The following is a 56,752-nucleotide window of genomic DNA, read 5'->3' on the forward strand; positions in this document are numbered from 1 at the left end:
TCATGTGAACACCCCAAGAAATTGGATTGGTGTCCAACTTCTTGGGGGCAGTCCATTTGACGGTGTTCACAGATCAGAATGTGGGGGCGGGCTTGCTCGCGATAGCGGCCTCAAGGCCGCCGCATCAAACCCCAGACGCCGATTACCGCCGGTATCCCCAACCCCAGCCAGCTAAGGGAGTCCCAAACCCCATCCCCCAACAGCGCCGCAAACAACCCCGCGGCACTGAGCAAGCCGATCCCCAGCGGCATCCCAAACACCTTCCAGAAGTTCGACTGCCGCGGCCTCATGGTTTGGCCGCCTTGCGCCGCACCAGCCACAGATACACACCGCTGCCCAACACGATGATGGTCAGCACATCCATCACCGCCCAGAGGATTTTCATCGGCATGCCGCCGTAGTCGCCAAAGTGCAGGGGCTGGGACATGCCCATGGCGTCCATGTACCACGGCCGCCCGGCCACGGCGGTGACGCTCAGGTCGCTGGCGTCGATCAGCACCGGCGTCAGCAGGTGCGAGGTCAGGTGCGTGCTGCCTTTCATGAATACGGCGTAATGGTGCTCGCTGGAAAACCGCGTGCCGGGGAACGCGATAAAGTCTGGCGTCATGCCGGGTGCGACCTGTTCGGCGATCTTCAGCAGGTCGGTAGCCGGCGCACGCAGGGTCAGCGGCGGCGCGTTCTTATAGGGTTCGATCATCGCGGTGAGGCTGTCATTGCGCCAGGCGGCGATGATCAGGTCGGCACAGGCGCTGATCACCCCGGTGACGCCCACCACCAGCGCCCAGGTCAGGGTGACGACGCCGATCAGGTTATGCAGGTCGAGCCAGCGCAGGCGTGTGGACTTGTCCTGGCGCACGGTGGCGAACTTCAAACGGCGCATGAACGGCAGGTAGAGCACCGTGCCGGAGATGATCGCGACCACAAACAGTATGCCCATGAACGCCAGCAGCAACTTGCCCGGCAACCCGGCGAACATATCCACATGCAGGCGCAGCAGGAACATCGTCAGCCCGCCATTGGCCGAGGGCATCTCCACACTGTCCCCGGTTCGGGCGTCGAGCATGAAAGTGTGGGACGCGTTCGGCTCGGTGCCGGCGGTGGCCGCCATGATCGCGATCACGCCGTTCTTGTCGTCTTCATCCCAGGCCAGGTACTGCATGGCTTCGCCGGGGCGATGGGCCTGGGCCTTGGCCACCAGTTGCTCAAGGTTGAGCTGCGGGGTATCGGCTGGCATCTGCTGGAGCTCGGGCTCGTTGCCCAGCAGGTGATCGATCTCGTGGTGAAAGATCAACGGCAGGCCGGTCAGCGCCAGCATCAGCAGGAACACGGTGCAGATCAGGCTGGTCCAGGTGTGGATGAAGGACCAGCGGCGGATGGTTGTGCTTTTCATCACGGCTCCAAAAGGCAAAAGGGCCGCAATTGGGGCGGCCCTTCATCTGCGGTTTTTAACCGTCTTAGAATTTGTAGTTCACGCTGGCGACGACGTTACGCTGGTCGCCGTAGTAGCAGTAGAAACCATCACAGGTGGCTAGGTAGTCCTTGTTGAAGATGTTCTTGGCATCGACCGCCACGGTGACTCCTTTCAGGGTGCTGCTTACGCGGCCAAGATCGTAGTGGGCCGAGGCGTCGTACACCGTGTAGGAGCCTACATGGCCCCAGTCGGTGTTGGCAGCATTGCCGTAGGTGTCGCCGACATAGCGCACGCCCGCACCAACGCCAAAGCCATCCAGTGGGCCGCTATGCCAGGTGTAGTCGGCCCAGGCGGTGGCCTGGTTGCGAGGTACCTGATTCATGCGGTTGCCTTTTTCTTCGGCAGTGCCCTTGGTGATTTCGCTGTCGTTATAGGTGTACGAACCCACGAGCTTGAGGCTTTCGGTAACGTCAGCACTGGCTTCCAACTCCAGGCCACGCACTCGTACCTCGCCCACTTGGCGAGTAATGCCGCCTTCTGTCACCGAGGTGTTGGTCTGAGTCAGATCGAACACAGCGGCGGTCAGCAACGCCTTGGTGCCAGGTGGTTGGTACTTGATACCGGCTTCGTATTGCTTGCCCTCGGTAGGCTTGAATGCACCTGTGCTGAGCACTTGCGTACCGGAGCCTGCCTGGAATGATTCGGCGTAGGACAGGTAGGGAGTGATGCCATTGTCGAACACATAGCTGAGCGCCGCGTTACCGCTGAAGTTCTTGTCGCGCTGGGTGTTGGTGGCGTCGTTCTGATTGTGGAAGGTAGTCCCGGTGTGTACCCAGTCCTCACGCCCGCCAAGCGTCAGGCGCCAGTTGTCGAGGGCCATCTGGTCCTGGATGTAGAGGCCGGTCTGCTGAGTTTTCTGAGTGTAGTCATACATGGTGAAGTATTGGACTTTGGAGAAGTCCTGGCCGTACACCGGTCGATTGAAGTTGATGGTAGGAACACCGGCAGAACCCCACAACCAACGAGCATCGGCATCAGAGCGCTGGTGGTCCAGGCCCAGCAGCAAGGTATGGCTTACAGCCCCCGTCTGGAAGTCGGCCTGGAAGTTGTTGTCGACGGCAAACTGCCCGATGTTTTCATCGACTTTGCCGGCTGAGCGGCTCACATTGCCATCGGCGTCTACAGCCAACTCTGGCCCGTTTGGCCAAAAACTCCCACCTGCAGTAATGCCTTGGAATGACAGGTCATTTTTGGTGTAGCGCAGGTTTTGACGGAACTGCCAGGTATCGTTCAGACGAGTTTCAAACGCATAACCGAGCGCGTAGTAAGTACGGTCGTAGAATTCCCAGTCAGGATCACCCAGATTTTTGTGGTGGGAAATTTTGCCAGCCGGCGAAGACAACTTGGTGCCTTGCAGCGGCAAGAACTGGCCAGTGATCCCGGTGTCGTCGCGGGTGAACTGCGAGAGCAGGGTCAGCTTGGTATCGTCGTTGATGTTCCAAGTCAGGCTGGGCGCGACGTTGTAGCGTTTGTCGGGGATGTGATCGACCGCAGTATCGCTGTCACGCACTACGCCACCAATGCGGTAAAGAAATTGACCTTCGTCATCGATTTTTCCGGTGCTGTCGAAGCTGATCTGCTTGTGATTATTGGTGCCGGTCTGTACCTCGACCTCGTTACTGCTTTCAGCTTGTGGACGACGGCTGACCATATCCAGCAAGCCGCCGGGAGGCGTCTGGCCGTAGACAGACGAAGCCGGACCGCGCAGTACGGCGATACGCTCCAGGCTCCAAGTATCGATTTTTGGCGTGGCATAGTTGCCCTTTGGCAAAGGCAGGCCATCGAGGAATTGGGTCGGTACAAAACCGCGCACCAGCAACCAATCGCTGCGCGAGTCAGAACCATAGCCGCTGCTCTGCACCCCTGCGGTATAGCGCAGGGCATCATTGAGGTTGAGAACAGAGCGGTCTTCCATTTGTTTACGGGTGATTACCGTCACGGAACGCGGTAATTCCGCAATTGGTGTATCAGTCTTGCTCCCCGCCGCCGTACGCGTAGCCACATACCCCTCAACCGGCCCCCAGGCGCTTTCATAATTGCCCTGGCCAATGATGCTGGTCTCTGGCAGTGCAACCACACCCTCCGGGACCGGTACCAGGCTGAACGTGCCGGCGCTGCTCTGCTCCAACTGCAGACCACTGCCGCGCAAGGCTTCACGCAGGGCGCCCTGGGCGTCGAACTGGCCCTTGATCGGGGCCGAGGTCTTGCCCGCTGCCAGCGCGGGGTTGAGGGTCAGGGCCAGGCCGGCCTGGCTGGCGATCTGGTTCAGGGTACTGGCCAGGGGGGCGGCCGGCAGGTTATAGGCACGTACGCTAGACGCCTGTTCGGCAGCGATCAGCGCAGTGCTGGCCAGCGGGGCGCTGAGGGCAATGGCCACGGCTAACAGGCTGGGGCGCAACAAGGTGTCTAGCGTGCGGGACATAGGGCGGCTCCTGAATGGAAATATTTCTCAATTGCCTGTGTGCCGAGCGAGAATCAAAAAGTGATAGGGCTGGGGGGAAATATTTTTTTGTCCGGGGAAATGGGGGGCTTTCAGGGCCCTATCGCAGGCACTACCGTCACCCACCACGGCGTACGCTGCTGGATCTGCACCGGCAAGGTCGGCAGCAGCGCATTCAAGGCCAGGTCGGTGTCCTGCAGCGGAAAGCTGCCGGTGATGCGCAGGTCGGCCACGTTTTTATCCACACCCAGGTAGCCGCTGCGGTAGCGGCCGAGTTCCTCGACCACATCCCCCAGCCGCGCGTTGTCGACCACCAGCATGCCGCGGGTCCAGGCATCGGAGCCGGGTGTGACCGTCAGCAGCGGGCCGAGGCCGTCATGGCGCATCAGGACCTGCTGGCCTTCCTTGAACACCTGTTCTTGATGCAGCGCCTCAGGCTGCGCTGCCACGGCCGACTGCAAAACGCTGAGCCGCGTACCGTCGTCCTCGCGTTTGACGATAAACCGCGTGCCCAGGGCGCGCAGGCTGCCGTCGCGGGTCTCGACGACAAAGGGGCGGGCATCGTTGTGACCGGTCTCGACGAGGATCTCGCCGTCCTGCAGCACAATCACCCGGCGCTTTTCGTCAAAGCGCACGTCAATGGCGCTGTGGGTGTTGAGGTTGATCAGGGTGCCATCCGCCAGTTTCAGCGTGCGTTGTTCGCCGGTGGCGGTGCGTTGTTCGCCGGTGGCGGTGCGTTGGTCGGCCAGCCAATAGTTGATGGGCACGTAGCGCTGGCCGGCGAACAGCGCCAGGCCGCAGACCAGCACCACACTGGCCAGGCCGCTGCCGAGCTTGCGCACCCGCCGCCGGATACTTTCACGCGATTGCAGCAGCGCCGCCCGCGCCGGGCCGCTGGCCATGCTGAAGCGCTGATCGAGCATGCCCAGTTGGCGCCAGGCGCGGGCATGTTCTTCGTTGCTGGCCAACCATTTATTGAGTTCTTCATGCTCCACGGCGCTGCCATCCCCGCCATCCAGGGACAGTTGCCAGGCAATCGCGGCATCCAGCACTCGTGCAGAAACCGGTTTGGAACTGATCTGATTCACAGTGGCTCGCCATACAGTGCGATGTAGCACTGGCGAATCCCCTGGGCCAGGTACTGCCGCACCCGTGGCACGGAAACCCCCAGGCGCTGGGCGATTTCGGCGTGGCCCAGGCCATCCAGGCGGTTGTAGAGGAAGGCGGCGCGAGCCTTGCTGGAGAGCTTGCCCAGCAGACGGTCGATGGCCTTGAGGTCTTCGAGGATCAGGTGCTGTTCTTCCGGGGACGGGTGTTCGCTTTCCGGGATCAGCATCAGTTCGGTGAGGTAGGCCTGTTCCAGCGCGGCGCGGCGGAAATAGTCAAACAGCAGGCCCTTGGCGACGGCCACCAGGAACGCCCGCGGTTCACGGGGCACGCGCAGTTCTTCACGGCCCAGCAGGCGCATGAAGGTGTCCTGGCTCAGGTCTTCGGCCCGACTGGGGCAGGCCACGTTGCGCCGCAGCCATGCCAGCAGCCAGCCGCGATGGTCACGGTACAACGTGCCAACAAGCTCACGGTGGGGACTTTGGGCTGACGACAAGGCATCACCAATCGAGAAGTTTAAACTAACGAGAATTATTCGCGATTGTGGCAGAGGCGCGGAATGGGCGCAATTGGCGTTGGTCGGATGATGGCACCACAACCCATTGCAGGAGCCGGTTGCGGTGTTTAGAAGGACGGGGCTTGCTTGCGACGTTTCCACTGGCTTAGGCGCTGCTGCAACGCTGCGGGGCTGTCCAGCCCTTGCTGGCGGGCGCGGCTGAACAGAATCAACATCAACTCAGCGGTGGCCAGGGCATCGGCGCTGGCGTGATGGCGCTCACCGACCTGCAGGTTGAAGTGGGCGATCCAGTCATCCAGGCCGGCTTCGCGGATATGCGCTTGCGGGCACAGCAGCGGCGCCAGGTCTGCCACGTCGAGGAATGGATGGGCCAGGCGATAACCCAGGCTGTCCTTGAGCGCGCGGCCGAGCATGTGTTGGTCGAACGGTGCATGGAACGCCAACAGTGGGCTGTCGCCGACAAAGGCCATGAAGTCCAGCAACGCCTCGGCGGGGTCGCAACCGGCGGCGATCGCACTGGGGCCGAGGCCGTGGATCAGTACGCTGGGGCTGAGTTTGGTTTGCACCCGTTGCAGGGTGCGCTCGAACTGCTGGGAAAAATCGACGGCACCGTCTTCGATTACCACTGCACCAATCGACAGTACCTGGTCGCGATTGAGGTTCAGGCCGCTGGTTTCCAGGTCCAGGACCACCCAGCGCTGGTCGCGCAGGGTCGTTTCGCCGAGCACTGCGGGCGCTGGCAATTGCTGCAACCGCGCTTGTTGCTGGTCATCAAGCCCCGGCCGGGAAGGGCGCAGCCAACTGAACAGGCTCACAGCTGATACCTCAGGGCCAGGCTGCTTTGCAGGCGCTGGGCCTGGCGCAGGGATTCACGCAGGATGCGCCGGTCCAGGTGGTTGAGGCTGTCGGGATCGACCCGGTTGGAGTACGGCTGGTTCTCGCGGGTCTGCAACTGGTGCTGCTGCATGCGGGTTTGCTGGATAAAGTGGTAGGCCTCTTCGTAGGCTGCGCCATCCAGGCGTTCGATCACCTCTTTGTCCACCAGTTGCTGCAAGCGTTCCAGGGTGTTGTTGACGGCGATCCCATTGGCCAGGGCCAACAGGCGGGCGCCATCGACGAAGGGCGTCAAACCTTGCACCTTGAGGTCGAGGGTGGCCTTGTCCGCGCCTTTGCGCGTCAGCACGAAGTCACGCAAACGCCCCACCGGCGGGCGCTGGCGCAAGGCGTTCTCGGCCATCATCCGTTGGAACAGGCGATTGTCCGCGACCTGCTCAAGCAGGCCCTGGCGCAATTGCTCACAGCCCTGTTCATCACCCCAGACCACCCGCAGGTCGAAGTAGATGCTGGATTTGAGCAGGTTTTCCGGCGTCGCCTCGCGGATAAACGCCGCAAAGCGCCTAGCCCATTCGGCACGGGACAGGCACAGCTCGGGGTTGCCGGCCATGATATTGCCCTTGCACAGGGTAAAGCCGCACAGCGCCAGGCTCTGGTTGATCTGCTGCGCCAGGGGCAACAGCAGGCCGCGAATCTCGGCCGCGTGGGCGGCGTCACGGGCGTCGAACAGGATGCCGTTGTCCTGGTCGGTATGCAGCGTCTGCTCGCGGCGGCCTTCGCTGCCGAAACACAGCCAACTGAATGGCACGCCGGGGTCGCCTTTCTCGGCGAGGGTCAACTCGATCACCCGGCATACCGTGTGATCGTTGAGCATCGTAATAATCTGAGTGATCTGGGTGGACGACGCGCCGTGGGCCAGCATGCGTTCGACCAATTGGCCGATCTCCCCGCGAATCGCCACCAGGTTCTCCACCCGTGGCGCATTGCGGATGGTGCGCGCCAGGTGCACCAGATCGACCCGTTGCAGGGAGAACAGATCGCGCTCGGACACCACGCCGCACAGGCGCCGCTCCTTGACCAGGCACACGTGGGCGATGTGCCGTTCGGTCATGGCAATCGCTGCGTCGAAGGCGCTGTGATCCGGGCTTAGAAAGAACGGCGCCTGGGTCATATGGCGCTCGATGGCCTGAGTGAAGTCGCTGATGCCGTCGGCGACGACATGGCGCAGGTCACGCAGGGTGAAAATCCCCAGGGGCGCCTTGTGTTCATCCACCACCACGATGCTGCCGACCTGTTGCTCATGCATCAATGTGACCGCTTCACGCAGTGGCGTCAGCGGGCTGCACGTCACCGGGTGGCGCATGGCCAACTCGCCCAGGCGGGTATTCAATGAATACTGGGTGCCAAGATTTTCCACGGCTTTTTGCTGGACCTGCTGGTTGACTTGGTCCAACAGGCTGCTGACCCCGCGCAAGGAAAAATCGCGGAACGGCCCGGACAAGGCAAACAGCTTGATAAACGCCGGCTTGTTCAGTTGCAGGCAAAAGGTGTCTTCGCCGGCCTTGTGCTCGGTGCGGGTGGCCCGTTCCCCCAGCAGTGCGGCCAGGGGGAAGCATTCTCCGGTGGTGATTTCGAAGGTGGTTTCGGCCGAGTCCGGGCGCTCGCCAACCACACGCCCCTGCTTGACGATATAGAAGTGCTCCACGGGGCCTGCCGACGGCTTGAGGATGCTCTCGCCGGGGCCGTAGAAGCGCAATTGGCACTGCTCCACCAGAAACGCCAGGTGGGCGTTTTCCATCTGGTTGAAGGGCGGGAACCGTTGCAGGAATTGCAGGGTGCCGTGAATGTTCTGCAACACCGCAGTTTTCCCCGCCTGGGTGAAAGCATCAGCTTTACTCATAACCATGACCGCAGTTTTTTTGTCGTTATCGTGCCTCATGGTCGACCCCCACGCGATGGGTGCCCATTGGACGTAAGTCTAGGTAGCTATAAGGCCTTCGATGACTAAGGAAAAACCTTACATGAATATCGTCCAGACCCGTAGAACGCCCACTAGGAAAACTATCCGACGAAGTGCACATTGTTCGCCCTTCCGGTGATGTCTGACTTCTGTGCTGGGAGATTGAGTTGAACTGCCGAGAAACCTATGCCCGACCAAGATATTTTGAGTGATGCCGAGCGCGAGGCGCTGAGCGCCGTGATGCTGGAGCCTGATCTACCGCCGCAACGGGTGTTGATCGTTGATGACGATAAAGACGCTCGTGAATTACTGGCCGAAATCCTTGGGCTGGACGGCATTCGTTGCATGACGGCGGACAGTGGCGAGGCGGCGTGGCAGCTCCTCAACTCCAGCACGTCCATCGGGTTATTGATCACTGATCTGCGCATGGCTCCCAGCAACGGCCTGGAGTTGATTCGTCAGGTGCGCGAGTCCACCCGGGCGGCGTTGCCGATCATCATCATCTCCGGGGATGCCGAGGCGCCGGATGTGATTGATGCGATGCACTTGAGCGTGGTGGACTTTCTGCTCAAGCCGATTGATAGCGTGAAGTTGGCGAAGATGGTCAAGCGCGAGTTGGGAATGGCGCAGTAGGCGGGGTTGGGCCGTTGGTCGGGACTGTCAGATTTCACAGTATCGGCGTTTTGAGGGGGGCCTGTTTAATCGTTGGGAGAGTGCTGGTGTGGGATCAGCGCCTCTAAATGAAGTGAACAGGAGTTCATCATGAGCACTGGAAGAACACTCCCCAGCAAAGAGCAAGTCGAAAAATATAAAACCTTAGGTTCATCCAATATCAATATTTTTGTAAATGGATCAACTCATTCTTTTCAAGCGACGGGTTACGCTGGGACTCGGGCTTTTGTTTCGCTGGATACATTCGATGAAAATATCTCCATTGATTACGGTGGCGACCTGGGGGAGGGTGAGCACGAGTTGACAGCTCAAGAGTTGACTTTTCGTTATCTCACCCCTGCGGGAAATATTTTCAGTGGTATAACAGATGGAACGCTGAAGGTGGTTGTCTCGGGCAATACTTTTAATGCTACGTTTCAGAATCTAAAAGTACGCGAATTGGATGGCGCGGCTATTGCTCGGTTCAGTGGTCCTTACACGATTAATGTTTGATTACTCAGAGCCCAATAAAAAAGCCCTAGCGTTTGGCTAGGGCTTTTCTCAGCAGTTAATCAAAGACCATTCCTGGCCTTGAACTCCCGACGCCTGCGATGCAACACCGGCTCGGTATAACCATTGGGCTGCTTAGTCCCTTCAATCACCAACTCCACCGCTGCCTGAAACGCGATGTTGCTGTCAAAATCCGGAGCCAACGGACGGTACAGCGCATCCCCGGCATTCTGTCGATCCACCACTGGCGCCATGCGCTTGAGGCTTTCCATGACCTGGGTTTGGCTGACCACGCCATGGCGCAGCCAGTTGGCGATGTGCTGGCTGGAGATACGCAGGGTGGCGCGGTCTTCCATCAGGCCCACATCGTTGATATCCGGCACTTTCGAGCAACCCACGCCCTGGTCGATCCAGCGCACCACGTAGCCGAGGATGCCCTGGGCGTTGTTGTCCAGTTCGTTGCGGATTTCTTCCTCGGACCAGTCGGTATTCTGCGCCAGGGGAATCGTCAGGATGTCGTCCACCGAAGCACGCTCGCGCTTGGCCAGTTCGGCCTGGCGGGCAAACACGTCGACCTTGTGGTAGTGCAGCGCGTGCAGCGCAGCGGCAGTCGGCGACGGTACCCACGCGGTGTTGGCGCCGGCCAGCGGGTGCGCGATTTTCTGCTCCAGCATGGCAGCCATCAGGTCGGGCATCGCCCACATGCCTTTACCGATTTGCGCACGACCTTGCAGGCCGGTGCTCAGACCGATATCGACGTTCCAGTTCTCGTAGGCGCTGATCCATTTCTCGGCCTTCATGGCGGCCTTGCGCACCATCGCGCCGGCTTCCATGGAGGTGTGGATTTCGTCGCCGGTACGGTCGAGGAAGCCGGTGTTGATAAACACCACGCGCTCGCTGGCGGCCTTGATGCAGGCCTTGAGGTTGACCGTAGTGCGGCGCTCCTCGTCCATGATCCCGACCTTGAGGGTGTTGCGCGGCAGGGTCAGTACCTCTTCGATACGGCCAAACAGTTCGTTGGTAAACGCGGCTTCTTCCGGGCCGTGCATCTTCGGCTTGACGATATACACCGAGCCCGTGCGGCTGTTCTTGCGGCTGTTGTTGCCATTGAGGCTATGGACCGCTGCCAGGCTGGTGATCAGGCCGTCGAGGATGCCTTCGGGCACTTCATTGCCCTGGGCGTCGAGGATCGCGTCGATGGTCATCAGGTGGCCAACGTTACGCACGAACAGCAGCGAACGACCATGCAGCGTCACCGCGTTGCCATCGACACCGGTGTAGCTGCGGTCGGCATTCATGGTGCGGGTGAAAGTCTTGCCGCCCTTGGCCACTTCTTCGGCCAGGTCGCCCTTCATCAGGCCGAGCCAGTTACGGTAGATCACCACTTTGTCGTCGGCATCGACGGCGGCGACGGAGTCTTCGCAGTCCATGATGGTGGTCAGCGCGGCTTCCATCAGGATGTCTTTGACGCCGGCCGCGTCGGTCTGGCCGACCGGGGTGCTGGCGTCGATCTGGATTTCGAAATGCAAGCCGTGGTTTTTCAGGAGGATCGCGATTGGCTGGGCCGCATCGCCCTGGTAGCCGATCAGTTGCGCATCGTCGCGCAGGCCGCTGTTGCTGCCGCCCTTGAGGCTGACAATCAGCTTGCCATCGACAATCTTGTAGCCGGTGGAGTCAACGTGGCTGCCGGCGGTAAGCGGTGCGGCTTCGTCGAGGAAGGCGCGGGCGAAGGCGATGACCTTGTCGCCACGCACCTTGTTGTAGCCCGGGCCTTTCTCGGCGCCGTCGGCTTCGCTGATGGCGTCGGTGCCATACAGCGCGTCGTACAGCGAGCCCCAGCGGGCATTGGAGGCGTTGAGGGCGAACCGCGCATTCATCACCGGCACCACCAACTGAGGGCCGGCCATGCGGGCGATTTCGTCATCGACGTTTTGTGTGGTCGCCTGGAAGTCCGCCGCTTCTGGCAGCAGGTAGCCAATATCTTGCAGGAAGGCCTTGTAGGCCACCGCGTCATGGGCCTGGCCGGCGTGGGTCTGGTGCCAGGCATCGATTCGCGCTTGGAAATCGTCGCGTTTGGCGAGTAGGGCTTTGTTCTTCGGTGCCAGGTCGTGGATGACCTTGTCGGCACCGGCCCAGAACTGGTCGGCGGTCAGGCCGGTACCGGGAATGGCTTCGTTGTTCACGAAGTCGAACAGGACTTTGGCGACCTGCAGGCCACCGACTTGAACGTGTTCAGTCATTGCTTGCCTCACTCTGCGGAGCTAATTCGCTTTTCAGCTTTTCAATTTACCAATGAAGCCTTCGGCCATTTAAACCACAAACCCAAGGCACCAGTACATGCCATCAACGGCGGCTGGGTGGTTCCAATCAACGGCGCAAGGCTTGCTGACGGGGTGTTCGGGGTTACGACGGCGCCTGGGCAGACATCGACCTAACGTTATGTAGTGCGCGCCGAGGCATACTACATGATGAGTTGCGGTTGTGAAAATTAGACTAAATACGTCGTTTAGCGACCCACTTTGGTTGTACGGTCACAGCGGGGTATGGGATGTTCTCAAAAAACCAATAGATTGTTCCAGATAAATATAAAAATGGTACACGATTTGTTTTTCGCTTAGCCAAATCCCCTGTAGGAGCGAGCTTGCTCGCGAAAAACTCAAGTGCGCCGCGTACATCCAGGATGCCCGCGTCATCGCGAGCAAGCTCGCTCCTACAGGCAGATGCCTATAATCGAGTATTCATCACCAGAGGACTGTTGCCATGGACCATCTCGTACTCACCGTCATCGCCGCCGACAAACCCGGTGTGGTCGAACGTGTTGCCCACTGCATTGCCGAACGCGGTGGCAACTGGCTGGAAAGCCGCATGGCCCATATGGCCGGGCAATTTGCCGGGATCCTGCGGGTCAGTGTGCCGATGGAAAACCGCAGCGAATTGGTCAGCGCCCTGGAGGACCTGTCTACCCATGGCATTCGGGTGCTGGTGGGTGAGAGCAGCGGCGGGCAGGCGAGCGCGAGCAAGCCGATCCTGATGACCCTGGTGGGCAATGATCGGCCAGGCATCGTGCGCGAAATCACCGCGCTGTTGAGCAAGCAAGGAGTCAACCTGGAGCGCCTGAGCACCGACGTGCGTCCGGCGCCAATGAGCAGCGACCCGTTGTTTCACGCCGAAGCTGCACTGGCAGTGCCAGCCACCCTGGCATTGGATGAGTTGCAGGCGGCCCTGGAAACCCTGGCCGACGATTTGATGGTGGAATTGCAACTGCGCAGCGAGGAATAACCGTCCACAGGGTTGTTCATGGAAATCTTGCATGGGCCTGTGGATAAGCTGTAGAGACCCGGCCCCAGGCCACGCCGGCCGGGGCTCTCCGTGTATTGAGCAAAAAACGAGCAATTTCAACGGCTTGTGCACAAACGCCGGGGATCAGGCTGTGGATAACCTTGGGGTGAAACCCTGCAAGCCACGCCGGCTGTGGCATGCAGGGGTTTGTACGTTATTTGATCAGCGTTTGCGCAGGCTCAGCCATGCATCAACGCTGTAGACCGCCAGCCCAGCCCAGATAAACACGAACGCCACCAGGCTGGCGGGGGTCATGTGTTCGCCGAACAGCAGCACGGCTTGCAGCAGCACCAGGGTCGGTGCCAGGTACTGCAGGAATCCCAGGGTGGTGTACGGCAAATGCCGCGCCGCCGCGTTGAAGCAGACCAGCGGGATCAAGGTCACCGGGCCCGCCGCCACCAGCCACCAGGCCTCGGAGGTGCTCCAGAACGCCATATTCGCGCTGTGGGCTGTCGGGTTGAGCAGCAGCCACGCCAAGGCAATCGGCACCAGCATCCAGGTTTCCACCACCAACCCTGGCAGCGCCTTGACCGGCGCCTGCTTGCGGATCAAGCCATAGAAGCCAAAGGTCAGCGCCAGCACCAGTGACACCCACGGCAAGCTGCCGACCTGCCACACTTGTTGTGCCACGCCCACGGCGGCCAGCCCGACGGCCACCCATTGCAGGCGGCGCAGGCGTTCACCGAGCAGCAGCATGCCCAGCAGCACGTTGACCAGCGGGTTGATGTAGTAACCCAGGCTGGCTTCGAGCATGCGCCCACTGTTGACCGACCACACATAGGTCAGCCAGTTGCCCGCGATCAACGAGCCGCTCAGCGCCAGGATTGCCAGGCGCTTGGGGTTGTCCCGCAGTTCACGCCACCAGCCGGGGTGTTTCCAGACCAGCAACAGCAAACCGCCGAACAGCGCCGACCACAGCACGCGGTGGACGATGATTTCGGCAGCCGGCACGCTGGCGATGGCTTTGAAGTAGAGCGGGAACAGGCCCCAGATGACGTAGGCACTCAGGCCCAGGATGTACCCGCGACGCGGGTTGGCGGCTTGCATGCAGAATCCTTGCTTAGGCAGCTAACAATGCCGTGATTGTAAGGAAAATTGTCCGTCGATGGGTTGGCTTTTTGTAGGAGCGAGCTTGCTCGCGAAAAACCTGAGGGCAGCGCTGGGTGTCAGGTTTCCCGCGTTATCGTTAACGACCTTCATCGGAACGCCGCCGGAGACAAGCTCGCTCCTACATGCTGAGCGCGCGTGATTTCCTAGAACAGTTTCAGGGGTTCTTCGTTAAGCGCCGACAATTGCTCGCGCAGCGCCAGCACCTGGTCGCCCCAGTACCGCTCGCTGCCAAACCACGGGAAGCTATGAGGGAACGCCGGGTCATCCCAGCGCCGTGCCAGCCACGCGCTGTAGTGCATCAGGCGCAAGGCACGCAGGGGTTCGATCAGCGCCAGCTCGCGAGGATCGAAATCGTGGAATTCCTGGTAGCCGTCCATCAATTCCGACAGTTGCCCCAGGCATTCCTGGCGATCACCGGCGAGCATCATCCACAAATCCTGCACCGCCGGGCCCATGCGGCAGTCGTCGAGGTCGACGATATGGAACATCTCGTCGCGGCACATCATGTTGCCGGGGTGGCAGTCGCCGTGCATGCGGATGTTCTTGTGCGGCGTGGCGCTGTACACGTCTTCCACGCGCTTGAGCAGGTCGCGGGCCACGGACTCGTAGGCGGGCAACAGGCTCTTGGGAATGAAATTGCCTTCGAGCAGGGTGTTCAGGGAGTCATGGCCGAAGTTCTTCACGCCCAGGGCTTCGCGGTGCTCGAAGGGACGGGTGGCACCGACCGCATGCAAGCGTCCGAGCAACTGCCCGAGGCGGTACAACTGATCAAGATTGCCCGGTTCCGGCGCCCGGCCACCACGGCGGGGGAACAGGGTGAAACGAAAACCCGCGTGTTCGAACAGGCTTTCGCCGTTATGGATCATCGGGGCCACGACCGGCACTTCGCACTCGGCCAGTTCGAAGGTGAAGCGGTGTTCTTCGAGGATCGCCTCGTTGGTCCAGCGCTGGGGCCGGTAGAACTTGGCGATCAGCGGTTCGCTGTCTTCGATGCCGACCTGATAGACGCGGTTTTCGTAGCTGTTGAGCGCCAATACGCGGGCGTCGCTGAGGAAGCCGATGCTTTCGACAGCGTCGAGAACCAGGTCGGGGGTCAATGTTTCAAACGGGTGGGCCATGCGAACTCCTGCGCGCAGCAGGTCGCCGCGTCCGGCCGGGTATGGTAGCGCACCGGGCTGGAGATAGGTGGTGTGTGTACTATCGCCTTCGCGAGCAAGCCCGCTCCCACAATGTTTCTGTGTACACCGGTCAAATGTGGGAGGAGGCCCTAAGGCGCACCTAAACCGGCGTGCCCAACAGCACATTGCTCGGCGCAAACTGCACCTGAACCAGCGTACCTTCACCCGCCCCCAGCGCCTTGATCTGCTCGGGCGCCGCCAGTGCACACAGCACCAGCCCATTGGGCAAGACAATGCGCACCTCACTGGGGCCATCATCGGCATCAAGAATGGCCTCGACCACGCCGCCCATGCAGTTAAATCCAGGCTCAGGTGCCAGGCCCGCTGCGATCAGCTCCAGCCACCCCGCCTTGATCAAGGCCACCACTTCAGTGCCAATTTCCAGCTCCAGGCGCCGGGTGCTGTCATGGGTGATCTGTGCATCGAGGGTCAGGCCACCGGCCAGTTCCAGGCGCACCCGATCATTGCGGCCATGGCTATCGATGGCGATCACCTGGCCATGCAATTGGTTGCGCGCGCTGGTGCGCAGCATCAGGCGGCCCAGCAGGTTGAAGTCGCTGGCGTCTTCAGCGCCCTCCAGTACCTGGGCTTGCAGGGTTTGCAGGCGCTGATACAGGCGCAACACCCGCTCACCCTCTGCCGAGAGCCGCGCACCGCCACCGCCCTTGCCGCCGACGCTGCGTTCGACCAGGGGTTTTTGCGCCAGGTTGTTCAACTCATCGATGGCATCCCACGCGGCCTTGTAGCTCAAGCCGGCGCTTTTCGCGGCGCGGGTGATGGAGCCCTGTTCGGCGATATGTTGCAGCAAGGCGATGCGCTGCGGGCGACGGACAATATGTTGGCTCAACAGAGACGGTAAAGGCATGGCGAACGGCTGCACACTGGCTTGGAATGCCCAGGACGTTGCGGGCAGGCGTCGCCAGAGTCAAGTCATGTGCCGGGCTTGGGTGTGCGCGCCAGGCAATACACGTCGACCTGGCGCGCGCCGGCGTCCATCAGCAAGCGCGCCAGGCTGTGGGCGGTGGCGCCGGTGGTCAGCACATCATCCACCAGCGCCAGATGTTGGCCCTGGACCCGCGCGCCGGGTGCCAGGGCAAAGGCCTTGAGCAGGTTGCGCTGGCGCTGCTTGGCGTCCAGTTGCTGCTGGGCGATGGTGTCATGGGGGCGTAGCAGCACCTGTTCATCCAGGGGCAGGTCGAGGCCCCTGCTCAGCCAGCGGGCGAGCATGGCGGCCTGGTTGTAACCGCGTTGGCGCAAGCGTTTGGTGGCCATCGGCACCGCCAGCAAGCGCTCGGGCCGTGACAGTTCGCCATTGTCGAAGCGGTGTTGCAGGCATTCTCCCAACAGGCTCGCCAGCAAATGCCCCAGGGGCCATTTGCCCTGGTGCTTGAAGCGGCTGATTAGGCTGTCCACGGGAAAGTGGTAGGTCCACGGCGCCACCACCTGATTGAACGCGGGCGGTGACCGCTGGCATTGGCCGCAGATCAGCCCGCTGGCTGGCAAGGGCAGGGCACACACCTGGCAGCCCTGTGTCAGCCACGGCAGGTCGATTTCGCAGGCGTTGCACAACGTCGCGGCCGAGTCAGTGGCTTCATCACAGATCAAACAGATTTGATTGCTTTTTAACCAGATGTAAACCTTGTGTTTGTAGTCAGGTTGACAGTGCATGAATCTTCCTTAAATATGCCGAGCATCCGTGTCGTGCCTGTGGGTATTGCCCTCCCACAGCGCTTGCCCAAGCATAAACAAGGAATCGCCCATGAGCGCCAGCCTCACTGCCACCTTGCGTCACGACTGGTCTTTGGCCGAAGTCAAAGCCCTGTTCGTCCAGCCGTTCAATGACCTGCTGTTCCAGGCGCAGACCGTGCACCGCGCGCATTTCGATGCCAATCGGGTGCAGGTTTCCACGTTGCTGTCGATCAAGACCGGTGCCTGCCCGGAAGATTGCAAATATTGTCCGCAGTCGGGCCACTACAACACCGGCCTGGAAAAAGAAAAGCTGATGGAAGTGCAGAAAGTCCTCGAAGAGGCGGCACGTGCCAAGGCTATCGGCTCGACCCGCTTCTGCATGGGCGCCGCCTGGAAGCATCCATCGGCCAAAGACATGCCCTATGTGTTGCAGATGGTCAAAGGCGTGAAGGCCATGGGCCTGGAAACCTGCATGACCCTGGGTCGTCTGGACCAGGACCAGACCGAGGCCCTGGCCCAGGCAGGCCTGGACTACTACAACCACAACCTGGATACGTCGCCGGAGTTCTACGGCTCGATCATCACCACCCGCACCTATGGCGAACGCCTGCAAACCCTGGCGTATGTACGTGATTCGGGGATGAAGATCTGCTCGGGCGGCATCCTCGGCATGGGCGAATCCCTGGACGACCGCGCCAACCTGCTGATCCAGTTGGCCAACCTGCCGGAGCATCCGGAATCGGTGCCGATCAACATGCTGGTGAAGGTGGCGGGTACGCCGCTGGAGAATGCCGAGGATATCGATCCGTTCGACTTTATCCGCATGCTCGCCGTGGCGCGCATCTTGATGCCGCAATCCCATGTGCGCCTGTCCGCCGGCCGTGAAGCGATGAACGAGCAGATGCAGGCCCTGGCGTTCTTTGCCGGTGCCAACTCGATTTTCTACGGCGACAAATTGCTGACCACCGCCAACCCGCAGGCGGACAAGGACATGCAGCTGTTCTCACGCCTGGGCATTCTGCCGGAAGCCCGTGAAGAGCACGCCGATGAGGTCCACCAGGCGGCGATTGAGCAGGCGTTGGTCGAGCAGAAAAGCAGCGAGCAGTTCTACAGCGCTGTCGTCTGATTGAAATGCCATCCAAATGTGGGAGCGGGCTTGCCCGCGATGAGGGAGGGTCAGTCAGGGCATTAGCTGACTGACACACCGTAATCGCGAGCAAGTCGCTCCCCCATTTTTGATCGAGTTCAATCCCTTGAATATGAGGCCAGCATGTCTTTCGATCTCGCCGCGCGCCTCGCTGCCCGCCGTACAGAACATCTCTATCGTCAACGCCCGCTGCTGCAAAGTCCCCAGGGCCCGCAGGTGGTGGTGGACGGCCAGCCGTTGTTGGCCTTTTGCAATAACGATTACCTGGGCCTGGCCAATCACCCACAAGTGATTGAAGCCTGGCAGGCTGGTGCCGCCCGTTGGGGCGTCGGTGGAGGCTCCTCGCACTTGGTCGTGGGCCACAGCACGCCACACCATGAGTTGGAGGAGGCGCTGGCCGAGTTCACCGGGCGCCCGCGTGCGCTGTTGTTCACCACCGGTTATATGGCCAACCTCGGTACCGTCACCGCCTTGGTGGGGCAGGGCGATACGGTACTCGAAGACCGTCTCAATCACGCGTCCCTGCTGGATGCGGGTTTGCTGTCTGGTGCGCGGTTCAATCGCTATCTGCACAACGACGCGGTCAGTCTGGCCATGCGCCTGGAAAAGGCCTGCGGCAATACCCTGGTGGTTACCGACGGCGTGTTCAGCATGGACGGTGACCTTGCCGATTTGCCGGCCCTGGCCCGCGAAACACGGGCCAAGGGCGCCTGGCTGATGGTCGATGATGCCCACGGCTTCGGCCCGCTGGGCGCGAAGGGTGGTGGGATCGTCGAACATTTCGGCCTGAGCCAGGAAGATGTGCCGGTATTGGTCGGCACCCTGGGAAAGGCGTTCGGTACCGCGGGGGCGTTTGTTGCCGGCAGCGAGGAACTGATCGAAAGCCTGATCCAGTTTGCCCGCCCCTACATCTACACCACCAGCCAGCCGCCGGCGCTGGCCTGCGCCACCCTCAAAAGCCTGGAGTTGCTGCGCACCGAACACTGGCGGCGTGAGCATTTGAATGCGTTGATCCGCCAATTCCGCCAGGGTGCCGAGCAGATCGGCTTGGCGTTGATGGACAGCTTCACACCGATCCAGCCGATCATGATTGGCGACAGTGCTCGGGCGGTGCGTCTGTCGCAAATGCTGCGCGAGCGCGGGATCATGGTCACGGCAATCCGCCCGCCCACTGTGCCGGCTGGCAGTGCCCGTTTGCGCGTGACCTTGAGTGCCGCCCACAGCGAGGCGCAGGTGCGACTATTGTTAGACGCATTGGACGAGTGTTTGCGCTTGTCAGGCCGGGAGTTCGACCATGCGTGACCGACTGATATTGCTTCCCGGCTGGGGCCTGGGTGTATCGCCACTGGAACCCCTGGCTGCCGCCCTGCGCGGTCTGGACGAGCATCTGCGGGTGGATATCGAGCCGTTGCCAGCGCTCGCCGGCAGCGATCTTGATGAATGGCTCGACGAACTCGACGCCACCTTGCCCGACAACGTCTGGCTGGGCGGCTGGTCCCTGGGCGGGATGCTCGCGTCCGAGTTGGCGGCACGGCGCGGTGAACGCTGCTGCGGCTTGCTGACCTTGGCCAGCAACCCCTGTTTTGTTGCTCATGAGGGCTGGCCCAGCGCAATGCCGGCTGAGACCTTCGATGCGTTCCTGGCCGGCTGCCATGCCGACTCGCAAGTCACCCTCAAACGCTTCGGCTTGCTGTGCGCCAAGGGCACGCAAGACCCACGGGGCATTGCGCGCTTGCTGGTCAGCAGCGCGCCGGCTACCCCGTCCAGCCTGTTGATGACCGGCCTTGAACTGCTCGCACAACTGGACACCCGCGAGGCCTTGCAGGCTTTTCGTGGTCCGCAGTTGCATCTGTTTGCCGGCCTGGACGAGCTGGTGCCCTGTGAGGCGGCAACCGAGTTACTGAAGTTGTTACCTGATGTAGAGGTCGGCCTGATTGAACAAGCCGGCCACGCTTTCCTACTGGATAACCCCCATGGAGTGGCGGGGGCGATCCAGGCTTTCTTGCATGAGTGCGGTGATGACTGATTTGTCCCATCCTCCACTGCCGGGCGCCTTGCCCGACAAGCGCCAGGTCGCGGCGTCGTTTTCCAGGGCGGCGGCCAGTTATGACAGCGTTGCCCAGTTGCAGCGTGACGTCGGCGGCGAGTTGCTCAGGCGCTTGCCGTCGTCGCTACTGCCCGGGCGCTGGCTGGACCTGGGCTGCGGCACCGGGTATTTCAGTCGCGCATTGAATGGGGCGTTTCCCCAGAGCCAGGGCCTGGCGCTGGATATCGCCGAAGGTATGCTCCATCACGCGTGGCCCTTGGGCGGTGCCGAGCATTTTATCGCCGGGGATGCCGAGCGTTTGCCGCTACAGGATGGCCGTTGTGAGTTGATCTTCTCCAGCCTGGCAGTGCAGTGGTGCGCTGACTTCACCGCGGTGCTCAGTGAGGCCCGGCGTGTATTGCAGCCCGGCGGGGTGCTGGCGTTTGCCAGCCTGTGCGTCGGTACGCTGGATGAGCTGCGTGAAAGTTGGCGGGCGGCGGACGGGATGGTGCACGTCAATCGTTTTCGCCCGTTCAGTGCTTATCAACAGCTGTGCGCCGCCAGTGGCTTGCGTGTGGTGAGCCTGGAGCAGTGCCCCCATGTGCTGCATTACCCGGATGTGCGCAGCCTGACCCACGAATTGAAAGCATTGGGGGCGCACAATCTGAACCCGGGGCGCCCCGGTGGCTTGACGGGCCGGGCGCGGATTGTTGCACTGGTGCAGGCCTATGAGCAGTTCCGCCAGGCCCGGGGCCTGCCGGCAACCTATCAAGTCGTGTACGCCGTACTGGAGAAACCATTATGAGCGCTGCCTATTTCATCACTGGCACTGACACCGATGTCGGCAAGACCACCGTCGCTGCCGGCCTGCTGCATGCCGCCCGACAGGCAGGCAAAAGCACCGCCGCCGGCAAGCCTGTGGCTTCTGGGTGCGAAGTGACCAGCCGTGGCTTGCGCAACGCCGATGCCCTGGCCTTGCTGGCCGAGTGCTCGTTGCCGCTGACCTACGCCGAAGTCAATCCACTGGCCTTTGAACCCGCCATTGCGCCGCACCTGGCGGCCCGAGAAGCCGGTGTGGCGCTGACCGTGCAAGCCTTGCTCAAGCCGATGCAACATATCCTCGGCAAGCAAGCAGACTTCACCTTGATCGAAGGCGCAGGCGGCTGGCGCGTGCCGCTGGCCGACCAGGACAACCTGTCAGACCTGGCCAAGGCGCTCAAGCTGCCGGTGATTCTGGTGGTGGGCGTACGCCTGGGTTGCATCAGCCATGCCTTGTTGACCGCCGAAGCCATCGCCCGGGACGGCTTGCCGTTGGCAGGATGGGTGGCCAATATCATCGACCCGAAGACCTCCCGTCTGGAAGAAAACCTCGCCACCTTGGCCGAACGCTTGCCCGCGCCATGCCTGGGCCGGGTGCCGAGGCTCAAGCAGCCCACGGCCGAAGCGGTGGCCGAGTACCTGCAATTGGACTTGCTTGATTAGTTTTTCCTAGCGATAAGGCATTATGCCATTAGTGTTATTGACGGGCCTTTTGCCAGATTGTCTGCTTCAATAAGGATTCACGATTTATTGCAAGGCAGGTTCACGCCATGGAAATCTCTGGAAGCAGTGCGTTTTATTCAGGCCTGAGCACTATTCAGGCCGGGCAAAACCGTGTCGACCAGGCCGCCGGCAAAATCGCCAGTGCCGCCACCAGCCAGCCTTCGGATGCGCAGAATGACCGCTTGCAGGCGGTCAATCGCGGCCAGCCGACCAGCTCCGCAAGCAATATGGTGGAACTGGCTGAAGGCAAGCTCCAAGTGGAGCTGGGCGCGAAAGTCGCCAAGGCTTCCGACGAAATGCTCGGCACGTTGATCGACACCTACGCCTGATCCCCCCGATTCTCCTGTAGGAGCCGGCTTGCCGGCGATAGCGGCGTGCCAGGCACACCGCTATCGCCGGCAAGCCGGCTCCTACATTTATCTCCCGTTGAAATTCTGTGCGGCATCACGCTGCAGGCCTCGTCGCGCCTGGCGTTGACCTGCGTCATGACAAACGGCATCTGCTGGGCGCTTGACAAGGATTGGTCGTAAACGTATGTTTCAAACAACTGTTTGACCGCTACAACAAATCCACGCGGTTGTTCATTCCAGGATTCATCAGCAGAGGTTTATCGCTATGCCTGACTACAAGGCCCCCTTGCGTGATATTCGCTTCGTTCGTGACGAACTGCTCGGCTACGAAGCGCACTATCAGAGTCTGCCGGCTTGCCAGGACGCTACCCCAGACATGGTTGACGCCATTCTCGAAGAAGGCGCCAAGTTTTGTGAGCAAGTGCTGGCCCCGTTGAACCGCGTCGGTGACATCGAAGGGTGCACCTGGAGCGAGTCAGGCGTTAAAACCCCTACTGGTTTCAAAGAAGCCTACAAGCAATTCGTCGAAGGCGGCTGGCCGAGCCTGGCCCACGACGTGGCGCACGGCGGCCAAGGCCTGCCGGAATCCCTGGGCCTGGCTGTCAGCGAGATGGTCGGTGAGGCCAACTGGTCGTGGGGCATGTACCCAGGCCTGTCCCATGGCGCGATGAACACCATTTCCGAGCACGGTACCCCCGAGCAGCAAGACGCCTACCTGACCAAACTGGTCTCGGGCGAGTGGACCGGCACCATGTGCCTGACCGAGCCGCACTGCGGTACCGACCTGGGCATGCTGCGCACCAAGGCCGAACCTCAGGCCGACGGTTCCTACAAAGTCTCCGGGACCAAGATCTTCATCTCGGCCGGTGAACACGACATGGCCGACAACATCGTCCACATCGTACTGGCCCGCCTGCCGGATGCTCCGGCTGGCACCAAGGGTATTTCGCTGTTTATCGTGCCTAAGTTCCTGCCCAACGCCGATGGTTCGGTGGGTGAGCGCAACGCGGTGTCCTGTGGCTCCCTGGAACACAAGATGGGCATCCACGGCAACGCCACCTGCGTGATGAACTTCGACGCGGCCACCGGTTACCTGATCGGCCCGGCGAACAAAGGCCTGAACTGCATGTTCACCTTTATGAACACCGCTCGCCTGGGCACCGCGCTGCAAGGCCTGTCCCACGCCGAAATCGGTTTCCAGGGTGGCCTGAAATATGCGCGTGACCGCCTGCAGATGCGTTCCCTGACTGGCCCGAAAGCGCCGGACAAGGCCGCTGACCCGATCATCGTCCACCCGGACGTGCGTCGTATGCTGCTGACCATGAAAGCCTTCGCCGAAGGCAACCGTGCGATGGTGTACTTCACCGCCAAGCAAGTGGACATCGTCAAGTACGGCACCGACGACGAAGCCAAGAAACAGGCTGATGGCCTGCTGGCGTTCATGACTCCAATCGCCAAGGCGTTCATGACCGAAGTCGGTTTTGAATCCGCCAACCACGGCGTACAGATCTACGGTGGCCACGGCTTCATCGCCGAGTGGGGCATGGAGCAGAACGTTCGCGACAGCCGCATCTCGATGCTGTACGAAGGCACCACCGGCATCCAGGCGCTGGACCTGCTCGGCCGTAAAGTGCTGATGACCCAGGGCGAAGCGCTCAAGGGCTTCACCAAGATCGTGCACAAGTTCTGCCAGGCCAACGAAGGCAACGCAGCGGTCAGCGAGTTCGTCGCACCGCTGGCGGCACTGAACAAGGAATGGGGCGAGTTGACCATGAAGGTCGGCATGGCTGCCATGAAGGACCGTGAAGAAGTCGGTGCCGCCTCCGTGGACTACCTGATGTACTCCGGTTATGCCTGCCTGGCTTACTTCTGGGCCGACATGGCGCGCCTGGCTGCCGAAAAACTGGCTGCCGGCACCAGCGAAGAAGGCTTCTACACCGCCAAGCTGCAGACTGCGCGCTTCTACTTCCAGCGCATCCTGCCGCGTACCCGCACCCACGTAGCAACCATGCTGTCGGGTGCCAACAACCTGATGGACATGAAAGAAGAGAACTTCGACCTGGGCTACTAAGCCCCGGCGGGTTCACTGCCAAGCCGCCGCTCTTTCGGGAGCGGCGGCTTTTTTGTAGGCGGGTGAAAAAACCTGAGTGGCGCGCTCAGGGATTGCGCCTTGCTGCCGTTACAGTGATGGCAATGTGATGCAGGTCACATTGAATGTGCTTAACTGTGAGCAGTGAAGGCACTGTGCCATCTTTTTTTGTGGGTCGGAGCTTTACCCTTGTCGCGCGCGTCTGCTGTACGTTTCAGTCATTTCCTACCATCGTTGCTGTTATTGCTGGCGGGGTTGTCGGCTGCTTACGTCAAGGACCTCAACGTCTTTTTCACCTCCTTGTTCAACGTCCTGCCGACCCTGGTGTTGCTGCTGGGCGGAGCCTATTGCGCGGTGTACCGCAGGCAGCGTGAGCTGTTCCTGATGATTACCGTGTACGTCGCCTACTTCTTGCTGGATACCCAGACGGATTTCTACCGCGACCATGGCCGCGTGCGTGAAGACGCCGCCGTGGTATTCCATCTGGTGTGCCTGCTGTTGCCGATGCTGTTCAGCATCTATGCACTCTGGCAGGAGAAGACTCACCTGTTCCGCGACTTTGTCGCACGCTGCGCGGTGCTGCTTGCCGTAGGCAGCGTGGCCCTGGGCCTGGAGCAGAGTTATCCGGGGCCGTTGCTCAACTGGCTGGCGGAGATTCGCTGGCCGGCGTTGCATGGGGCGTGGATGAGTCTGATCCAACTGTCGTACCCGATGTTCCTGCTGGGTTTTGTCGCACTGGCAGCGCAGTACTGGCGTGAGCCTCGGCCGTTGCATGCCGCGCAGTTGGTGGGGTTGCTGGGGATGTTCTGGATGTTGCCGCAGACTTTTATCCTGCCGTTCACCCTGAACATCATGTGCAGCCAGGTGATGTTGATGATCGCCGCGGGTGTGGCCCATGAGGCCTATCAGATGGCCTTTCGCGATGAACTCACCGGCCTGCCGGGGCGCCGCGCCCTCAACGAACGCATGCAGCGCCTGGGGCGCAACTATGTGCTGGCGATGAGCGACGTCGATCACTTCAAGCGTTTCAACGACACCCACGGCCACGACGTCGGTGACCAAGTGCTGCGGTTGGTGGCCAGCAAGCTGTCGAAAGTCAGTGGCGGTGGCCGGGCCTATCGGTATGGCGGAGAAGAGTTTGCCGTAGTGTTTGCCGGCAAGACCCTGGATGAATGCCTGCCGCACCTGGAAGCAATCCGCGAGATCATCGCCAATTACCACATCAAGTTGCGCAACCAGGACAGCCGCCCCCAGGACGATCACCAGGGGCGTCAGCGCCGTTCGGGTGGCGGTGATTCCAGCGTGTCGGTGACCGTGAGCATCGGCGTCGCCGAGCGCCAGGCCGAGCAACGCACCCCGGAAGAAGTGCTCAAGTCTGCTGACCAGGCGCTGTACAACGCCAAGGGCGCCGGGCGTAACTGCGTGGTGGCCGCCGGCCAGAACCGCCGTGGCGCGGTGCGTATGCAGGGCGCTGCCGGTTGAGTGATGGCGGTGTATTCAGCGCCTGTACAGTGATTGTCCAGGGGCATCGGCAGCAGTAGGTTGAAGCCATCTGCCGCCGGAGACATCACCATGCCTGCCTATAAAGCTCCCCTGCGCGACATGCGCTTTTTGATCGATCACGTGTTTGACTTCCCTGCTCATTACGCTGCCCTGGGGGCCACCGAGGCCAGCCCGGATATGGTCAGCGCGATCCTCGAAGAGGGCGCCCGGTTCTGCGAAAACGTGCTGGCCCCGTTGAACCGCCCAGGTGATGAAGAGGGCTGCCATTTTGACAATGGCGTAGTGACCACGCCCAAAGGTTTCAAGGAAGCCTTCGCGCAATACGTCGAGGGCGGCTGGCATGGCCTGGCGGCGGATCCGGCCTACGGCGGCCAAGGTCTGCCGTCTTCCCTGGGCTTGGTGCTCAGCGAGATGATCGGCTCCAGCAACACCTCCTGGGGCATGTACCCCGGTCTGACCCACGGTGCCATGTCGGCGATTCACGCCCACGGCACCGCAGAGCAGAAAGACACCTACCTGAGCAAACTCACCGCCGGCCAGTGGACGGGCACCATGTGCCTGACCGAAGCCCACTGTGGCACCGACCTTGGCATCATCAAGACCCGCGCCGTGCCCCAGGCAAACGGCAGCTATGCGGTGACCGGTAGCAAGATCTTCATCTCTGCCGGCGAGCACGACATGAGTGAAAACATCATCCACCTGGTGTTGGCCAAGTTGCCGGACGCGCCTGCTGGCACCAAGGGTATTTCGCTGTTTATCGTACCCAAGTTCCTTGCCGGTTCCGGGGCGCGCAATGGGGTCAGTTGCGGCTCCATCGAGCACAAGATGGGGATCAAGGCCTCGGCCACCTGCGTGCTGAACTTCGATGGTGCCGAGGGCTACCTGATCGGTGAGGCCAACAAGGGCCTGAACTGCATGTTCACCATGATGAACCATGCGCGCCTGGGCACGGGCATGCAGGGGTTGTGCCTGGGTGAAGCGAGCTTCCAGGGCGCGATCAAGTACGCCAACGACCGTCTGCAGATGCGCGCCCTGACCGGCGCCAAGGCTCCGGATAAGCCGGCGGACCCGATCATCGTGCATCCTGATGTGCGGCGCATGTTGCTGACCATGAAAGCCTTCAATGAAGGTAACCGCGCCCTGACTTACTTCACCGCGCAACTGCTGGACACCGCACACCTGAGCGACGACCCGCAGCAGCGCCAGCAGGCTGAGGATCTGTTGGCGCTCCTCACCCCGATCTGCAAAGCCTTTATGACCGAAACCGGGCTGGAGGTGACCAACCACGGTATGCAGGTGTTTGGCGGCCACGGGTTTATCCGCGAATGGGGCATGGAACAGTTGGTGCGCGACTGCCGGATCGCACCGATCTATGAAGGCACCAACGGCATCCAGGCCCTGGATTTGCTGGGGCGCAAGGTGCTGGGCAGCCAAGGCAAGTTACTGCGCGGCTTTACCAAAATCGTGCATAAGTTTTGTGCGGCGAATGCCGAGCACCCACAACTCAAGGCCCAGGTCGCGCAACTCAATGAGTTGAACCAGCAATGGGGCGAGTTGACGACCAAGGTCGGCATGGCCGCGATGAAAAACCCCGATGAAGTCGGCGCTGCGGCCCTGGATTACTTGATGTACAGCGGCTACATCATCCATGCCTACCTGTGGCTGCGCATGGCGCTGGTGGCCCAGGCGCAGCTGGATGCAGGCCAAGGCGATGCGGACTACGCCCGTGGCAAGTTGGCGACCTGCGAGTTTTACTTCAAGCGTCTGTTGCCGCGCACCAGCGCCCATCGTGCGGCGGTGGAGGCGGGCAGTGATTGCTTGATGAATCTGCCTGCCGAGATGTTCGCCCTGTAACCGTAGGAATGAGGGTTGTGTGACTGAAAAATACTTGTCGGTCACAAGCAGACCCTATGTGTCACAAAAGTTGTTCGGTTACACTCAGGGTCTGTGAAACCGATCCTACCGAATCACTTTTAACGTTCCTACGAGGTTTGCCATGGCTGACTACAAAGCGCCGCTGCGCGATATGCGCTTCGTCCTCAACGAAGTATTCGAGGTTGCCAAGCTGTGGGCGCAATTGCCGGCCCTGGCCGAGACCGTCGACGCCCAAACCGTCGAGGCAATCCTTGAAGAGGCTGGCAAAGTCACGGCCAAGACCATCGCCCCGTTGAGTCGCAACGGTGACGAGGAAGGTTGCCGCTGGGACAACGGCGTGGTCACCACCCCGGCCGGCTTCCCCGAAGCCTACAAGACCTATGCCGAAGGTGGCTGGGTGGGCGTAGGTGGCGATCCGGCCTACGGCGGCATGGGCATGCCCAAGGCCGTGTCGGCCCAGGTTGAAGAAATGATCAACTCATCGGGCCTGGCGTTTGGCCTGTACCCGATGCTGACGTCCGGCGCCTGTGTGTCGATCAATACTCACGCCAGCGACGAACTGAAAGCCACCTACCTGCCGAATATGTACTCGGGTGTGTGGGCCGGTTCCATGTGCCTGACCGAGCCCCATGCCGGCACCGACCTGGGGATTATTCGTACCAAGGCTGAGCCCCAGGCGGACGGTTCCTACAAGGTCAGCGGGACCAAGATCTTTATCACCGGTGGCGAACACGATCTCACCGAAAACATCATCCACCTGGTGCTGGCCAAGTTGCCGGACGCTCCAGCGGGGCCCAAGGGCATCTCGCTGTTCCTGGTGCCCAAGTTCATGGTCAATGCCGATGGCAGCCTGGGCGCACGCAACCCGGTGACCTGTGGTTCGATCGAACACAAGATGGGCATCCAGGCCTCCGCCACCTGTGTGATGAACTTCGACGAAGCCGTCGGCTACCTGGTGGGCGAGCCGAACCGTGGCCTGGCGGCGATGTTCACGATGATGAACTACGAGCGCCTGGGCGTCGGCATCCAGGGGCTGGCGACCGGCGAGCGCTCTTACCAGAACGCTGTGGAATACGCGCGTGATCGCCTGCAAAGCCGCTCGCCGACTGGCCCGAAGGCCAAGGACAAGATCGCCGACCCAATCATCAACCACCCTGATGTGCGGCGCATGTTGCTGACCATGAAGGCGGCGAACGAAGGCGGTCGTGCGTTCTCCACTTATGTGGCGATGCAACTGGACACCGCCAAGTTCAGCGAAGACGCCGCGACCCGCAAGCGCGCGGATGACCTGGTGGCGCTGCTGACCCCGGTTTCCAAGGCGTTCCTCACGGACCTGGGCCTGGAAACCACCGTGCACGGCCAGCAGATTTTTGGCGGCCATGGCTATATTCGCGAGTGGGGCCAGGAGCAGTTGGTCCGTGATGTGCGTATCACCCAGATCTACGAAGGCACCAACGGCATCCAGGCGCTGGACTTGATGGGGCGCAAGATCGTCGGCAGCGGCGGGGCGTTCTATACGCTGTTCGCCGATGAGATCCGCCATTTCATCGCCACTGCTAGCAGTGACTTGGTTGAGTTCACCCAACCGCTGGGTGTTGCCGTCGATGAGCTCGATACCTTGACCGCCTGGGTGCTGGATCGCGCCAAGACCAACCCGAATGAAATCGGCGCGGCCTCGGTGGAGTATCTGCACGCCTTTGGCTACATGGCCTACGCCTACATGTGGGCACTGATGGCCAAGGCGGCCTTGGGTAAAGAAACCGAGGAAGATTTCTACGCCAGCAAACTGGGGACGGCGCGCTTCTACTTTGCCCGCCTGCTACCGCGAATTCACTCCCTGAGCGCCTCGGTGAAGGCCGGTAGTGAATCGCTGTTCTTGCTGGACGAAGCACAGTTCTAAGCGGGGAGGGCGTGTAAGCATTCTCTTACATGACGTGCTGCTAATCGTCCTCTATCGCCAGATTGGATCCACAGCTAATCTACTTCACATGGACGTCGCGCAGGAAGCGCAAAGCAACAACAGGGACACGTAGGATTCTGCCAGGATGGCGGAGTGAAATGGATGTCAGGGAAACAGTCTGCAAAGCCCCGCTTCGGCGGGGTTTTCTTATTGCCCGCGAAAAAGTTCAGGCCAGCCCGTCTACCGTGGCCGCCGGCCCATGCGGGCCATTCATCACGTCTTCGAGCAAGGTGCGCAGTAGTTCAAGCGTTGCCTGCTGCCTTTGTATATCCCGGCACACCAACCCGACCTTCAGCGGTACCCGTGGCTCACTCAAGGGTTTCCACAGGAGCGCCTGGCTGCTGTGTTCGTCCTGTGAGCGGCCGGGCAGAACCGTCGCCAGTCGGGTATGGGGCAGGCTGTCGAGAATCCCCACCATGGTGTTCAGTTCCGCCTGGACCTGTGGCCGGCGCCCCAGGTTCGCCAACTGCGCCTGCCAGATCTGCCTGACCTGGAACTCTTCCCCCAGCAACAGCATGGGCAACTCCGCCGCTTGCTTGAGGGAAACCTTCTTGAATTCACGCAAAGGATGGTCAGCCGGGATGACCACTTTCAGTTCATCTTCATACAGCAATACGCCGTGCAGACCGGGCTGGCGCGCGGGTAGGTAACTGATGCCAATGTCCAGAGAACCATTGAGCAGGCGGCGTTCGATCTCCAGGCCCGTCAGTTCGTAGATCTGCACCACCAGGTGTGGCTGGGCTTTACGCACACGTTCGAGCATCTGCGGCACCAGGCTGGTATGCACGGTTTGCAGCACGCCGATGGCCAGGGTGCGCAGCGCCTGGCCCTTGAAGTGTCGCAGGGCCTCGACGGCTTGCTGCATGCCATCGAGCAACGGCAGGGCGTGGTTGTACAACGTGTGGGCGGCCAGGGTCGGCAGCAGGCGCTTGCTGCTGCGCTCGAACAAGCTCACGTCCAGGTGCTGCTCTAGCTGGCGGATCTGCTGTGACAGCGCCGGCTGGGAGATCGACAGGCGCTCTGCGGCCCGGCCGACATGGCCTTCTTCGTACACCGCGACGAAATAACGCAGTTGCTTGAAATCCATAAGTAATGCTTATCGAAAAAGCTGGAAAATCGAAATGGCTGTACGCCCTCAAGGCGCCTAGTCTAGCGCCTATTCAAAGGGCTTACAGGGCCAAGACGCGCGATGAATACCGTTTACAGCGATGGTGTTTACATAGGCAAGGCAAAAAACCACTGGCCGAGCTCCCGCCAACCTGAGGTTGCCAACAACCTGCGAGGTGTGCAGGCATGAACCTGTTCAACCTGCGCCGCCCGGCACCGAGCCTGGATGATTTGCTACTGGACACGAAACCCCCGATGTTGCGCGATGAGCTTTCCAGCCAATCCCTGATGCCGACCGTGGCTCGTCCGCCGCAGGTTTTCGTACGTGGCCAGGGTTCCTGGCTGTGGGACAGCGAAGACCGTGCCTACCTGGACTTTACCCAGGGCGGCGCTGCCAACAGCCTCGGCCACAGCCCTTCGGTACTGGTGCGCGCATTGGCCGACCAGGCGCAGGCGCTGATCAACCCCGGCATAGGGCTGCACAACCGCAGCCAATTGAACCTGGTGGAACGCCTGTGCCACAGCACTGGCAGCGACCAGGCCTACCTGCTCAACAGCGGTGCAGAAGCCTGCGAGGCGGCCATCAAGTTGGCGCGCAAGTGGGGGCAAGTGCACCGGGGCGGCGCCTATCGAATCATCACCGCGAGCAACGCCTGCCATGGCCGCAGCCTGACCACACTGGCGGCCTCGGCGGGGGCTGGTGACAATCGTTTCGAACCGCAACTGCCGGGCTTTTGCCATGTGCCGTTCAACGATCTGCCCGCCTTGCATGCCGCAGTCGATGCGCAAACCGTGGCGATCATGCTGGAGCCGATCCAGGGCGAAGCCGGTGTCATCCCGGCCACCGAGCATTACCTCAAGGGGGTTGAGCGGTTATGCCGGGAGTTGGGCATTCTGTTGATTCTCGACGAGGTGCAGACCGGGATGGGCCGCTGCGGCACCTTGCTGGCAGAACAACGCTACGGCGTGCGCGCCGACATCGTCGCCCTGGGCAAGGGGTTGGGCGGCGGGGTGCCATTGGCTGCGCTGCTGGCTCGCGGCAAGGCCTGCTGCTTTGAACTGGGTGAGCTGGAAGGTACCCATCATGGCAATGCCCTGATGGCTGCTGCTGGAGTAGCCGTGCTCGAAAGCGCGCTGAGCCACGACTTCCTCGAACATGTGCGTGATACCGGCCAGTACCTGGGCGAAGGCCTGGCGCGCCTTGCCCACCGCTACGGCCAGGGTGAGCTGCGAGGGCAGGGTCTGTTGTTGGGCCTGACCTTGTCAGATGATTCGGCAGATGCGGTGGTAAAGGCGGCGCTTTATGAGGGCCTTATCCTCAATGCCCCACAACCCAACTGCCTGCGCTTTACCCCGGCACTGACGTTAAGCAAGAGCAATATCGACGAAATGCTACTGCGCCTGGCTCGCGCATTCTCCCGCGTGCACAGCGCCCAACTGCAATGCCGCAAGGGCATCGCCGTTTAACCCTTTTTCCTGAACCGTCTCGCGGTATACGCGGCGCCTCCAGCTTGATTCTTTTGGCTGGGGGCGTTTTTTTGTGTGTCATTTCTGGATTGAAAAGGATGCTTGAGGCTCATCGAGAAAAATGGCTTTTTAGCGGGCCCCGGTAGGGAGTGCCGGTAGGGCGCAAAGAATTTTTGTGAACCCTATTTCTAATCTGTACCACTGGGTGGTATGTTTGTGGGGAATGGATGCCTATGAAGCTACGACTGTTCAAAAGCCGGCATTTTGCTGATGCCGCCAGCAAGGCCTGGATCTGCGATTCGGAATTAGGAGAGGCATTTGGTGAAATGCTCAGGGGCCAGGCGGACAATCTGGGCGGTGGAGTCTGGAAGAAACGCCTCAATCACAACCGGCATCGCTCTATCGTCCTGGCGAAGGGTAGGCATTACTGGGTTTACCAGTTTCTGTTCGCCAAGCAAGATCAAAGCAATATCAGTCACAAGGAATTGACTGGGTTTCGGGCGTTGGCAAAGGCCTATGAAGGCTTAAACGAAATACAGATCCAGCAATTATTGGATCTCAAGGAGTTTGTGGAGATACATCATGACCAAAAAATATGAAAGCCAAGCGCTGGAGTCCGTTCACCAATCGGCCAGCGCACTGCACTCGATCGGTGCCATCAGCAAGACCACCCTGCGTGAGTTCGACGAGATGTGCCTGGCGCCTGTCCCAGCGCAGATACCTGCCGACCAGATCAAGCAGCTGCGTGAGCGCAGTCATGTCAGCCAACCGGTGTTCGCCCGTTACCTGAACACCAGCGCCTCGACAGTCAAGCAATGGGAGTCCGGTGAGAAGCAGCCCAGTGGCATGGCGCTCAAGTTGTTGAGCATCGTACAAAAGCATGGGCTGGACATCCTTGCCTGAGGAAGATGGCCCCGTGCCAGATTCTACTGAACCCTCGCGCACGCCCAGGGTCGATTAGCTGTACGGCTCACACGAGCCGATTTTTCGGAGCTGAACCCATGGATATCATTCGTATCATCATCGCCATTCTGGTGCCGCCACTGGGTGTGTTCTTGCAAGTGGGTTTCGCCGGCGCGTTCTGGCTGAATCTTCTGTTGACCCTGTGCGGCTACATCCCAGGCATCGTGCATGCGGTGTACATCATCGCCAAGCGCTGATCGCTCAGCCTTTGGCGATCAGCCGGGAGTTTCGCTCATTGCGAAAAGCCAGTTGCTCGATGGTCTGCGTGGCGTGTTCGGCTTCAAGACGGGCATTAAGGATGATGCCGTGGTCGGCGGATTTGCTGCACACCGGGTCAGCATTGCTGGCATCCCCTGTGAGCATGAACGCCTGGCAGCGACAGCCGCCGAAGTCCTTTTCCTTCTCGTCGCACGAGCGGCAGGGCTCGGGCATCCAGTCATAACCACGAAAGCGGTTGAAGCCAAACGAGTCGTACCAGATGTGCTGCATGCTGTGATCGCGCACATTGGGAAACTGCACCGGCATTTGTCGGGCGCCGTGACAGGGTAGGGCGGTGCCGTCTGGTGTGACTGTCAGAAAGATACTGCCCCAACCATTCATGCAGGCCTTCGGGCGTTCCTCGTAGTAGTCCGGCGTGACGAAAATCAGCTTGCACGGATGCCCTTCGGCTTCCAGCTTGGCGCGGTATTCGTTGGTGATGCGTTCGGCGCGGGTCAGTTGCTCCTGGGTTGGCAGTAGGCCAACGCGATTGAGTTGCGCCCAGCCGTAGAACTGGCAGGTAGCGAGTTCGACAAAGTCTGCTTCAAGGGCGATACACAGCTCGATGATGCGATCGATCTTGTCGATATTGTGTCTGTGGGTAACGAAATTCAGCACCATCGGATAGCCATGGGCTTTGACCGCCCGGGCCATTTCCAGCTTCTGCGCGAAAGCCTTTTTGGAGCCGGCCAGCAGGTTGTTCACCTGTTCGTCGCTGGCCTGGAAGCTGATCTGGATATGGTCCAGGCCCGCCTTCTTGAAGTCGCTGATTTTTTGCTCGGTCAGGCCGATACCGGAGGTGATCAGGTTGGTATAGAACCCCAGCTTGCGCGCTTCGCCGATCAGTTCGGCGAGGTCCTGGCGCACCAGCGGCTCACCGCCGGAAAACCCCAGTTGTGCCGCGCCCATTTCCCGGGCCTCGCGAAACACCTTGATCCATTGTTCGGTGCTCAACTCCTTGCCCTGCTCGGCGAAGTCCAGCGGGTTGGAGCAATAAGGGCACTGCAACGGGCAGCGATAGGTCAGCTCGGCAAGCAACCATAACGGCAGGCCAATCTCGGGCTTGGGCGGCAGCTCAGGCAAGTTCGATCCAGTGCTCTGCACGCGCCACCTCCATGAATTGCTCGATGTCTTCACCGAGTTCGGGTACGCCGGGGAATTGCTGTTCCAGCTCGCCAATGATGGCCGCCACACTGCGCTCTCCGTCGATCAAGCCACCAATCAACGCGGCACTGTCGTTGAGCTTGATCATGCCTTCTGGGTACAGCAACACATGGCCCTTCTGCGCCGGCTCGTACTGGTAGCGGTAGCCCTGGCGCCAGGTCGGTTTTTTGCTGCGGTCGAAACTCATAGGGTGATCCCTTTATGCCAGACCCGTTGCGCGGTCACGCTGTGATAAGGCGGGCGGTTCAGTTCGTAGGCCATGCTCATGGCATCGAGCATGCTCCAAAGAATGTCGAGTTTGAACTGGAGAATCTCCAGCATCCGCTCCTGGCCGGCGCGGCGGGTGTAGTGCGCAAGCGTGATCGCCAGCCCGTGCTCGACATCCCGACGGGCCTGGCCCAGGCGGGTGCGGAAATACTCATAGCCGGCAGGATCGATCCACGGGTAATGCTGGGGCCAGCTGTCGAGGCGCGATTGGTGGATCTGTGGGGCAAACAGCTCGGTCAGCGAGCTACTGGCGGCCTCTTGCCAACTGGCCCGGCGGGCGAAGTTGACGTAGGCATCGACGGCAAACCGCACGCCGGGCAGCACCAGCTCCTGGGAGCGCAGTTGATCCGGGTCCAGGCCCACCGCCTGGCCCAGGCGCAGCCAGGCTTCGATGCCACCGTCTTCGCCGGGGGCGCCGTCATGATCGAGCAGGCGCTGGATCCACTCGCGGCGGATTTCCCGGTCCGGGCAGTTGGCCAGGATCGCGGCGTCCTTCAGTGGGATATTCACCTGGTAGTAGAACCGGTTGGCGACCCAGCCCTGAATCTGCTCGCGGGTCGCGCGGCCTTCATACATCGCCACGTGGTAGGGGTGATGGATATGGTAGAAGGCGCCTTTGGCTCGCAAGGCCTGTTCAAACTCGGCGGGGGTCAGCGGTGTATCGGTCATTGGGGCTCTCCGTTGTAGGAGCAAGCTTGCTCGCGATGGTCGTTAACGATGACGTGGGCATTGTGGATAAGTGCGTTGCTCTTGCGTTTTTCGCGAGCAAGCTCGCTCCTACAGTTTGATGCTCATGCCGTCGTAGGCTACTTCTACATTGCGCCGCGCCAACTCGGCCCGTTCAGGCGAGTCTTCGTCGAGGATCGGGTTGGTGTTGTTGATATGGATAAGTACCTTGCGCTGCTTGGGCAATTGCTCCAGCACTTGCAGCATGCCGCCGGGGCCGTTCTGTGCCAGGTGGCCCATTTCGCGGCCGGTGCGGGTGCCGACGCCACGCCGTTGCATTTCATCGTCATCCCACATCGTGCCGTCGACCAGCAGGCAATCGCTGCCTGCCATGATCTCCAGCAGCGGCGCGTCGACCTTGCCCAGGCCGGGGGCATAGAACAGCTTGCCGCCGGTGCGCAGGTCTTCGACGATCAAGCCGATATTGTCACCGGGGTGCGGGTCGAACCGATGGGGCGAGTAGGGTGGCGCGGCGCTGCGCAGGGGCAGCGGGGTGAAGCGCAGGTTGGGGCAGGCAGGGACGGTGAAACTGGTATCCAGCTCGATGCGCTGCCAATCCAGGCCACCATTCCAGTGGGTCAGCATGGTGAACAACGGGAAGCCGGTGCTCAGGTCTTCATGGACCATGTCGGTGCACCACACTTGATGCGGGCAGCCTTCGCGCAGGCTGAGCAGGCCGGTGGTGTGGTCGATCTGGCTGTCCATCAGGATGATTGCGCTAATCCCGGTATCGCGCAGGGCCCGGCCCGGTTGCATCGGCGCAAAGCCCTGCAATTGGGTGCGGATATCCGGCGAGGCGTTGCACAGCACCCAATTCACGCCATCGTCGGACAGGGCGATGGACGATTGGGTGCGCGCCTGGGCGCGCAGGCTGCCGTCGCGAAAGCCAGCGCAGTTCACGCAGTTGCAGTTCCACTGTGGGAACCCACCACCGGCAGCCGAACCTAGAATCTGGACAAACATCGCCGCTCCTTCACACAAGACTCAAAATAAAAACGCCCCGGCGAGCCGAGGCGTTGCATTGCAATACAAAAGCAATCAGCGGCTGGCGAAGTACATGGTGACTTCAAAACCGATACGCAGATCAGTGTAAGCAGGTTTGGACCAAGTCATATTCATACTCCTACGAAGGGATGGGACGTTTACTACCAAGTAATACATATAGTCCACCTCCAGGCGGAGATGTTCAGATGTGTGTGGGAATATTACTCATTTCTCGTCGAGCTAGCGCTGTCTTGGTGGAAAAAGCCTGTTGCAGCATCAGCAACGATCAGCTCATAACGGCCAGGGATCGCCCACCGCAGCCCCATTGGCCAGGCAGAGCCAGCCGCCGGCGGCGTGGTTGAGTTGTTGCGCCGCGTTGATCAACTGCTGGCGTGTGCGGGTCTGGATCAACTGTTGCAACTGCTCAAGATAGTCCGCGCCATGCCCTGCCAGGCGGGCCTGCCAGAGCCATTCGGCGGCTTGGGGTATCGGCAGTGCGTGTGGCGAAAACTGCTCGGCCAGGGCTGCGTTGCCCAAGTCCTCGTTGCCATTGATCAAGGCTGGCAGTTGCATGAGGAAGGCCTGGATGTGAGTGAGCAGCCCCTCAAACGCCACGCTGGGCGACTGTACGCCAAACAGCAAGCCGGTTTGCCCATTGAGCTGTCGGATACCGCTGAATACGGCGTAGCCCACTTGCAGCTCGACGCGCAGGCGCTGGTAGAACGGGGTCTGGGCCAGATGGGCGAGCAATCGCCAGTCAGCCTCGTCGGCGAGAGACTGGCTCGGTGCCGGGCAGAACAGCAGCAAGGCGGCTTCATCGCCAGCGGTGTTTACTGTTTGCCAGCGATGTTGGCCGTTGATGGGCTGGGTCTTGTGTTCAACGTCGACGCATTGCCCGGGCAGGCGTGCCGCCGCACTTTTGATCGCCATTTCACAGGCAGCCGGCAGGCCGATGCCCAGGCCTTGCCAGTGGGCGGTGGCCCACAGGTCGGGTAACACGTTGAGATCAGCGATGAGCCCGGTGTTCGCAGTGCAGGCCGGCAATGCCTTGAGCAGTTCGCGAATGGCCATCTGTGGCGCCGGGCTGGCAGGCGTTTCTTGCCAAAGGCTCGCGTCGGGTTGAGCCAGGTCGCGTGCCAGTTGTTCGACGATGAGTGGCATGGGCTCATGCAGCCCGGTCATCTTCAGGAGCCAGCCATTGCCTATGGCCTCGAAGGAAATTTCCACGCCGGCCTGGCGGGCGTTTTCTCGCAGCGGCTGGAGGCTGCTGGCCAAGCGTGGGAAAAACGCTCCATGCTCGGGTAAGTCGAACTGCCAGCGCAGGTACAGGGCGCCTTCATCGTTATCGGCTGGCAGCGCCTGGCTGAATTCCAGGGCTGGCAGGTCCCGTCTGCCACGGGAGCGATCCTGGGCGAAGGTCCGTAACCCGCGATGGGCGCTGGTCTGGCCGCGAATCAGTCCGGGGCGTTGCTCTTTGGCGGCCTGTTGCAGGAATGGATTGGCTGGCGGCAACTTCCAGGCTTGTTCGGTGGGCGTCAGGTGCTGTGCATCCAGCATCGCCTGAAGGGCCTGGCAATGCTCTTCGCACAACTGCGGCGTTTCCTGTCGTGCCAGGGCCAGGGCGCCCCGGGTTTGCTGCTGGCGGGCGACCAACAGGGCGTACTCTGCACGCAGCGCAGTCCAATCGCTGTGAGCAAAAAAGCTCAGCCAGTCATTCAACAGTGCTTCGATTGCCGGGGCTTGTTGCGCCCCTTTGGGCCCCAGGGAGAACTCAATATCCAGCAGTGCCTGCCCGGCAAACTCATACAGCACCTTGGCGTGCAACGCATTCGCCCATCCGCGGGCTTTCAAATCGGCAAGCAAACCGCCCGGCGCCGCAGCATTGAGCCAGGTGCAAAGGAACTGCAATGCTTCACGGGGCGTGTTGCAGGCAATGATGTGATGCAAGCGGTTTTTTTCGAGGTGTGAGTAATGGTGTTTATCACCGCTCATCAATGCCGGTGGTGCTTGCTGTGGGCGCAGCGGCCCTGGGCGCAGGCTGTCGCCAAAGCGCTGGGCCAGGGCTTGCAACGCCTCCAGCGGCTGTGGGCCGGCAAGGCTCAAGGTCATCTGCCCGGTTTGATAAAAACCTTGGTAAAACGTGTGCAACCCTTGTTGAAAGTCCTCGTGTGGAACCGGCAGGCTGTCGCGATTGCCTGCATGGAAACCCCGTAGCGGATGCCCGGCAGCGAGGCCTTCGAGTAGCGCAACCTGATGTTGTGCCTCGGCATCCTGGGACCAGGCGACAAACTCTGCCTGCAGCACTTCACGCTCGCGCAGTTGATCGTCCATGGCCAGGTGCGGCTGAGCGAGCATATCGGCCAGGCGTTGCAGTGCTTCGCCCAAAACCTGCGTGGGCACTTCGAAGAAAAAGTCAGTGTTGCGCTCGCCGGTGCTGGCGTTGACCTGCCCACCATGGCGCTGCACGTAGGCCATCAAGCCATCAGATGCAGGAAAAGCCTCGGTGCCAAGAAACAGCAGGTGCTCCAGAAAGTGCGCGAGCCCCGGCCAGGCCAGCGGCACGTCATGGCTGCCGGCCGCTACCCGCAAGGCTGCTGCACAGCGCTTCAGATGTGGGGCATGACGCAGGGAAACCCGCAGGCCGTTGGCCAGGGTCAGTTGCAGGTGATGAGGGTGGGCCGGCACAGGCATGGACACTTCCAGAACGTAGGAAGTGCCTATGCTAGCGCAAAGCGCGGCCGTCAGTGCTTGTGCAACGCTGCATAAAGCTCGGGGCGACGGTCCGCCAGGTAGTGATTGGCGGCTTGCGCGTCGTGTATCAGCTGGCGGTCGAGGGTGGCGACGATCAGCGCCTCATCGAGGCCCGCCTGGGCGACACGCTGGCCATTCGGCGCGGCGATGCTGCTTTGCCCGCAATACTGGATCTGATCTTCATGCCCGCAATAGTTGGCGTAGGCCACGTAGCACTGGTTTTCAAAGGCCCGCGCCCGCACGGTGACGTCGGCGACGAAGTCAAAGGGCACCATGTTGGCCGTCGGTACCAGGATCAACTCTGCACCGGCCAGGGCCAGGCTCCGGGTGTTTTCCGGGAACTCCAGGTCATAGCAGATCAAAAATCCCAGTTTCCAGCCGTTCAGCTCGACGACAGGGAATTCGTCGCCGCCGGCGCTGAACATCGAGTGATCGAGGTCGCCGAACAGGTGTGTCTTGCGGTAGTTGCACAGGCGCTGGCCATTGGCGTCGATCAATTGCACGGCATTGTAGATCTGGCCGTCCTCGGTGCGTTCCGGGTAGCCATAGAGAATCGCCAGGCCGGTGTTCTTTGCCAGTTCGGCAATGGTCTGCGCCGACGGCCCGTCCTGCGCTTCGGCCAGCGCACCCACCGCTTCTGCACCGATGTTGTAGCCGGTGAGGAACATCTCCGGCAGCACCAGCACGTCTGCATCGCACGCTTCATGGGCAACGCTATGCAGACGCTTGAGATTGCCAGCGACATCCAGCGGCAATGGCGGGCATTGATACAGGGCGACACGCATGGCTTGACTCCTTATTCGGCCAGGGCGATGGGGCCGATTTCATCGAACACATCCCCCGGTCCCGGGTTCTCAGGGTGAGTGCTGCCACCGAAGTGGCTCATGATGCCCCAAACCGCGTTCAGTGAGGTCTGCACTGCGCCTTCGACCCAGGCTGGGGTCCAGGATACATCGTCGCCCGCGATGAAAATCCCGCGCTGCTCGGCGGGCATGTCCTTTTGCATGAAATGCGCATACATCCGCTGGTTGTAGCGGTAGTGGCCCGGCAGCGCGCCCTTGAATGCGCCGAGGAAATGCGGATCGGCCTCCCAGGAAACGGTGATCGGGTCGCCAATGATGCGCGCCTTGATGTCGACTTTCGGGTAGATCTTTTTCAGCGCGTCGAGGGCCAGCTTCACACGTTTATCGATGGGCTGCGGGAGCATTTTCAGCGCGTCGCTCATCCACGAGTAGGACAGGCAAATGACCCCGGGCTTGTCGTCGCCGTTGTCGAACAGGTAGGTGCCACGGGTCAGGCGGTCAGTGAGGGTCATGCTCATCAGGTCGCGGCCGGTTTCCGGGTCTTTGTCTTTCCAGAAAGGCCGGTCGACCATGACAAAGGTTTTCGACGACTGCATGTAGCGCGTACGGTCCAGGGCCATCCACATTTTTTGCGAGAACAGGCTCTCGTCGCATTCGATCTGGGTGGTCAGCAGCCAGCTCTGGCAGGTGGTCAACACGGCGGCGTATTCGCGGGTATCGCCATAGTTGTCGGTCACCGCGAAACGCCCGTTGGCCGCATGGGCAATGCGCTTGACCCCGGCCCGTGGCGCGCCATGGTGCAGGGAACTGAGGCTGGTGCCTTGCGGCCAGTGTGCGCAACGCTCAGGCACATGGCGCCAGATACCCATGGGCACTTGCGCCACGCCACCGACCACCAGGTGCTGGTGGTCGTCGCAGTTGGTCATCACCACGCGGAAGATTTCCAGCATCGAGTTGGGGAAGTCCGAATCCCAGCCACCCGTGCCGAAACCCACTTGGCCAAACACTTCGCGGTGATGGAACGACAGCTTGGCGAACGCCTTGGAGGTAGCGACGAAGTCATAGAAGGTGCGGTCGTCCCACAGCGGAACCAGCTTGTTCCACAGCTCCTTGAGCCGTGGCACGTCACGGTCGCGAATCGCTTGCTGGATATCTCCGAACTGCGAGCCGGCCTCCAGGGCGTCGGCCCAGGCGTCAGCCACTTCCTGGAACAGCGCAGGAAGGTCGGAGATTTTCTGTGCGTAATGAGTCTGGCCTTCCAGGTCGATCACGGTGCTGCCGGAGGCCGGTGTCAGCGGGTTGGGAAACGGCTTGGTTTCAAGGCCCAGCTTGTCCACATAGTGGTAGAACGCCGTCGACGACACAGGGAAGCGCATGCCACCCAGCTCCGCGATGATGCCTTCGGCCCCTTCAAACGCCTGGGAGCGCAGGCGCCCGCCCATTTTCGAGGCTTCATACACCACTGGCTTGAGACCGAGCTTCATCAGCTCGTAGGCGGCCACCAGCCCGGCGATACCTGCGCCGACAATCGCTACTTCGGCCCCGTGGTTGGCGGCGGGAATACTGCCCAGCCCAGCCGGGTGTTCAATCCAGTCATCGAAGGCGAACGGGAAGTCCGGGCCAAAGATAGTGATGGGTTTTTTACCGTCTGCAGGGTGGCGATTGTTCTTGTGGGTGGCGTTCATGGCTGACCTTGCTGGCAACTCGACGGGGCACGACCCGTTGAGTATAGGAAAAGATGGCAGCCATTCTAGGGAGCGTAGCGCTCGTTAATAAGACGCAATGTGTCGTCGAATTGAATTGTTTTCAGTCGAAGTGACGATGTTGGTGGTCAAATTGGTTGTCCGCGATCCAATTTGTTACTCAGGATGATCGAAGTGGTGGTCTTTTCTACCCCATCGACACTGCCGATCTGGTCCAGCAACTGATCCAGCTGTTCCGGCGAGTCGGTGCGCAGCCAGGCCACATAATCAAACTCACCACTGACCGCACACAGCTGCTGGACCTGCGCCATGGCGCTGAGGCGACGCAGCACTTCCTTGCCGGAGCGCGGTTGCACCGTAATCCCCACATACGCCTGCAACCCACCATCCACCACACGCTGACCAAGGCGCACGCCATAGCCGGTAATCACCTGGGTCTTTTCCAGGCGCGCCAGGCGCGAGGTCACAGTGGTACGGGCAATCCCCAATTGCCGAGCGAGCATGGCCACGCTTTCACGGGCATTGATCTGCAAGGCAGCGATCAACTGGCGGTCGATTTCATCGAGGACGGGAGGGCGAGTGGCGGACAAGATGGGCTCCGGCGTGGGTGGCAATGGGGGAGCATGTTACAGGCTCGTGTTCGCGGGTGCTTAGGGCGACCGCCAGAAACGCAAAAGCCGCGCAGTGCGCGGCTTTTAAAGAGGGTGGCCCAGTAGGACTCGAACCCGCTGGAGGCCCTGTAATACGTGGTGTTAAGCGTAATTTTGAGAAGGTTGTTCAAGCTGAGTACCAGAGACGGCACCGAGAAATCGTGCCAGGGCTTCAGTCCCCCTCCGTGAACCGCCGCCGCGTCAGGAAAAGCACCACGCCCAGCGGCACGGCCAGCAGTGCTAGCAGCTCCAGGTCAAAGCCCAGCACCTGCTGCTCACCCACCTTGAAGAGGCTGACCAAGCCCGTTGCCAGCAGTGCCAAACCCAGCCATTTGCGCAGCGGGTATGGTTTCAGAAACTGAACGAGAATCGCGCCCAGCACCAGAAGGACGACAGTTTGCATGATGTAGGGCATGTGCAGTTCCTCAGACCTTGATGACCAGCGTCACGACAGAGCGCTGTGGGCCAATCCCGCCATGGACCTCTCCCTCGATGCTGACCAGCACGTCACCTGCATGCAGGGTCGGCAGGGCTCCTTTGAGGTACCAGTTGACACCTGTCGTCACGACTGCACCTGAAGCCCAGCCAATGAGCGGCCCGCCCAACGCACCTACCTTCCCGGCAGCGCCACCTGAGGCCGCAGCAATTCCCTTGGCGACGTTGCCGCGCATCGTGTTGATAGCGTCGGCCTGCTGCCGGATGAGGGGATTGGAAATGCAGACTGTCAGCAGGCATGGCAGGTTTCGAGCCTGCATTCGGTCGTACATATCGACGACCATGCTGTTGACTTGGTAATGGGCGCGTTTCGCTTCGCCAAAGTGCAGCTCGCGCAGGCGACCTCGGTCGCTTTCCATGAGGGTGATTTGAGACAGATTGAAGACGATCCCTTCCTCGGACCTGTACTGCGTAGTCTTCTCGAACTTCATGCGCGTATCCATTCGTGCAAAAAGACGACGATTTTCTACAAGCGGTGACTAAGATGCAAACAGTCTTTGATGTGAGGCCCCGGGGAATTTGACGTCTGCATGGGGCTCATCGCCAGCAAGCCAACTCCCCGGTAACAACTCATCGAGCGCGTCGGTTTTGGAGACGTTAGGCCGAGGCGATTCAGACTGTATCTGAGATGGTCCATCCAGAAACACGAAAGCCGCGCAGTGCGCGGCTTTCAAGTTGGTGGGCCCAGTAGGACTCGAACCATTATGTGGTGCGTGAATTGTTCGTACGGATACTGTCCGTCCGGTCTTGATCTTGTCAATCGTCAGTAGACACTGGGGAATCCTGGCGTTCATTGATTGCCGTGTCATATTTCTATAAATACAACCCGAGTGTTGTATTTATAAGACTCCCTATCATTCCATCCTTCAGAGATGGGCTGAGCGGACTTAGGGAGAGATTGAGCCTGTGCGGTTGGCTACCCCTGCAGCGTACTGAGCCGATCCTAGCCCCTGTTGGGATGGTTGTTTTGACTACGCCCACCAGGCTTCATGCGGAGCGCTTTTGGATCAGATTCAGCAGCAATTGGCCATCGGGCATGGGAGACATCGTGCGCAAGAAGACGACATTTTTCTGTACCGCTTTCTTGATCTCCGCAGCCGAAATCGGCTTATCCAAGATGGTGAAATCCATCAGTCGCTGAAAATGGCACTCTTCGAGATAGCCGTGATGCTCACGTTTTTCAGTTTCGCCAGTACCTTGGCCGAAGGCGACGATCCCCTTGCCATTTTCGTACAAGAAGACCACGTCACCTTTCTTTATACGGTCAATGTTGTACTTCCAAGGGGCATAAAAAGCTGCTGCGCTACCCTCGCTCAGCATACGGTCATGGTCTTCCAATGAGTGACGCTTGTTCGTATTCAGAAGGTGGAAGCTCGACGGTTCGAGTAACTCGATGTCTACTGCCGCCTGCTCTTTGTCATCAAGCTTCAGAGCAGCCTTGGCAGCTTCAACCCCCTTCTCTAGCAGTTTCAGCATTGTCTCCTGGCGACTCAGATCGAGCTGATCAGCCAGACCTTCGATAAATGAGTAGAGCTCCTTGGGCATGCGGATAGATGCGGACGCCAGGTCATTCTTCGTCTTTGCTGCGTTTTCGATGAGCGAAATAATGTCGTTCATGGGATGGATCTCCTGTCAGATGCTAAGAAGCATCCCATATCAATAAAATAAAAGCAATTATTGCTTTTTTATAAAAGCACCAAAAGAATCTCGAAAAATGTAACCCAGTGCTCAGCGTTCATGCACGCTTACCAGTGAGCCTTCCATCGGACAAGTGATCCTGGGTGGGGCCAAACGGCAGCCAACCGCTTTCTATAGGTGTATATTCATACAGTAATTCGTATGCTATGCCCTGCGGGGGACGCTAGGCATAACGCTGAAAAGGTGCTTACATCAATGCTTAATGTCATGTCGCCACCAGCAAGGATGAGGATTTAACTTGGCCACTCTTACGGATAAAGAAATCGAAGCCCTGAAAATCGAGAATTTCATTTTTCACGTGGTGCATCATCGAGCCGATGATCCGATCCTTTTTGACGACACCCCCTTAAGCACCTTCGAGCCGTTCTTCATTGACCGCATCAAAGAAACCCTCAAGGGCAATAAATTCTCTTTCGCTGAAATATCTCAAGTAAAGGCCAAATTGAATAGTTGGGAAAAGGGCGAGTCGAATTTTGTTGATATCTCCAAGAGCTTGGCGCGGCAATTTCATCGCCTTGGTGATAAACGGATGAAGTCAGGTGTGTTGATTGTAATTGGTTTAATTACAGGGGCTAAAAAGTTTTATTCCTTAATCAAGTACGACTCTGAAAAAGTCGTGACATTTGAAACTAAGGGCGCCAAGGCAATACTTCAGGCAGTTACTAACAACTTTACTGAATCACCAAAAGCGTTGCAGAAATCAGCTCTTATTGATTTGGATTCCAAAGACTCAGAAGTAGTGATCATTGATAAAATGAGCCGCTCAGGAATCAGTGATTTCTTCAAAGAATTCCTGGGAGTAGAGCGCCTCCGGAACTCAAAGGAAATGACGGTAGATTTGGTTAAGGCAATCAAAAAAACTGTAAGGACACACTTGGGTGATCTGCCGCCTGCTATCACATCGAAGGTCGCTGAGAAAGTCGTTGAGATTGCGAAAAAGCGTAAAGACTTTGAAGTCGACGAATTCTTCACAGATTTTTTTGGCATCAATGGCCAAGATCAAATCCGGGCGACCTTTGACAAAGAATTGGAAAGCCTAAATTTGACTGGTGAGGTGTTCTCCTATGATGAGGAAGAGCTACCTACCAATGAGGCAAAGAAATACGTAACAAGTGAAGGCATAACCATCAATATGCCTGCGCGGGCAAAGGGAAGCTTAACTATTGAAAATGGAAAGGATGAAACTGTTATTACTATTCGTACAAGTCGCTTGCGTGAATCATGAAACAGCTAGCGCTGGAACTTCGCAGCTTCTTTGAGCGACTTACGGCGTCAGGTGGTTCTGCGCAGGTTGAAACTACGCATATTTTTCGAATTGATGAAGTAAGCGTTACATCTTCCGGGTTTGTTCGAGAATTGAAAGATCTTGCCCAGCGTGTTTGTTCTGTGGGCATCGGAAAGATGGAGCTTTTTGGAGAAGTTTCCGACAGCATCGAGATCAAAGATTTCGATTTGGAGGATGTGGAAAATGACAGATTGACAGTCATCTTGGAGAAGCCAACGGATGATGGCTGGTGTTATTTCCTAACTTTAAAAGGTTTCGAAAACTGGTTGAGGACAAACCAATTTTCAGCACAGAACTCACAGAAAAAAATGTGCGTGTGGGTTGCAGGTGAAACCTTTGAATTTTCCACTCATCAGTTCCTAGTGAAAGAAATGGGTGGAGATAAAAATTTACCGACCGCCACTCAACATCCTGAAAAACCTTGGAAAATGGTACGGGATCTTACCCACTCCCTTACCCCTCCGTCGCTTGAGCCATGGCTGCTGACTGCTGAGCCAATTGCTGAAAGCGAACCTTTTACAGCCTGGAAACGCGTGGCGGTGGAAAAGCTTTCCTTTTGCTTGCCAGCCGAGATTCGCAAGGAAGATGACGAGACTCATGTAATATTTCGAGGCGGGCGCTCACTCCCCATAGCTATAGACCAGCCTATTAACTGGGCTGATATCAATTTTGAGACGCTTCACGACACCTGCCAGTGGATCTACTCCACCCCTAGGGAGTGTGAAACGAAATTCCAACTTTTCAACAACCACATTGCTATCAACTGGAACAGTGGGACGACGTGGCCCTCTGGCTCGACGCCACTCTTAAAAAATAGCCTCTCGGGGGCCAAGGAAGCGTTCGCCTTTCATCTTCAGGATCAAAGCAAGGAGGCTGTCAAAAGCTTAGGGGATCTGCGCAAGGGTTTGCAGGACGAGGTTAATAAGACACAAACTGCGACAAGGGATTTAATATCAGCTCTCTGGCGTGATTTCGCGGTGGCGGGTGTTGTTTTAGCTCTCAAGACTCCGATAGCGACTGCAGGCGTGGCCGATACAGCTACCACGATTCTGTATCTCGGTGTCTCTGCACTTCTCATATTGAGCATAGTTATCAACACTCTATCAACCTTGCGTTTTAACAGTCTTGCTGACAGCAGTAGAGAAGGATGGCGGAGGAAAATCTACAACTTCATGTCTGCCGATGACTGGAAGCGCTTGGTTGAAAAACCTATATCGTCCGGACGCACCGTTTACTGGCTCGCTTGGACTATGTGTTTCTGTCTATACGCAGCCATTGTCCACTACTTCCTATCGCTTGCGGCACCTAACTTTGTAGCGAACCACATCGATTATTATTTTTTCTGCGCGTGGAACTACATCGCCGCCTTTTTTTAATAAAATCATGAATACAGCTACGGTTGAATCTTTATGGTGCAGTATTCCTGCGGGAATATTTAGCAGCTATGCCAGGAACCATTAGGGGCTTGCTTCCAAGTCAGAAGATAGTCTGGGCTAGGTAGGGGCTATAGTCATCATTGTCCGCATTCCTTTGCTCAGCGTAATGTACCCAAATAGGTTCATTAAGCCTAAAAGTGGTGGTTAATGTGCCGTATTAGGGACATTAGCCTGGCTCGTCACACGGGACATATCCGCAGCACTCGGCGTCCAGACGGCGGTTAATACGCTTAGTCGCTAGGCTCATGGCGAGCCCAGCGCAATCTAGCTATCGACATGAATTGCCTAATAGCCAGCGCTCCCCGTTCATTTCTGGCTTTCGAGCCAGGCAAGGTCAATGCTACCTCTACCTTGGCACGACTCGCTTCGTACATTGCAAATGCGTTGAACTCAGAATCAAGCAGCACCAAGAGCACAGTATCGAAGGGTTGTCGTAGATCAATTGCACCCATACGGCCCGTAATCTTTTGCGGGTTCAGGATACAGCGGCCCTTTATCTGGATTCTCGCGACGCCATCTTCCAGCGTCTCTGTAGCGTCGTAACCTGCCTGCCTTGCAGGATGTAATAACAGGCCGAGTCTAGTAGCAGCTTCGTACTCTGCGACCTCACCGGTGACGCCCAGCGGCTTGCCGGTTAGGCAGTAGAATCTGCGCGCTAGCACCTTGGCGTCTTTCAGAATCTCTAGGATTTCCTCCTGGATCAATGCCGCCTGCAGGGGCTCGTTGCAATTATTGGGTTCAGTCATCCGCGAATGCTTCCAACGCAGCGAGCAGCTTCGCTAGCTCAGTAAGGTTGGCAGTGACGATGTCATGTTCTCCTCGACTGCTCAATCTAGTCCTGCCAGGGCGAGTTCTAGGAAACCAGCCAAATCGAGTCTGCGGGTGGCAATCGACGGTAACTCAACTGTATACTTATTGCTCAGCCTTACCCTTGAGCTACAGGAACATCCGCATGACTGTACTCCAAACGATCTACTGGCAGCCTACGCCGCCTTAGCGCTACGCCCCCTCGCAACACCCTGCTTCCGCTAGCCTCGCTCGCGGGTGCGCACTGCTGTACGCCTGGTTCTACACCTTAAGCACACAGCAAAAAATCCTCAAAATTTGAATTTGCATCGGTTCGCTCGCCATTCCTTTGGCGTGCGCGATGCTTTGCCTTGGATATTTTCTATGCTGCAAAAACTTAGACAAACGTGGTTTTCCAACATCCGTGGAGATGTGCTCGCGGGGATCGTGGTCGCACTTGCACTGATTCCCGAAGCCATCGCCTTTTCCATCATCGCCGGCGTTGACCCAAAGGTCGGGCTTTACGCCTCTTTCTGTATCTGTGCTGTTATCGCCTTTGTCGGTGGTCGTCCCGGCATGATCTCGGCGGCTACCGGCGCCATGGCACTGCTCATGGTTACTCTGGTTAAAGAGCACGGACTTCAGTATCTGCTTGCAGCCACGTTGCTCTGTGGGGTACTTCAAATCCTTGCCGGCTACCTGAAGCTTGGCTCGTTGATGCGCTTTGTTTCACGCTCGGTAGTCACCGGCTTCGTAAACGCATTGGCGATTCTGATATTTATGGCGCAATTGCCTGAGCTGACCAATGTCACTTGGCATGTCTACGCCATGACGGCAGCGGGCCTCGGGATCATCTACCTGTTCCCATACGTACCGAAGATCGGCAAGCTGATTCCGTCACCGTTGGTGTGCATCCTGACGCTGACTGCCGTCGCCATTTACCTCGGTTTGGATATCCGCACCGTCGGTGACATGGGCCAACTGCCGGATACGTTGCCGATTTTCCTTTGGCCCGAAGTGCCGCTGAACTTTGAAACCCTGCGCATCATTTTCCCGTACTCGGCTGCCTTGGCCGTAGTGGGTCTACTCGAGTCAATGATGACCGCGACCATCGTCGACGACCTTACCGATACCACCAGCAACAAAAACCGCGAGTGCAAAGGCCAGGGTGTGGCCAACATCGCTGCCGGCATGCTTGGCGGCATGGCAGGTTGCGCCATGATCGGCCAGTCGATCATCAACGTGAAATCTGGTGGCCGCACCCGTCTCTCGACATTGTGTGCCGGCGTTTTCCTGCTGCTGATGGTGGTATTTCTTGGCGAATGGCTCTCCAAAATCCCCATGGCGGCACTCGTGGCTGTGATGATCATGGTGTCCATCGGCACCTTTAGCTGGGATTCCTTGCGTAATCTGAAAGAGCATCCTCTGTCGACCAACCTCGTCATGGTGGCGACTGTCGTGGTCGTCGTGGCCACTCACAACCTGGCTTACGGCGTACTGGTAGGTGTGCTGCTGGCTTCGCTGTTCTTTGCCAATAAGGTCGGGCACTACCTGGATATCAAGAGCACTCTGGAAGATACGAAATCGCATCGGACTTACCACGTCGTGGGCCAGGTGTTCTTTAGCTCTGCAGACAAATTCACTGAGGTTTTTGACTTCAAGGAAGCGCTCAACAAGGTCACCATCGATCTCACACAGGCGCATTTCTGGGATATCACCGCCGTTGCAGCGCTGGATAAGGTCGTGATCAAGTTCCGCCGTGAAGGCGCTGAGGTTGAAGTGCTCGGTCTCAATGAAGCCAGCGCAACAATCGTTGACCGCTTCGGCGTGCATGACAAACCCGGTGCCATCGACAAGCTCATGAGCCACTAAGGAGAACGACAATGACCCACGTAATGGCATGCATTGATAACTCACAATCCTCATTGGCGGTCTGCGATTACGCAGCATGGGCCTCGCAACGACTCAGTGCTCCCCTGACCTTGCTTCATGTGCTGGATAAGGAGAAATACCCTGCATCCGCTGACCTCAGCGGCAATATCGGTCTCGGTAGCAGAGAACATCTATTGGAAGAGTTGGCCACGCTGGATGCGCAGCGTGCAAAACTGGCCTTGGAGCATGGGCTGCACATGCTTGAAAAAGCTCGCGAGCGAACAGTCATCTCTGGCGCCATGTCACCTGATCTGAAGCAGCGCCATGGCCATCTAGTCGAGAGCCTGAGCGAACTCCAAAATGATATTCGATTACTGGTGATTGGAAGAGTCGGAGAGGACAGCACGCGTAGTGCCCAAAGTCTTGGCAGCCAGATTGAAGCGGTAGTCCGAACTATCCACCGCCCCATCCTGATTACAACCAGCCATTTCACGAAACCTGAAACGGTCATGGTGGCATTTGACGGCAGCGCTACAGGCCACAAGACCGTACAGATGCTTGCTTCAAGCCCGCTGTGCGAAGGCCTGCCAATTCATATCGTCATGGTTGGTACGGACTCTGAAGAAAACCAGAATGAGCTGGAGAAAGCACGAATCACACTTGCCTCTTCTGGCTCGCTGGTGCATGCCGAGATCCGCCCAGGCGAAGTAGAGTCGGTGCTGCATGCGTATCAGGCAGAGCACGGCGTTGACCTCTTGGTCATGGGGGCGTACGGGCACTCACGCATCAGGCAGTTTCTGGTAGGCAGTACGACCACGACGATGCTGCGAACATCCACTTTACCCGTATTGCTGCTTCGCTGAGCCAGTTCCACTGGCCACAGTATTTCCAGAACTGCGGAAATACCGTGGCCACCCTGGACGATGACTAACTGATCTTGCCGTAACGAGACCACATGCAACTCATAACTGAAATTGTTCACCCCGAGCTGAAATCCAAACAGGGCAAAGTATTCCGTCGACACGCAGCACGCGGCATAGTGATGCGGAATGAACAGATCCTGTTGCTGTTCACCGAGCGCTATAACGATTTCAGCTTTCCTGGCGGCGGCCTTGATGGTGACGAAGACATTGTCGCAGGCCTGAAGCGTGAGCTTGAGGAAGAGACTGGTGCTCGTCAAATACAGGTGCTCCAGCACTACGGTTACATCGAGGAGTACCGGCCCTACTGGAAGCCACAGTACGATCTGATGCACATGACCTCGCATTTTTATCAATGCGAAGTAGCGCCCCAGCTAGAGCCCGCGAGAATGGAAAGACACGAAATCGCGAATGGTATGCGGCCTGTCTGGATCAACCTGCATGAAGCCATCACGCACAATGAAGCCGTGATGCAGCGTCAGGAGTTATCGATGGGGCAGTCAATTCAGCGCGAAACGTTCATGCTGAAAAAAGTCGCGTCCGAGTTGATGCCGCCAATCAGCCTTTGAGGGGCTATCTCAGCAGCTTGTGGCGTAAAGCACGATGACCTCACTTCGCGAGACGATGTTCCAGCCACAGGATTTCTGTCAGGGAGAAACTCCGTGGCCGGCTCGCTTACGCTTATTTAGAGACCGTGGCGGCGACAATGGCGGGCCCAGCGCTGCGTCGCAAAATCAGGACTCCACCGATTGCAGCCAACGTCGAACCGATCAACACACCGACTTTTACTTCGTCGATCAGGTGAGCTGATCCAGCAAACGCCAGGTTTCCGATGAACAGGCTCATGGTGAAGCCGATGCCGCACAAGAGCGCAACGCCGTAAAGCTGTGCCCAATTGCTGCCTTCCGGCAGTTTGGCCAAGCCCATACGAATGGCCAGAGCAGCTAATAGGAAAATGCCAACTTGCTTGCCCACCAACAGACCGAGCGCTACACCCAGCGGAACCGGATCGACTAGGTTCTCCATAGAAATGCCGGCAAGCGAAACACCCGCATTGGCGAAGCCGAAAATCGGCACCACAGCGAACGCTACCCACATGTGCAGCTTCTCTTCTAAGAAGAGCAGTGGAGACTTGGCTTCCTCTTCTGGCTTACCCATTGGGACGCACAGTGCAACGGCAACACCCGCAAGAGTGGCATGCACCCCCGACTGCAGCACCAAGAACCACAGCACACCACCCACCAGCAAATATGGGAATAATCGTCTGACGCCCAATCGATTCATTGCGATCAGAATGACCAGGGTGGCGAGCGATGCCAGCAACATCGGCATAGAAAGACCCGTGGTGTAGAAAAAGGCGATGATAACCACAGCACCTAGGTCGTCAATGATCGCCAAGGCAGCGAGGAAGACCTTCAGCGACGTAGGGACTCGCTTCCCCAGCAACGACAAGACGCCCAAGGCGAATGCGATGTCGGTGGCGGCTGGGATAGCCCATCCCTTCAAGGTCTCAGACTTACCCCAGTTGATTGCGATGTAGATCAGCGCAGGCACAACCATGCCACCTAAAGCACCAAACCCCGGCAGGGCGCGCTGGCCCCAAGTGGAAAGCCCACCTGCCAGAACCTCTCTTTTGATCTCTAGGCCGACCATCAGGAAGAAGATAGCCATGAGGCCATCATTGACCCAATGCTCCACAGACATGCCCAACCAGACACTGTGCAAGGCGGCAAAATAACCTTGCGAGAGAGGCGAGTTCGCGACGATCAGGGCCGCGAGTGCTGCGCCCATCAGTACAAGACCGCCAGCGGACTCCGACGACAGGAAGCGAGCTAAAATTGCAGCTGCTCTAGGGGTTTCAGCAGGAGTTCTAGTGTCGGTCATCAGTGTCCTTGCGCTTCAATCTAAAGAGAATATTTTAACATCCGAGTTGTACCGGTGCGGCTGCCCAAATAGCCTGTAACGATTATTGTCACAGGCGAAAATCAGCCTAAGCCTGTTCAACTACGCCACGGTACGGGCTCGCTCACTAGATTTAGAAGCACGCCCAAGCGGATAAAGCCTTAAATTTATATCTCCTCAGCGAGTACCAATCATTTGGTAGGACAGAAGCCCGGCAGCGGTCATCGCTAACGAACCTACGACGTGTAACGAAATTGAGCCAAGCGCCCATAGCAGTCTGCCTTCCTGAATCAAGGCGACCGTTTCGGCTGAAAATGTGGAGAAGGTGGTAAGTCCACCACAGAAACCCGTGATGATCAGGTGACGCCACTCAGGGCTTAGGGTTGGAGATGCGGCCAAGAATGCGATGGCCAGGCCAATGATGTAACCCCCAACCATGTTCGCGACCACAGTACCTGGCGGGATCGTCGGGAAAAGAGCATTCAGTTTCATGCCCAATATCCAGCGCAACCAGGCTCCAAGTGAAGCGCCAACGGCGATGACCATTAATGACTTCAGCACGGAGAGTCCTCCTCATCAGATCTGAGTGGACTAACTGGCAAGCGGCTCGCGCTAAAGGAAAAGGGAAACTCGAAGGGTAAGATCATAGCCTGTCCTAAATTGGAGGACAGGGAGACACACCTACGCACCCTGTCCAGGGTTCACGTAGGCATAATCAGCACGAAGGCGGTTAAAGGAGGAATGCCATCTCCTGATCTTATAGCATCAACGCCAATGGCATCAAGAGGCATCAAGAGCAGCTGCATGCAAGCGATCTGAAGGCCCTTTAGGCTAGGCAAGATGTTTGATCGATGATCAACCATGTACGGGCCGACCCTTTGCACGACTAGGTCATTTGGCGCATTTACATAGATTTAACCGATACCACTTCCACGTACTTGTACTTTTTCCTAGCAGCCTTTACAGCCTCCTGCTCAGCAAGCAATGAGCTCAACGTATCAGCCTCGTGAATCAACTCGACCATTTTCCCTTCAAACTCGTTTCCAACACGTAACGTGACCCTCAGCCTGGGCGTGAATGCTTTTGCCGTTTTCTCCTTGGCTGCTGGAGCGACCACCGATTTCGCGAGCACAACTTCTTCCACTGGCTCCTCTACTACAGGAGTAGACATCTGCTCCTCGGGCTGAGGCGTACCGAATAACGCACGACGCATTTCTTCTTCAGTTAATTCAGAGTTCATAGAACATCTCAAAGGGACGCATTTCGCTGGGCAAGTTTTAACAGGATTGTTGCTGACTGGTATTCGTGGAGCCTGTGCGGACGTCAAATCCCCAGTTCAATTTCAAGACAAGAGCCTCGTAAGGCTTGCGAAAGCTTCACCTTTGGCAGCAGTGTAATGAGCCCATCAACTAAGTTGCTAGCGTGACGTGCGTACAGCGTGACTGTGCCTGCATCAGGCGTTCGACCTGGCACGATGGCACCTACCCGCTGCTGGGCAATTTTCAGTATGCTCAAGACGTCCTGACTCACCTGATTGATGGACAGTTGCTCTACCAACGGTCTGGGCGGAGGCGCGGCGCGGCTCCACATTTCGATGACCACTTGGAGGAGTCCGTCTGAGCCAAAATGCTCGAGGGCCATTTCCCATAGCTGAGCTTCCTGCGCCATATCCAGGCGAGCCCTAGCCATTGCGGAGTTCTAACATGAGGCTCTTTCTTGATTGCGAGTTTACCCGGCTATCAGCAGAAGCGAAGCTGATATCACTCGCATTAGTGGCTGAGGATGGGCGCGAATTCTACGTGGAATTGCTCGACTCATGGCGAGAAGAAGACTGTAGCGATTTCGTCGTACAAGTCGTCCTTCCGCAGTTGTGGGGAGGGAGCTACTCGCTACCCACAGCTGAAGCCAGGTTGGCTCTGCTCAAGTTTCTGACGTTGTTCAAAAATGAGGTCGAGATCGTCACGGATGCCCCTCAGTACGATTGGGAGCTTTTTTGCGACCTGGTATATGAGGACGGACGATGGCCCAGAATCGTTCGCAATTTTCCTACCGATGCGACGACGCTTTCTCCGACTAGCGAGGGTGAAGAGCTGCCTCACCACGCCTTGCTCGACGCCAGGATTATTGCCGGCATGTTTGCTCAGTGATGCCAGGGTACTGTTGCGGATCGCTAACCTTTACGACGGTGAAGTGACGTTTAAACCTCTAGTTCAGTCTAGGGGATTGTCGGGGGTCCCCTTCATTGAGTGGAAATGGTGGTGAATCAGCGTGGGGGAAGCTCAGTGAAGCGAAGTCTGGGATAGATCCTCTGTTCAACCGCGCACTCGGAAATTTGCCAGAATGCCGAAAGGAGTGCCTCCTCTGAGGGACAGTGCCTCGTCATAACCTCGAACTCGTTGTAATCAAATGCCAACACACGAACACCTACATCATCCATGAAATCCAAGATCATGGCCCCGTACTCTTCATAGGTGTCGCTAAACAGCTCTTTTACCACCACGACTCCTACAAGGGGGCGTGCTGCAAGATCGATTTTGAGGGAAGTACCATCAACAAGCCGCAGCGCGGGATTTCCCTCACGCTCGATAGTTGAAACTGCGCCACGTAGCTGCGATAGGCCTCCTTTCAACTGACTCAGGGCCTTCTTACGCTTTCGTTCAAGCTTTGTCCCCATCATTTCAGCTGTGTTTGGGCTGTCCTTGGCCTGTAGTAAAAGCGTGACCTCCGTCCCCAAAACAACAGCATCGGTCAGCTCTTCCCCATCGGAGACTTTCACTGGCCCATGGATGATTTGCTCCGCCGAGTAAGCACGCTGGAGCAGATAGATGATATCCAGCTCCTGTAGGTGTCCTGGCTCCGGTCGCTCAAGGTGAGTATTTGAGAAACCTCTGGAACCCTGGAAGCCTTGGCGAGTGAGGTCGGTGATCAGGAAGTCGCTTGGAAATAGATCCTCCAAGAGCGTCAACGTTACTGCTCGGCTGTCGTCTTCCCTAGTCGTAAAGCTGAACCAGTGATCTGCTTGCTCCATCATGAGATGCCAGTGCTCCTTCCCCAAGGGATTGACACCCTTTGCATACTTTCGGAGCCCTTCAAGGCTAGCGTGCGCTGTACTGCTGAGAAGTTCGCGATTGTGTTCATCAAAAAAACAGACGCTAAAACGGTCAGGAAGACTTTTCAGGCCCTCTGTAAAAGGATCGCTACCCATCAGAGGTGTTTTAATAGTCAGCGGACTAATCGGATCATCAAAGCAGGCCGTCAACAGCGTCAGGCCTTGCGCCTCATCAGACTCGTATGGTGCAAGATAGAACTTCAGCTCGCGCTTCTCACGTGCGGCGAGGATAAATTCTTTGCCCGCTTTGACCACGAGCGCTGGGCCATCAGGGCCTTCTACAATCCAAAGACCACGACCGAGCGATGCAACGTCCTGAAGCACTTCGGGCTTCATGATGGTTAGGTACATTGGAGCCTCTGATGAAATTTAGCGTTGCCGCATGGGCTTAGAACAATTTATCCAAAGGTACGAATACTGAACCTGTCTCAGCAGCCGCCCGCACTTTGCGGTCGATTACATCCGCAAATGGTATGTGCTTGTCTAAAGCATCGTTGATATCTTTTCCCGAAATGCATATCAAGCTCTTGCCGCGCCCGAATGCCTCCAGCCCAACGTCAGTGAATCCGTAGTAACTGATAAAAACACCTCGTGTCCAAGCTGCCTTCTGGCTAATCTTGCCTTGAAAGATGTGCAGCTCCCCTGCACCAACAGGGTTTACTACCTACTTCGCCTCAACAAGGTAGATGTCACCTCGGCATTGGAAGCTTCCATCTATCTGTTCCCCCGTATTCCGAAATGGTGCACGAGGTTGGAGGTTGGATGCCTCAAACAGCTGCTGGAGGAACGTCTCGAATGCGTAGCCTCGTGCTTGAGGAGCGAGCTTATGAATGTCCAACAGGGCCCTCTTCAACTGAGCCGCCTGATCAACATTTACCTGACGCACAGCTGCGAACGGATCGCCATTGATGACGTCGGCAGATGAGCCGGACTCCAAGCCTTGAATCAAAGTCAGGAAGCGCCCCTCGGCGTTAACCACAGGTTCATCTTTGCGTTGGTTGGCCAGCGCAGCCTGACGATATTGCCAGAGTGCTTTGAGCGCTCGCACGCAAGTCGGTGTATCGGCAAGCGTGAGGAAGCTCCGCAGGCGCCTAGCTTTGGATGTGCT

Annotated in this window: 55 protein-coding genes and 1 riboswitch (1 of these 56 cut by a window edge); of the genes, 23 read left to right on the forward strand and 32 right to left on the reverse strand. The window is 58.7% G+C overall.

Features of this window, described 5'->3' with window-relative positions:
• Positions 1-110: 110 nt before the first annotated feature.
• From KL786_RS13230 to KL786_RS13260, 7 genes are all read right to left on the reverse strand, one after another.
• Complete coding sequence (locus KL786_RS13230; protein WP_215517891.1) at positions 111-290, reverse strand: hypothetical protein; 180 nt, start codon at positions 288-290, stop codon at positions 111-113.
• Positions 287-1,390, reverse strand: a complete 1,104-nt coding sequence (locus KL786_RS13235) for a PepSY-associated TM helix domain-containing protein (RefSeq protein WP_215517892.1) — start codon at positions 1,388-1,390, stop codon at positions 287-289. Before KL786_RS13235 ends, KL786_RS13230 begins: the two co-directional genes overlap by 4 nt.
• Positions 1,391-1,454: 64 nt before the next feature.
• Positions 1,455-3,893, reverse strand: coding sequence for a TonB-dependent siderophore receptor (locus KL786_RS13240; protein ID WP_215517893.1), 2,439 nt, complete (start codon positions 3,891-3,893; stop codon positions 1,455-1,457).
• 110 nt (positions 3,894-4,003) lie between these two features.
• The gene (locus KL786_RS13245; RefSeq protein WP_215517894.1) at positions 4,004-4,999 is read right to left on the reverse strand and encodes a FecR domain-containing protein; all 996 of its coding nucleotides are present in this window, start codon (positions 4,997-4,999) and stop codon (positions 4,004-4,006) included.
• On the reverse strand, positions 4,996-5,514 hold the full coding sequence (locus tag KL786_RS13250) for an RNA polymerase sigma factor (RefSeq protein ID WP_215517895.1): 519 nt from the start codon (positions 5,512-5,514) through the stop codon (positions 4,996-4,998). Before KL786_RS13250 ends, KL786_RS13245 begins: the two co-directional genes overlap by 4 nt.
• A 128-nt stretch (positions 5,515-5,642) precedes the next feature.
• Complete coding sequence (locus tag KL786_RS13255) at positions 5,643-6,350, reverse strand: 3'-5' exonuclease (protein WP_215517896.1); 708 nt, start codon at positions 6,348-6,350, stop codon at positions 5,643-5,645.
• Positions 6,347-8,269, reverse strand: coding sequence for a putative nucleotidyltransferase substrate binding domain-containing protein (locus KL786_RS13260; RefSeq protein ID WP_353844664.1), 1,923 nt, complete (start codon positions 8,267-8,269; stop codon positions 6,347-6,349). The genes KL786_RS13255 and KL786_RS13260 overlap by 4 nt, the downstream gene beginning before the upstream one ends.
• A 246-nt stretch (positions 8,270-8,515) precedes the next feature.
• Here KL786_RS13260 and KL786_RS13265 point away from each other — a divergent pair, with 246 nt between their 5' ends.
• Both KL786_RS13265 and KL786_RS13270 read left to right on the forward strand, forming a co-directional pair.
• Positions 8,516-8,962 (forward strand): response regulator, encoded by a 447-nt coding sequence (locus KL786_RS13265; protein ID WP_215517898.1) that lies wholly within the window; start codon positions 8,516-8,518, stop codon positions 8,960-8,962.
• A gap of 129 nt (positions 8,963-9,091) precedes the next feature.
• Entirely contained in the window at positions 9,092-9,493 is a 402-nt protein-coding gene (locus KL786_RS13270) for a hypothetical protein (RefSeq protein WP_215517899.1), read from the forward strand.
• A gap of 59 nt (positions 9,494-9,552) precedes the next feature.
• On the opposite strand, the gene KL786_RS13275 is transcribed toward KL786_RS13270, so the two are convergent.
• Positions 9,553-11,730 (reverse strand): malate synthase G, encoded by a 2,178-nt coding sequence (locus KL786_RS13275; protein WP_215517900.1) that lies wholly within the window; start codon positions 11,728-11,730, stop codon positions 9,553-9,555.
• A 520-nt stretch (positions 11,731-12,250) separates the two neighbouring features.
• Between KL786_RS13275 and KL786_RS13280 the strand changes: the two genes are divergently transcribed.
• Positions 12,251-12,769 (forward strand): glycine cleavage system transcriptional repressor, encoded by a 519-nt coding sequence (locus KL786_RS13280; RefSeq protein ID WP_154843552.1) that lies wholly within the window; start codon positions 12,251-12,253, stop codon positions 12,767-12,769.
• A gap of 222 nt (positions 12,770-12,991) precedes the next feature.
• Here KL786_RS13280 and rarD read toward each other — a convergent pair whose 3' ends face one another.
• The 4 genes from rarD to KL786_RS13300 all read right to left on the reverse strand — a co-directional run bounded on the left by rarD (position 12,992) and on the right by KL786_RS13300 (position 16,785).
• Positions 12,992-13,876: an EamA family transporter RarD gene (gene rarD / locus KL786_RS13285; protein WP_215517901.1), complete on the reverse strand. Its 885-nt coding sequence runs from the start codon at positions 13,874-13,876 to the stop codon at positions 12,992-12,994.
• A gap of 206 nt (positions 13,877-14,082) precedes the next feature.
• On the reverse strand, positions 14,083-15,057 hold the full coding sequence (locus tag KL786_RS13290; RefSeq protein WP_032858595.1) for a serine/threonine protein kinase: 975 nt from the start codon (positions 15,055-15,057) through the stop codon (positions 14,083-14,085).
• 160 nt (positions 15,058-15,217) lie between these two features.
• Positions 15,218-15,982 (reverse strand): TOBE domain-containing protein, encoded by a 765-nt coding sequence (locus tag KL786_RS13295; RefSeq protein ID WP_215517902.1) that lies wholly within the window; start codon positions 15,980-15,982, stop codon positions 15,218-15,220.
• A 65-nt stretch (positions 15,983-16,047) separates the two neighbouring features.
• Entirely contained in the window at positions 16,048-16,785 is a 738-nt protein-coding gene (locus tag KL786_RS13300; protein WP_215517903.1) for a ComFC family protein, read from the reverse strand.
• A 91-nt stretch (positions 16,786-16,876) separates the two neighbouring features.
• Between KL786_RS13300 and bioB the strand changes: the two genes are divergently transcribed.
• From bioB to KL786_RS13350, 10 genes are all read left to right on the forward strand, one after another.
• Entirely contained in the window at positions 16,877-17,932 is a 1,056-nt protein-coding gene (bioB, locus tag KL786_RS13305) for a biotin synthase BioB (RefSeq protein ID WP_215517904.1), read from the forward strand.
• 144 nt (positions 17,933-18,076) lie between these two features.
• Entirely contained in the window at positions 18,077-19,255 is a 1,179-nt protein-coding gene (bioF, locus tag KL786_RS13310; RefSeq protein ID WP_215517905.1) for an 8-amino-7-oxononanoate synthase, read from the forward strand.
• Complete coding sequence (locus KL786_RS13315; protein ID WP_215517906.1) at positions 19,248-19,979, forward strand: alpha/beta fold hydrolase; 732 nt, start codon at positions 19,248-19,250, stop codon at positions 19,977-19,979. The genes bioF and KL786_RS13315 overlap by 8 nt, the downstream gene beginning before the upstream one ends.
• Entirely contained in the window at positions 19,972-20,784 is an 813-nt protein-coding gene (bioC, locus tag KL786_RS13320) for a malonyl-ACP O-methyltransferase BioC (protein ID WP_215517907.1), read from the forward strand. The genes KL786_RS13315 and bioC overlap by 8 nt, the downstream gene beginning before the upstream one ends.
• Entirely contained in the window at positions 20,781-21,461 is a 681-nt protein-coding gene (gene bioD / locus KL786_RS13325) for a dethiobiotin synthase (RefSeq protein ID WP_032858585.1), read from the forward strand. The genes bioC and bioD overlap by 4 nt, the downstream gene beginning before the upstream one ends.
• A 107-nt stretch (positions 21,462-21,568) precedes the next feature.
• Positions 21,569-21,850: a hypothetical protein gene (locus KL786_RS13330; RefSeq protein WP_029296904.1), complete on the forward strand. Its 282-nt coding sequence runs from the start codon at positions 21,569-21,571 to the stop codon at positions 21,848-21,850.
• A gap of 286 nt (positions 21,851-22,136) precedes the next feature.
• Complete coding sequence (locus KL786_RS13335; RefSeq protein WP_029296902.1) at positions 22,137-23,942, forward strand: phenylacyl-CoA dehydrogenase; 1,806 nt, start codon at positions 22,137-22,139, stop codon at positions 23,940-23,942.
• A gap of 207 nt (positions 23,943-24,149) precedes the next feature.
• Positions 24,150-25,442 carry a GGDEF domain-containing protein gene (locus KL786_RS13340; RefSeq protein ID WP_215517908.1) on the forward strand — a complete coding sequence of 431 codons (1,293 nt, stop codon included), beginning with the start codon at positions 24,150-24,152 and terminating at the stop codon, positions 25,440-25,442.
• Positions 25,443-25,532: 90 nt separating this feature from the next.
• Positions 25,533-27,317, forward strand: a complete 1,785-nt coding sequence (locus tag KL786_RS13345) for an acyl-CoA dehydrogenase C-terminal domain-containing protein (protein ID WP_215517909.1) — start codon at positions 25,533-25,535, stop codon at positions 27,315-27,317.
• A gap of 142 nt (positions 27,318-27,459) precedes the next feature.
• Entirely contained in the window at positions 27,460-29,238 is a 1,779-nt protein-coding gene (locus KL786_RS13350) for an acyl-CoA dehydrogenase C-terminal domain-containing protein (RefSeq protein ID WP_215517910.1), read from the forward strand.
• 226 nt (positions 29,239-29,464) lie between these two features.
• Here the strand turns inward: KL786_RS13350 and KL786_RS13355 are convergent, their stop codons facing one another.
• Positions 29,465-30,385 carry a LysR family transcriptional regulator gene (locus tag KL786_RS13355; RefSeq protein WP_032858579.1) on the reverse strand — a complete coding sequence of 307 codons (921 nt, stop codon included), beginning with the start codon at positions 30,383-30,385 and terminating at the stop codon, positions 29,465-29,467.
• A 206-nt stretch (positions 30,386-30,591) separates the two neighbouring features.
• On the opposite strand from KL786_RS13355, the gene KL786_RS13360 reads away from it, so the two are divergent.
• The 4 genes from KL786_RS13360 to KL786_RS13375 all read left to right on the forward strand — a co-directional run bounded on the left by KL786_RS13360 (position 30,592) and on the right by KL786_RS13375 (position 33,032).
• Positions 30,592-31,872 carry an aspartate aminotransferase family protein gene (locus KL786_RS13360; RefSeq protein WP_215517911.1) on the forward strand — a complete coding sequence of 427 codons (1,281 nt, stop codon included), beginning with the start codon at positions 30,592-30,594 and terminating at the stop codon, positions 31,870-31,872.
• Positions 31,873-32,105: 233 nt separating this feature from the next.
• Positions 32,106-32,471 carry a type II toxin-antitoxin system RelE/ParE family toxin gene (locus tag KL786_RS13365; protein WP_215517912.1) on the forward strand — a complete coding sequence of 122 codons (366 nt, stop codon included), beginning with the start codon at positions 32,106-32,108 and terminating at the stop codon, positions 32,469-32,471.
• Positions 32,455-32,775 carry a helix-turn-helix domain-containing protein gene (locus KL786_RS13370; protein WP_215517913.1) on the forward strand — a complete coding sequence of 107 codons (321 nt, stop codon included), beginning with the start codon at positions 32,455-32,457 and terminating at the stop codon, positions 32,773-32,775. Before KL786_RS13365 ends, KL786_RS13370 begins: the two co-directional genes overlap by 17 nt.
• Before the next feature lie 98 nt (positions 32,776-32,873).
• Complete coding sequence (locus KL786_RS13375; RefSeq protein WP_032858573.1) at positions 32,874-33,032, forward strand: YqaE/Pmp3 family membrane protein; 159 nt, start codon at positions 32,874-32,876, stop codon at positions 33,030-33,032.
• 4 nt (positions 33,033-33,036) lie between these two features.
• On the opposite strand, the gene pqqE is transcribed toward KL786_RS13375, so the two are convergent.
• The 12 genes from pqqE to KL786_RS13435 form a co-directional block, all read right to left on the reverse strand.
• The gene (gene pqqE / locus KL786_RS13380; protein WP_215517914.1) at positions 33,037-34,197 is read right to left on the reverse strand and encodes a pyrroloquinoline quinone biosynthesis protein PqqE; all 1,161 of its coding nucleotides are present in this window, start codon (positions 34,195-34,197) and stop codon (positions 33,037-33,039) included.
• Positions 34,169-34,444 carry a pyrroloquinoline quinone biosynthesis peptide chaperone PqqD gene (pqqD, locus tag KL786_RS13385; protein WP_032858571.1) on the reverse strand — a complete coding sequence of 92 codons (276 nt, stop codon included), beginning with the start codon at positions 34,442-34,444 and terminating at the stop codon, positions 34,169-34,171. The genes pqqE and pqqD overlap by 29 nt, the downstream gene beginning before the upstream one ends.
• Positions 34,441-35,193, reverse strand: coding sequence for a pyrroloquinoline-quinone synthase PqqC (gene pqqC / locus KL786_RS13390; protein ID WP_215517915.1), 753 nt, complete (start codon positions 35,191-35,193; stop codon positions 34,441-34,443). Before pqqC ends, pqqD begins: the two co-directional genes overlap by 4 nt.
• A gap of 108 nt (positions 35,194-35,301) precedes the next feature.
• Positions 35,302-36,213: a pyrroloquinoline quinone biosynthesis protein PqqB gene (gene pqqB / locus KL786_RS13395; protein ID WP_215517916.1), complete on the reverse strand. Its 912-nt coding sequence runs from the start codon at positions 36,211-36,213 to the stop codon at positions 35,302-35,304.
• Between the two features lie 75 nt (positions 36,214-36,288).
• Positions 36,289-36,363 (reverse strand): pyrroloquinoline quinone precursor peptide PqqA, encoded by a 75-nt coding sequence (gene pqqA, locus KL786_RS13400; RefSeq protein WP_003194766.1) that lies wholly within the window; start codon positions 36,361-36,363, stop codon positions 36,289-36,291.
• A gap of 162 nt (positions 36,364-36,525) precedes the next feature.
• Positions 36,526-38,925, reverse strand: coding sequence for a pyrroloquinoline quinone biosynthesis protein PqqF (gene pqqF / locus KL786_RS13405; protein WP_215517917.1), 2,400 nt, complete (start codon positions 38,923-38,925; stop codon positions 36,526-36,528).
• Between the two features lie 50 nt (positions 38,926-38,975).
• Complete coding sequence (locus KL786_RS13410; protein WP_215517918.1) at positions 38,976-39,770, reverse strand: carbon-nitrogen hydrolase family protein; 795 nt, start codon at positions 39,768-39,770, stop codon at positions 38,976-38,978.
• Positions 39,771-39,781: 11 nt separating this feature from the next.
• Entirely contained in the window at positions 39,782-41,473 is a 1,692-nt protein-coding gene (locus KL786_RS13415) for a flavin monoamine oxidase family protein (protein ID WP_215517919.1), read from the reverse strand.
• 146 nt (positions 41,474-41,619) lie between these two features.
• Complete coding sequence (locus KL786_RS13420; RefSeq protein WP_038443879.1) at positions 41,620-42,081, reverse strand: Lrp/AsnC family transcriptional regulator; 462 nt, start codon at positions 42,079-42,081, stop codon at positions 41,620-41,622.
• A gap of 232 nt (positions 42,082-42,313) precedes the next feature.
• Positions 42,314-42,556 carry a hypothetical protein gene (locus KL786_RS13425; RefSeq protein ID WP_070994508.1) on the reverse strand — a complete coding sequence of 81 codons (243 nt, stop codon included), beginning with the start codon at positions 42,554-42,556 and terminating at the stop codon, positions 42,314-42,316.
• Between the two features lie 10 nt (positions 42,557-42,566).
• Positions 42,567-43,067: a hypothetical protein gene (locus KL786_RS13430; protein ID WP_215517920.1), complete on the reverse strand. Its 501-nt coding sequence runs from the start codon at positions 43,065-43,067 to the stop codon at positions 42,567-42,569.
• 556 nt (positions 43,068-43,623) lie between these two features.
• Complete coding sequence (locus KL786_RS13435; protein WP_034139560.1) at positions 43,624-44,253, reverse strand: hypothetical protein; 630 nt, start codon at positions 44,251-44,253, stop codon at positions 43,624-43,626.
• A gap of 319 nt (positions 44,254-44,572) precedes the next feature.
• On the opposite strand from KL786_RS13435, the gene KL786_RS13440 reads away from it, so the two are divergent.
• Both KL786_RS13440 and KL786_RS13445 read left to right on the forward strand, forming a co-directional pair.
• Complete coding sequence (locus KL786_RS13440; RefSeq protein WP_215517921.1) at positions 44,573-45,559, forward strand: nucleoid-associated protein; 987 nt, start codon at positions 44,573-44,575, stop codon at positions 45,557-45,559.
• Positions 45,556-46,995: a hypothetical protein gene (locus tag KL786_RS13445; RefSeq protein WP_215517922.1), complete on the forward strand. Its 1,440-nt coding sequence runs from the start codon at positions 45,556-45,558 to the stop codon at positions 46,993-46,995. Before KL786_RS13440 ends, KL786_RS13445 begins: the two co-directional genes overlap by 4 nt.
• Before the next feature lie 290 nt (positions 46,996-47,285).
• Here KL786_RS13445 and KL786_RS13450 read toward each other — a convergent pair whose 3' ends face one another.
• The gene (locus tag KL786_RS13450) at positions 47,286-47,801 is read right to left on the reverse strand and encodes a hypothetical protein (protein WP_215517923.1); all 516 of its coding nucleotides are present in this window, start codon (positions 47,799-47,801) and stop codon (positions 47,286-47,288) included.
• Between the two features lie 424 nt (positions 47,802-48,225).
• Between KL786_RS13450 and KL786_RS13455 the strand changes: the two genes are divergently transcribed.
• From KL786_RS13455 to KL786_RS13465, 3 genes are all read left to right on the forward strand, one after another.
• A complete protein-coding gene (locus KL786_RS13455) occupies positions 48,226-49,713 on the forward strand; it encodes a SulP family inorganic anion transporter (protein ID WP_215517924.1) in 1,488 nt (495 codons plus the stop codon).
• Between the two features lie 11 nt (positions 49,714-49,724).
• Positions 49,725-50,576, forward strand: a complete 852-nt coding sequence (locus tag KL786_RS13460; RefSeq protein WP_103451678.1) for a universal stress protein — start codon at positions 49,725-49,727, stop codon at positions 50,574-50,576.
• Between the two features lie 92 nt (positions 50,577-50,668).
• Positions 50,669-51,202 (forward strand): NUDIX hydrolase, encoded by a 534-nt coding sequence (locus KL786_RS13465; RefSeq protein ID WP_103451677.1) that lies wholly within the window; start codon positions 50,669-50,671, stop codon positions 51,200-51,202.
• Positions 51,203-51,314: 112 nt separating this feature from the next.
• Here KL786_RS13465 and nhaA read toward each other — a convergent pair whose 3' ends face one another.
• The 4 genes from nhaA to KL786_RS13485 all read right to left on the reverse strand — a co-directional run bounded on the left by nhaA (position 51,315) and on the right by KL786_RS13485 (position 54,224).
• Entirely contained in the window at positions 51,315-52,517 is a 1,203-nt protein-coding gene (nhaA, locus tag KL786_RS13470; RefSeq protein ID WP_215517925.1) for a Na+/H+ antiporter NhaA, read from the reverse strand.
• 195 nt (positions 52,518-52,712) lie between these two features.
• Positions 52,713-53,096, reverse strand: coding sequence for a fluoride efflux transporter CrcB (gene crcB / locus KL786_RS13475; RefSeq protein ID WP_215517926.1), 384 nt, complete (start codon positions 53,094-53,096; stop codon positions 52,713-52,715).
• A 138-nt stretch (positions 53,097-53,234) separates the two neighbouring features.
• Positions 53,235-53,296, reverse strand: a riboswitch (Fluoride riboswitch).
• A 143-nt stretch (positions 53,297-53,439) separates the two neighbouring features.
• On the reverse strand, positions 53,440-53,775 hold the full coding sequence (locus tag KL786_RS13480; RefSeq protein ID WP_215517927.1) for a hypothetical protein: 336 nt from the start codon (positions 53,773-53,775) through the stop codon (positions 53,440-53,442).
• Positions 53,776-53,858: 83 nt separating this feature from the next.
• The gene (locus KL786_RS13485; RefSeq protein ID WP_215517928.1) at positions 53,859-54,224 is read right to left on the reverse strand and encodes a hypothetical protein; all 366 of its coding nucleotides are present in this window, start codon (positions 54,222-54,224) and stop codon (positions 53,859-53,861) included.
• Between the two features lie 14 nt (positions 54,225-54,238).
• On the opposite strand from KL786_RS13485, the gene KL786_RS13490 reads away from it, so the two are divergent.
• Positions 54,239-54,682: a 3'-5' exoribonuclease gene (locus KL786_RS13490; RefSeq protein WP_215517929.1), complete on the forward strand. Its 444-nt coding sequence runs from the start codon at positions 54,239-54,241 to the stop codon at positions 54,680-54,682.
• A gap of 116 nt (positions 54,683-54,798) precedes the next feature.
• On the opposite strand, the gene KL786_RS29575 is transcribed toward KL786_RS13490, so the two are convergent.
• Together KL786_RS29575 and KL786_RS13500 are read right to left on the reverse strand one after the other, a co-directional pair.
• Positions 54,799-55,995, reverse strand: a complete 1,197-nt coding sequence (locus tag KL786_RS29575; RefSeq protein WP_252193718.1) for a hypothetical protein — start codon at positions 55,993-55,995, stop codon at positions 54,799-54,801.
• A 313-nt stretch (positions 55,996-56,308) separates the two neighbouring features.
• A protein-coding gene (locus KL786_RS13500) for a hypothetical protein (RefSeq protein ID WP_252193719.1) crosses the window boundary here: on the reverse strand, positions 56,309-56,752 show its 3' portion. Its footprint extends 153 nt past the window's final position; 444 of the gene's 597 nt are visible here — the last part of the coding sequence; its start codon lies off the right edge, out of view; the stop codon is at positions 56,309-56,311.

Origin of the sequence: Pseudomonas sp. TAE6080, assembly GCF_018732265.1 — a bacterium.
In the GTDB taxonomy this organism is placed as follows: domain Bacteria; phylum Pseudomonadota; class Gammaproteobacteria; order Pseudomonadales; family Pseudomonadaceae; genus Aquipseudomonas; species Aquipseudomonas brenneri.

Bases quoted from the DNA above. Each gene is read 5' to 3' on its own strand.
- KL786_RS13230 (WP_215517891.1), bottom strand. From the start codon at position 290: ATGAGGCCGCGGCAGTCGAACTTCTGGAAGGTGTTTGGGATGCCGCTG.
- KL786_RS13235 (WP_215517892.1), bottom strand. From the start codon at position 1,390: ATGAAAAGCACAACCATCCGCCGCTGGTCCTTCATCCACACCTGGACC.
- KL786_RS13240 (WP_215517893.1), bottom strand. From the start codon at position 3,893: ATGTCCCGCACGCTAGACACCTTGTTGCGCCCCAGCCTGTTAGCCGTG.
- KL786_RS13260 (WP_353844664.1), bottom strand. From the start codon at position 8,269: ATGAGTAAAGCTGATGCTTTCACCCAGGCGGGGAAAACTGCGGTGTTG.
- KL786_RS13265 (WP_215517898.1), top strand. From the start codon at position 8,516: ATGCCCGACCAAGATATTTTGAGTGATGCCGAGCGCGAGGCGCTGAGC.
- KL786_RS13270 (WP_215517899.1), top strand. From the start codon at position 9,092: ATGAGCACTGGAAGAACACTCCCCAGCAAAGAGCAAGTCGAAAAATAT.
- KL786_RS13275 (WP_215517900.1), bottom strand. From the start codon at position 11,730: ATGACTGAACACGTTCAAGTCGGTGGCCTGCAGGTCGCCAAAGTCCTG.
- KL786_RS13280 (WP_154843552.1), top strand. From the start codon at position 12,251: ATGGACCATCTCGTACTCACCGTCATCGCCGCCGACAAACCCGGTGTG.
- rarD (WP_215517901.1), bottom strand. From the start codon at position 13,876: ATGCAAGCCGCCAACCCGCGTCGCGGGTACATCCTGGGCCTGAGTGCC.
- KL786_RS13290 (WP_032858595.1), bottom strand. From the start codon at position 15,057: ATGGCCCACCCGTTTGAAACATTGACCCCCGACCTGGTTCTCGACGCT.
- KL786_RS13295 (WP_215517902.1), bottom strand. From the start codon at position 15,982: ATGCCTTTACCGTCTCTGTTGAGCCAACATATTGTCCGTCGCCCGCAG.
- KL786_RS13300 (WP_215517903.1), bottom strand. From the start codon at position 16,785: ATGCACTGTCAACCTGACTACAAACACAAGGTTTACATCTGGTTAAAA.
- bioB (WP_215517904.1), top strand. From the start codon at position 16,877: ATGAGCGCCAGCCTCACTGCCACCTTGCGTCACGACTGGTCTTTGGCC.
- bioF (WP_215517905.1), top strand. From the start codon at position 18,077: ATGTCTTTCGATCTCGCCGCGCGCCTCGCTGCCCGCCGTACAGAACAT.
- KL786_RS13315 (WP_215517906.1), top strand. From the start codon at position 19,248: ATGCGTGACCGACTGATATTGCTTCCCGGCTGGGGCCTGGGTGTATCG.
- bioC (WP_215517907.1), top strand. From the start codon at position 19,972: ATGACTGATTTGTCCCATCCTCCACTGCCGGGCGCCTTGCCCGACAAG.
- bioD (WP_032858585.1), top strand. From the start codon at position 20,781: ATGAGCGCTGCCTATTTCATCACTGGCACTGACACCGATGTCGGCAAG.
- KL786_RS13330 (WP_029296904.1), top strand. From the start codon at position 21,569: ATGGAAATCTCTGGAAGCAGTGCGTTTTATTCAGGCCTGAGCACTATT.
- KL786_RS13335 (WP_029296902.1), top strand. From the start codon at position 22,137: ATGCCTGACTACAAGGCCCCCTTGCGTGATATTCGCTTCGTTCGTGAC.
- KL786_RS13345 (WP_215517909.1), top strand. From the start codon at position 25,533: ATGCCTGCCTATAAAGCTCCCCTGCGCGACATGCGCTTTTTGATCGAT.
- KL786_RS13350 (WP_215517910.1), top strand. From the start codon at position 27,460: ATGGCTGACTACAAAGCGCCGCTGCGCGATATGCGCTTCGTCCTCAAC.
- KL786_RS13355 (WP_032858579.1), bottom strand. From the start codon at position 30,385: ATGGATTTCAAGCAACTGCGTTATTTCGTCGCGGTGTACGAAGAAGGC.
- KL786_RS13360 (WP_215517911.1), top strand. From the start codon at position 30,592: ATGAACCTGTTCAACCTGCGCCGCCCGGCACCGAGCCTGGATGATTTG.
- KL786_RS13365 (WP_215517912.1), top strand. From the start codon at position 32,106: ATGAAGCTACGACTGTTCAAAAGCCGGCATTTTGCTGATGCCGCCAGC.
- KL786_RS13370 (WP_215517913.1), top strand. From the start codon at position 32,455: ATGACCAAAAAATATGAAAGCCAAGCGCTGGAGTCCGTTCACCAATCG.
- KL786_RS13375 (WP_032858573.1), top strand. From the start codon at position 32,874: ATGGATATCATTCGTATCATCATCGCCATTCTGGTGCCGCCACTGGGT.
- pqqD (WP_032858571.1), bottom strand. From the start codon at position 34,444: ATGAGTTTCGACCGCAGCAAAAAACCGACCTGGCGCCAGGGCTACCGC.
- pqqC (WP_215517915.1), bottom strand. From the start codon at position 35,193: ATGACCGATACACCGCTGACCCCCGCCGAGTTTGAACAGGCCTTGCGA.
- pqqB (WP_215517916.1), bottom strand. From the start codon at position 36,213: ATGTTTGTCCAGATTCTAGGTTCGGCTGCCGGTGGTGGGTTCCCACAG.
- pqqF (WP_215517917.1), bottom strand. From the start codon at position 38,925: ATGCCTGTGCCGGCCCACCCTCATCACCTGCAACTGACCCTGGCCAAC.
- KL786_RS13410 (WP_215517918.1), bottom strand. From the start codon at position 39,770: ATGCGTGTCGCCCTGTATCAATGCCCGCCATTGCCGCTGGATGTCGCT.
- KL786_RS13415 (WP_215517919.1), bottom strand. From the start codon at position 41,473: ATGAACGCCACCCACAAGAACAATCGCCACCCTGCAGACGGTAAAAAA.
- KL786_RS13425 (WP_070994508.1), bottom strand. From the start codon at position 42,556: ATGCCCTACATCATGCAAACTGTCGTCCTTCTGGTGCTGGGCGCGATT.
- KL786_RS13430 (WP_215517920.1), bottom strand. From the start codon at position 43,067: ATGAAGTTCGAGAAGACTACGCAGTACAGGTCCGAGGAAGGGATCGTC.
- KL786_RS13435 (WP_034139560.1), bottom strand. From the start codon at position 44,253: ATGAACGACATTATTTCGCTCATCGAAAACGCAGCAAAGACGAAGAAT.
- KL786_RS13445 (WP_215517922.1), top strand. From the start codon at position 45,556: ATGAAACAGCTAGCGCTGGAACTTCGCAGCTTCTTTGAGCGACTTACG.
- KL786_RS13450 (WP_215517923.1), bottom strand. From the start codon at position 47,801: ATGACTGAACCCAATAATTGCAACGAGCCCCTGCAGGCGGCATTGATC.
- KL786_RS13455 (WP_215517924.1), top strand. From the start codon at position 48,226: ATGCTGCAAAAACTTAGACAAACGTGGTTTTCCAACATCCGTGGAGAT.
- KL786_RS13460 (WP_103451678.1), top strand. From the start codon at position 49,725: ATGACCCACGTAATGGCATGCATTGATAACTCACAATCCTCATTGGCG.
- KL786_RS13465 (WP_103451677.1), top strand. From the start codon at position 50,669: ATGCAACTCATAACTGAAATTGTTCACCCCGAGCTGAAATCCAAACAG.
- nhaA (WP_215517925.1), bottom strand. From the start codon at position 52,517: ATGACCGACACTAGAACTCCTGCTGAAACCCCTAGAGCAGCTGCAATT.
- KL786_RS13480 (WP_215517927.1), bottom strand. From the start codon at position 53,775: ATGAACTCTGAATTAACTGAAGAAGAAATGCGTCGTGCGTTATTCGGT.
- KL786_RS13485 (WP_215517928.1), bottom strand. From the start codon at position 54,224: ATGGCTAGGGCTCGCCTGGATATGGCGCAGGAAGCTCAGCTATGGGAA.
- KL786_RS13490 (WP_215517929.1), top strand. From the start codon at position 54,239: ATGAGGCTCTTTCTTGATTGCGAGTTTACCCGGCTATCAGCAGAAGCG.
- KL786_RS29575 (WP_252193718.1), bottom strand. From the start codon at position 55,995: ATGTACCTAACCATCATGAAGCCCGAAGTGCTTCAGGACGTTGCATCG.